Source organism: Zwartia hollandica, from assembly GCF_019923725.1.
Classification (GTDB): domain Bacteria; phylum Pseudomonadota; class Gammaproteobacteria; order Burkholderiales; family Burkholderiaceae_B; genus Zwartia; species Zwartia hollandica.
On record NZ_JAHXRI010000001.1, the window covers coordinates 228,763 to 286,433 of the forward strand.

The window sequence follows — 57,671 nt, forward strand, 5'->3', positions numbered from 1 at the left end:
TGCTCGCGCTGTTTATGTGGCACAAGAAAATATCACTCGCACTATGGCGTGGGCCTTGGGTGGTTGGTTGCTTGGTGGGCCTATTATTTGCTGCCGAGTGGTGGATGATTGGTGAGGGGCTCGCACGCACCACCGCCTCTCACATGGTGGTGTTTCTATACACAACACCCATTTTTACTGCGTTAGGCCTGCATTACTGGGTACCGGAAGAACGCCTCAGTTGGTTGCAATGGTGCGGCGTGCTGACTTGCTTTACCGGAATCGCGGTCGCGTTTCTTGGCGGTGCTGATCAGCCACATTTCAACCTTACGACAATATGGGGTGATCTTTTAGGTTTGGGCGCGGGTTTTCTATGGGCAATGACAACGGTCATCATCCGTTGCAGTGAACTGGCCAAGTTGCCTCCAGCACAAACAACTTTCTACCAGCTCTTTTGTGCGTCAATCGGGATATTGTTGGTCTGCTTAGCCACGGGAAATGCCAGTGTGAACTGGACCCCGTTCGTCATCACTAGCGTTTTAATACAGGGTGTCGTGATTGCCTTTTTAAGCTTACTGCTTTGGTTTTGGTTATTGCGTCATTACCTGGCATCCCGCGTGTCCATTTTTACGTTTCTCACACCCTTGCTGGGAGTCACGTTTGGGGTGTGGATCTTGGATGATCCGCTCCATCCAGAATTCGTCTGGGGTGCGCTGATGGTGTTGAGCGGAATGATTCTTGTCAACATCCCTAAGAAAAAGCAGCAGGTTGTTTAATGTGCTTGGCAATTTTCTCCCTCAATCGCTTACCTGACTGGCCACTTATCATTGCGGCGAATCGCGATGAGTTGCACACCCGCCCTACCCTAAGCGCTGCACCTTGGGATAACGCCACACATATTCTGGGCGGACGTGATCTTGAGGCTGGCGGAACTTGGCTCGGCATGACGCTTTCAGGACGGATCGCATTGCTGACGAACTACCGTGAGCCGACCCCTCGTAAACTCGATGCGCCTTCGCGAGGACAACTCACAGAAAACTATCTGCGGGGAAACCACACCGCCCAAGCGTACGCGCAGACCGTACATCAAGACTCATCACTCTATAACGGCTTCAACCTGCTTGTGGGGGATCATCGCGAACTTTGGTATTGCTCAAACCGCAGTGCTACACCACCACAGCAATTAACGACCGGAATCTTTGGGCTCTCTAACGCTGTACTGAATGCTCCTTGGCCGAAAGTATTGCGCACACGCAACGCGCTTGAAAACCACCTGCGTGATGTAACAACCCCTTCGGCAGAAGTATTGTTTAGTATTTTGCAAGACACGACGGCGGCCGCTGAACATGAACTGCCTGACACCGGTGTTGGGCTTGCACGCGAAAAAATTTTAGGTAGTCCCTTCATTACAGATCCCCGGTACGGCACACGCTGCACCACGATTGTTCTGCAACACGTTGATGGAAAAGCGATTTTTCTTGAAAAACGCTATAACTCATTAGGCCAAACCGAAGGTCTTGTTCGCTGGGAAATCGACACGCAGCAACAAAAAATTATTGCTTGAAGTTTGTTTGAAAAAGAAAATAATACTGTATATTTGTACAGTATTATTCTTCAACTCTTTCAGCCTTCAGTATGCTTTTCTCCTCGATTTCGACGCAAAACACCCGTGCTATCGCTCAGCCACAGCACATTCATCCAGACCTTTGGCGAGGCTCTGAACTCAGTACATACACACGCCCCACCATTGGCACAGGGCACGAAAGCCTTGATGCCGAACTACCTGGTCGTGGCTGGCCAACGGGTGTATTAATTGAACTCCTGATCGCGCGTGCGGGAATTGGCGAACTACGTCTATTGCGCCCTGCGCTCGCCTCGCTCGACCCGCTGCAGACGATCGCGCTCATTAATCCACCGTACATCCCCAACATTGTTTGTTGGAAAAACTGGTTAAAGACGCCTCGTTCCATTTTTTATGTGCGTACAGCACAGCGCCGTGATCAATGGTGGGCAGCGGAGCAAACACTTAAGAACGGGAGTTGTGCGGCGCTGTTCTGCTGGACAGACAGCATCCCACAACTTGCACTCAAACGACTACAGCTAGCTGCACAAACAAGCCAAACCCTTTTCGTGATGTACCGACCACTTGCGGTCAAGGCAATCGCTTCACCCGCCAGTCTACGGCTCACACTAGAACCCGATCGCGCAGGGAATTTGCATATTTCTGTCATCAAACGACGTGGTGCATTGCACAGCAAGTTGCTTTGTCTCCCGCGTGACACGCATAACGACTTTATGAGCACTCAAGATGGCGATATGGATCGGCTTGCGCCTACACGCACTCGAACGCTGGCAACCGCCTTGGCACTCTGAACCCGAGCCCTTAATCGCTAAGCGTTCCGTGCAAGCGCAGCAATCGATTTTCGATCACTGCGCTCAGCATGCGCTCGCCTATACACCAGCGGTTTATCAAGCAGAAGAACATACCCTGCTGCTAGAGGTTGAGGCAAGCTTACGCTTATTTGGCGGCCTACGAAAAATTCTCTACAACATACGAAAGGGTACGAGCACATTGCATGGTCAGCTCAGCACCAGCGTGGCTCCGACCCCGACAGGCGCATGGCTACTCACAAACGCTAGGCAAGTGCCTTTCCGCTACGCTTGCTCATTCGCCTCGTTGAAGCGAGCACTCGACCCACTCTCCTGCCTCGTTCTGCCCGGCGCGCAAGAGCATCGCAACTGGCTCGATGCGATTGGTTGTAAAACATTCAAGGATTTGCGTGCTTTGCCGCGTGCAGGGCTAGCGCGACGGATCGGACCAGCACTTCTAAAAGAGCTCGATGCTGCGTACAGTCAAGCACACACGGCGCTTAAAGCCTATGTGCCTCCACCTCGATTTGTGCAGTATCTCGATTTGACTGAGCGTATGGAGCATACCGCAGCCATTATGCACGTTGTGGAACACGTGCTATCGCAGTTGTGCGCATGGCTTGTTGCCAAACGTAGTGCCCTCACGCGCTTACGCATTACCTTGCACCACGAACGCTACAAAGAGAGTGCCGTACACACACAACACGATTTAGCGTTCGCCGAGCCGGTATATACGCTTGGCAGCCTCACCCTGCTAGTACATGAGCACCTTGAGCGCTTACCTCTAAAAGATTCTGTTGTAGCTTTAACAGTAGAGAGCCTCGATATCACCGAGCTACAACACACCGCAGGGGGATTGTTTCCGGAAACGCTTCGCACGCCCGCAGAGCGACGCAAACTTTTTGATCTGCTCACATCAAGGTTAGGACCGAAATCGTTATTACACCCCGCACCAGTCGCGGACCATCGTCCTGAGATCGCAAACAGCTGGATATGCACACCCATCAATCATGAAAAGCCCACACAGGACGACGCACTCCAGTTACTCGATCGACCTTTCTGGCTGCTACCCGTTCCACTTGCACTGCGTCTAGAACGAGATCGGCCGTTTTATCAAACGACACTTGAGCTACTACGTGGCCCTGAGCGTCTCGAGTGTGGCTGGTGGGATGGACCAAGTATCGCAAGAGATTATTTTGAGGCCCGCGATAAAACTGGTGTGCGTTATTGGATTTACCGTGAGCGCGATACGGATCCCGCGCATTGGTATTTGCATGGAATCTTCAGTTAGCGCCATGCATATAGAACAACCGTCAGGGCTACCAGAGTACGCAGAGCTCAGTGCATCCAGCCACTTTTCTTTTTTGCGTGGCGCTTCTGCGCCAGAAAGTCTCGTTGCGCAAGCCGCTGCCCTAGGCTATCACGCGCTTGCCCTGACAGACGAATGCTCCCTTGCAGGGATTGTGCGCGCACATGTTGAAGCCAAGAAAATAGGTCTAAAACTTTTAGTCGGCTCAGAGTTACGCATCACACCCAAGGTATACGGATCCTTCCGAATAATTTTGCTGGCGCAAAATCGCGAGGGCTATGGCAACTTATGTGAAACCATCACGCGTGGGCGTATGCAAGCCCCAAAGGGTCAGTACTTATTACAACCTGACGATGTGCTCACCCAGTGTTGCCTGGCTGTTCTAATGCCCGATTACTTTGCGACACCTCAAGAGCTAGATCAACGCTTGAAGTGGCTTAAGACAGCCTATCCCGAACGCGCTTGGGTGGGAATCAGTTACCTGTATCGCAGTCACGAACGATCTATTAATCAACAAATCGAACGTGCAGCAACGCACCATGCCTTACCTTGCGTCGCACTAGGGCAAGTTGAAATGCACAAGCGTTCGCGCAAGCCGCTGCACGACACGCTCGCAGCAATCCGTCTGCGCAAAACAGTGAGCGAGTGCGGCTATTTGCTTGCCTCAAATGCAGAGCAACATCTGCGTAGCCGCATGCGGCTGGCCGCGCTGTATCGTGCAGAGCTACTGCAAGAAACCGTCCGCATTGCACAGCTCTGTACCTTTACCTTGGACAGTCTGCGCTACGAATATCCTGAGGAAGTTGTCCCGAACGGCTATACCGCTAAGCAGTATCTGTACGAACAAACCATGTTGGGAGCGCAACAACGCTACCCAAACGGCATACCTATTCAGGTACAACAGCAGCTCAATGCAGAACTTACGCTTATCGCAGAGCTGCAATACGAAGCTTACTTTCTAACGGTTTATGACTTAGTGAAATTCGCTGTGAGTCGAGACATTCTTTGTCAAGGCAGAGGCTCTGCAGCAAACTCCGCTGTCTGCTATTGCTTGGGCATTACCTCGGTCGACCCTGCAAATGGCAATGCACTCTTCGAGCGATTTATTAGTCGCGAGCGTAATGAGCCTCCCGATATCGATGTTGACTTCGAACATCACCGTCGCGAAGAAGTTATTCAGTATCTATATAAAAAATACGGTCGCACTCGGGCGGCTCTCACTGCTGTGGTGACGTCTTATCGACCACGCAGTGCGCTGCGTGATAGTGGTCGTGCGCTAGGCATTGATCCAGGGCGTATCGATCAAGTAGCCAAATCTTATCGCTGGTGGGATGGCAAACAAGAGCTAATGAAACGCCTTGCTGAAGCGGGCATGGATACCGAAGAAACTGTTACCCAACAATGGGCGCAACTTGCTCAAGCCCTCATGGGTTTTCCGCGTCATTTATCCCAGCATCCAGGCGGTTTTGTTCTTGCGCGCGGCTTGCTTTCGCGCATGGTACCTATTGAAAATGCCGCAATGCCCGAACGCAGTGTCGTGCAGTGGGATAAAGATGACTTGGATGCCGTCGGGTTACTCAAAGTAGACGTATTAGCCCTAGGAATGCTGACCGTTATTCGTCAAGCATTGCATTTAACCGCCCGACGCCGGGGCGTAACGCGTTTCGAACTGCATGAGGTTCCGCAAGAGGATCTTGCGACCTACGACATGATTTGTCAGGCAGATACCGTCGGCGTGTTTCAGATCGAATCGCGCGCGCAAATGAGTATGTTGCCGCGACTCAAGCCACGCTGTTTTTATGACCTAGTGATCGAAGTTGCCATCGTACGACCAGGTCCGATCCAGGGCGGCATGGTCCATCCCTATCTCAGGCGGCGTCAAGGTCTTGAAGCGATTGTCTATCCCAGTCCTGCGGTACGTGAAGTTCTGCAGCGCACCTTAGGAATACCGATTTTTCAAGAGCAAGTCATGAAAATCGCTATGGTTGCGGCTGGCTTTAATGCAGGTCAAGCGGACGCACTACGCAGATCAATGGCTGCTTGGCGGCGCAAAGGTGGCGTAGATCAGTTTCGAACACGCCTAATTAATGGCCTACTCGCTAACGGTTACACATCAGAATTTGCGGATGCAATTTTTAAGCAGATTGAGGGTTTCGGAGAGTACGGATTTCCTGAAAGCCATGCGGCGAGCTTTGCCTTGTTGGCATACGTCAGTGCTTGGCTTAAATGCCACGAGCCCGAGGCTTTTCTGGTGGCCCTACTCAATGCGCAGCCAATGGGCTTTTATGCACCTTCGCAGTTGATACAAGACGCACGTCGCCATGGCGTTACTGTTTACCCAGTCGATGCAGAAAAGAGTATGTGGGACTGTACGCTGGCGCAACCTAGGTCAGCCGCACGACCTGCGGTGCAGTTAGGTCTGAATCAAATCAGTGGCCTGGAGCGCGCCTCTGCACTTGTTATTGAGCGGGTCCGCCGCGAGGCTGCCTTTGCCAATCTACAGGATTTCGCAAAGCGGACTGAACTTAGTCACAGTACGCTACAAAAGTTAGCGCAAGTTGGCGCTTTCGATTGCTGGTCTACTCATCGCCGAAACGCTGCCTGGGAAGTTACCGGTCACATCGCGACCAAAGGCTTATTGCGCGAAGCACCGATACAGGATGACATTTCGCTCGATTTACCAGCACCGAGTGAAGCGGAGAACATGTTGACGGACTACCGCCAACTTGGCTATACACTCGGCCGCCACCCGCTCGCTTTATTACGCAGTCAATTAAGCCGACTGCGATTTTTTTCAGCACAGTCACTTTCTGACTTCGAGGACGGTCGACTTGCACGTGCCTGTGGGCTCGTCATTTTAAGACAGCGCCCTCCTACAGCCAATGGTGTTCTGTTCCTCACTCTCGAGGATGAAACAGGCTCTGTAAACGTAATCGTACGAGCCTCGTTACTAGAACGAGAACGTCATCTGCTTTTGCATGCCCCATTACTGGGCGTAGTTGGAGTTTGGCAACATATACAGGGGGTCAAACATCTTTTGGCAGGTCGTCTGGAAGATCAGACGGCATTGCTGCATACGCTCCAAAGCGCGCACACTCTATAATTCGTTTATCCCTCGTTTTTCGGAAAGCACAATATGTCAGACTTAAAACTGCGACTCGCCAATTCCGTCAAGGACGCTATGCGCGCCAAAGCCTCTGAACGCCTCAGTACCTTGCGTTTTTTGCAAGCTGCGATCAAGCAACGAGAAGTCGATGAGCGTAAAGAGTTAAGTGATGCCGAAGTAGTCGCCATCATTGAAAAACAAGTTAAGCAACGCCGGGAGTCAATCGCAGCCTTCGAGCAAGCGGGCCGCACCGAAACCGCAGCGCAAGAGACTGCCGAGATGGCCGTCCTAAAAGAATTCCTGCCCCAAGCAGCTAGCGAAGCCGATATCGCAGCAGCCATCGATGCTGCCCTAGCTGAGGTCCAAGCACAAGGCATAACAGGTGCGCCCGCAATGGGCAAAGTCATGGCTATTTTGAAGCAAGCGCTAGCAGGACGCGCAGACATGTCTGCGCTTTCCGCTCTAGTAAAAGCAAAGCTAGGTTAAGGCGTGGAGGTGATTACGCCTTCACCTTCAGAACCTTAAATGCAGCGGAAGCTTTAGCAATCAACTTCCCGCTCGTATCCAGAATTTCACCTTCGCAAAAGGCAATCGAGGCGCCGCGTCTAATGCAACGCGCCTCGATGGTGAGGTCTGTCATCGCAGGCTCGATACAGCTCGTGTGCATGTCAATCGTTGCCATCCCGATCCCTAACGGATCGTTGGCACGACCTGCTGCGCTTAGTGTGAAGTCTAGAATACTCATGAGCGCACCACCATGAATATGCCCACGACTATTTAGCAACTCACTACGGATACGTAGCCGTGTCATCGCGCGATCGTTCTCGCACAATACCGGCTCAAGTTGCAGAAAGTCGAGATAGGGGATCTCAAGTCCGAAATATTTTTTTTGATGATTTGAAGATGACACAGCAGCTCTACGAAAGAAAAAATATAAACAAAAACAAATATGCTTCACGCACCTAGCGAGGCGCTGCCCGCGGCATGTAACTTGAGCAAGTAGGCACGCCAAACTGCATGACCTCATGCAGCGCAGAAAGCGATGCGCGATTCCACATATTCACGCCCATGACTGTTGCGACGACCTCAGTGTTCCGCTCCCCCAGAGAGCGCATATCAACCTGCGCATAAGGTGTCGAACCCAGCACTCCGGTCACCCAAACCCGCGCAGAACCACTGGCTTGATCACTCGAAGACTTAACTGGAAACTCGCCGTCAGCACTCCAACACTCTTTCGCTTGCGCCTGCGCACGTGCGAAGACCTCCTGAAAAGCTACGGGGACTGTAAAGCTATCTTTAGGCGAATTTGTCGGATTGATCCCTAAACAGCCGCCCAACAGAATTGGACAAATGAGAGTGAGCCAATGTCGTTTCATCTTGTGTTCCTTGGCGCTGCCCAGCGGGCGTTAAAGGTTGCATAATACGCTGAGAATTTTAACTATATTTGTAGCCCACCATGACCAACCTCATTCCGACACCCCGCTTCTGGCGCTTGGTAGCGGCCGCGCTTGGTCTAACTGCGGTAGCCTTAGCCGCCGCAGCAGCCCATGCGATCGCAGACCCAAAAGCCGCGCTGTCTGTGGAGCGCGCCGCAATCATGCAACTTATCCATGCGGTCTTGCTTGTCTACCTTGCGAGTTTGCCAGGCAGCTGGATCCGCCTTGCCCGGTGGGCCACTCTGTTAGGACTCGTTCTCTTTTGCGGTGGGATTTACACAAAATATTTCGCAGAGATCGTGAGCGCGGGCGCATTGGCACCCGCAGGGGGCGTCATGCTCATGCTAGGCTGGATGCTCTTAGGACTATCAACCTTCACCAAGGACAACTGAGGCCAAAGCTGCATCCTTAAAACAAGTGCATACAACAGTGGTACAAAGCTATTTCACAATTTTTCAACTACCAAAATATCGCATATGAGCATACGAGACAAAGCCTATATCGTTGGCGCCTACGAGCACCCAACACGCAAAGCACCAGATAAATCCGTTGCGCAACTACACGCCGAGTCTGCACGTGGCGCACTAGAAGACGCTGGACTGACACTGGGTGATATTGACGGCTACTTCTGTGCTGGAGACGCGCCAGGCCTGGGCATGCTGAATATGGCCGACTACATGGGGCTAACTAAACTGCGTCACGTAGACTCAACCGAAACCGGTGGTTGCTCCTATTTGATCCACGTGTCCCATGCTGCGCAAGCGATTGCAGCTGGCAAGTGCGATGTCGCGCTAGTGACGCTAGCTGGCCGCCCACGTTCTGCCGGCTCCTCTGGACTCCAGCCACGCAATTGGGGATCTGACCTACCGGACGTTCCTTTCGAGGCGCCTTTTGGATCGGTCACAGTTAATAGTTATGCCATGGTGGCAGCCCGTCATATGTACGAGTTCGGCACGACCGCGGAACAACTGGCGTGGGTAAAGGTTGCTGCGTCTCACCATGCCCAACATAATCCACATGCGATGCTACGAGATGTTGTGACTGTGGAAGATGTGGTTAATTCACCTCTCGTCTCTACGCCCTTACACCGTCTAGACTGCTGTGTCGTCAGCGATGGTGGTGGTGCACTCATCATCGCCCGGCCAGAAATTGCAAAGTCACTGAAGCGACCACTCGTAAAGTTACTGGGTGCTGGCGAAGCTGTAAAAGGTCAACTTGGCGGTCACGTTGACCTCACCTACTCAGCTGCGCGATTTTCTGGTGCAGCCGCTTTCAAAGAAGCAGGCATCACTCACCAAGATATCAAATACGCTTCGATTTACGACAGTTTCACCATCACCGTCATCATGCAGCTCGAAGACTTAGGCTTCTGTAAAAAAGGCGAAGGTGGAAAATTCGTGGCCGACGGCAACTTAATTTCTGGTGTGGGTAAACTTCCATTCAACACGGACGGTGGCGGCTTGTGTAACAACCATCCGGCAAACCGAGGTGGAATCACCAAGGTGATTGAAGCGGTCCGCCAGTTGCGCGGCGAAGCGCACCCAGCAGTACAGGTAAAAAATTGCGATATCGCCCTTGCTCACGGCACGGGTGGTTTCCTCGGCTCGCGCCATGGTAGCGCGACTCTGATCATGGAGCGTAACTAATCATGACGATGATGTATCAACCCAACCCGATTCCCGCACCGGCCCAAGAAAAAGGCAATGAACCATTTTGGGATGCGGCCAAGCTCGGGAAATTTCTAATCAAGAAATGTAAGTCTTGTGGTCAAACTCATTGGTATCCGCGTGAACTCTGCCCCTTTTGTATGAGCGACACAGAATGGATTGAAGCCTCTGGCAAGGGCACGATCTATTCCCTAAGCGTCATGCAGCGTGGCAACCCTAACCCGTATTGCATTGCCTATGTTTCGCTCGACGAAGGGGTCACGATGATGACTCAAATTGTAGATTGCGACCTCGAAGCGCTGAAAATTGGGCAAAAGGTGAAGCTCGTTTTCAAACCGACTGAAGGCGATGGACCACCTGTACCGATGTTTACCCCTGTATAAAACAGAGCCGAATAAAAAGCCGTGCGTAGTCAATTAAATTGACCACGCACGGTTTTTTTTGCACCAGCCTGTGTGCGAGCCCTCTCAACGACTCGTTATTACTTCAAGGCCTCATTGATCAGCGCATCAAAATAATCAAGATTCGCTTTTACATCAAAGGTCTTCCCATTCGCTTTGATCGAGCCACCCGCAAGCTCAAAACTAGCGCGTAAGCCCTCTTTGGTTGGAACCACCAAACCAAACAACATCGCCAATGATCGCTGCTTGTTGTCTAAGACCCGACCATTCGCATCGATTTGCCCAGAAGCGCGAATCGAATCTACCGTTGAAAACTTCGCAGCTTTGGCAGGCAAGACCTCAAGCTTGAGTGCGCCTTGAACGGATCCTGCGTCAGTCTTCGCTGCAAGCGTTGGAATACCAATTGAAAAACCATCACTAATCAATGTGCGTAACGCTTGTTTCACACGAGACTGCTCATCAGCTGTCAGCATCCGAAAGTCATTGGTGTCGTGACCTACAGCAGACAAAGCCTCGACGCTAGCGCTGTTCATTCCAGTAACGGCAAATTCAAGAGAAACATCCCGTAGTTTTTGCCCCGCAACATCAAGCGATGCAACCTTGGGATGGACCGTCAAATCAATGCGCTTATCCTTTTCTCCAGTCGTGCTCGTCAAAACAAAGTTCTCGGCAGTGAACTCTTTAGTACTAACCTTTGCAATCGCCAAGGAGCCAGAACCAATCCCCTTTTGTCTGTCGCTTACCTCTGACTGCATGTTGACACCCTGCACATCTAGGACATACTCAGCAGTACGCATAGTAAGACGATCGAGCTTGAAATCAGCGGCAAGTGTCTTGGCACCCCATGCAATATTTCCCGTTAGAGGACTGAAGTCAAATGAATCTCTGCCCTGCCGGACGGCAAGCTTGGGCAGACTGAAACTCGATCGAGCCGCCCCACCATAAGCAAGCTTGCCGTGACCATGAAGATCAAACTCTTGACCAAAGAAATCTTTCAAAGCCTGTGCGCGTGGTCCAGCTGGCTTGACGTGCCAGTCAAACCGCATCGCCGAGTCTGGTAACAGTAAGTTCGATACCTTATAGGTAGCCTGTGCCGTGTAAAGTGCTGTGCCATCCTTCGCGTCAGCACTGACGTCTGCGAACTGCAGATCAAAAGAACCCTTTGCCGACAACAGTGACTGCTCGTGTTTAACGTTCACAATCCGTAGAGCGGCCCCAGGCTTATTGCGTTCGGTAATCGTAGAGACAAACTTCTCGGTGCTGCGCCCGACGTAGACACTTGCGCCAAGCCAAACAGCTAGGAGCACTACGATCAAACCGCCTACTGCAGCAAATAGCTTTTTCATTAGGTCATTCCTGTTATTAAAATTTACTGCTGAATCTACTTCCCGAATTCAATCGAAAGCTCCGCCGCGCGACGATCTGCTGCTGCCATCGCCTGAACCACTGTTTGACCAAAAGCCTGTTGCGCAAAAACATCCAGCGCCGCCGCAGTCGTTCCCCCCTTGGACGTGACCCGCTCCCGGAGCACGGAGGGAGCTTCCGCAGACTGCTGCGCGAGTTTCGTCGCACCAGCAAGCGTAGACAAGGCTAAGTCCCTTGCCTGTTGCTCTGACAAACCGAGTGCAAGCCCCCCTTTAATGAGAGACTCGAGGAAAAGGAACACGTAGGCCGGTCCACTGCCAGACAGTGCCGTTACGGCATCAATGGCCTTGTCGTTATCCACCCAAACCACTTCGCCTACGGTAGAAAGCAATGCAGTCGCGCGCTCCCGATCGGCTGCGCTCGTTGTCGCGGGTGCGCTCATCCCGGTTACTCCAGCTCCGACAAGTGCAGGCGTATTGGGCATGCAACGCACCACATTACCAAACGGTTTGGCATCCTCACCAAGCCATTTGCCAAGTGAGTCAATTGAAATCCCCGCAGCGATACTAATGACTAACGTGTTGGGTTGTAGCCAAGCACGGCACTGTAATACGACATCCCGCATCTGTTGTGGCTTGACAGCAAAAATCCAGACCTGGCGCTGACTGAGCAGCGTATCTGGTGCGGCGCTCACACTGACAGAACGCGCACGCCATTGCTCTCGTAGCACCTCGGCTACCTCAATTACATGGACCTTTTCGGCGGGACAGCCCTGAGCCAGCATGCCCGAGACCAAAGCGTTCGCCATGTTACCGCCACCAATAAATGCCACCGAAGGAAATGTTGCCATCATTCATCCAAAAATCAATAGAGTGTGAGCTGAAGTCCAATACCGCAAAATACCGCAGCGCCAAGCCAGGTGTTATGTAAAAAAGCCTTAAAGCAGGCTTGGCGGTCACGGTCTCGTATCCAGTAAATGTGCAACGCGGAAATACCAAGCGCAAGCAACAAGCCTAGGAAATAAGGCCATCCATAGCTAAGCAAGTAACCGACAACGCCTAGTAAAGCGATTGCTAACAGATAACAAAACGCAACCAAAGAAACATCGTAGCGACCAAATGTGATCGCAGATGTCTTGAGTCCGAGTCGTAAGTCATCGTCACGATCAACCATGGCGTATTCCGTATCATACGCAATTGCCCAGCATACATTGGCGAGAAGCATCACCCAGGCTACGCTGGGTACCTCGTTCTGTATCGCAGCAAACGCCATCGGAATCCCGAAGCCAAAAGCAACGCCTAGATAGGCCTGCGGGATCGCGAAAAACCGCTTGAACAACGGATAGGTTACTGCGAGTATTGCCGCAATAAGCGCCAATAAAATAGTCAGTACATTCAAAAACAATACCAGTACGAAGCTAACCAAACCCAACACAGCAGCGACATATAAGGCTTCGCGTGGCTCGATCAATCCAGCTGTCAACACACGCTTTTCCGTACGTGCGACATGTCTATCAACATCTCTGTCGAAGTAATCGTTCATAGCACACCCTGCAGAGCGCATCAAAAATGTGCCTAGTACAAAGATGCATAGAATCGCTGGCTCTGGCCACCCATCTGCAGCGACAAAGAGCCCCCATAGTGTTGGCCAAAGCAAAAGCAAGGTACCGATAGGCTTATCGAGACGTACTAGTTTGGCATACAGACCGAGACGTTCAAACACAGCTAACCGCGCTCCTTCTCGTGCAGGTTATCAAGCATATGGACATCCTCTAACCCGCAATGGAATACTGCTTGAACCAGCGCATCAATTGCAACCGTACGAGGAAAGCTTTTCCGCCACGCGAGCACAACACGACGATTAGGCACGGGTACATCAAACTTGATGTACTTGAGCAATTTACTACTGCGGTCCACAGATGACACCGAACTGGCGGGCATCACAGTGATCCCTATACCGGCTGCAACCATATGGCGAATGGTCTCCAGTGACGAGCCCTCAAACGTCCGCTGAATACCTTCGCTCGTCGCAGCAAACCTGGATAGCTCGGGACAAACTTCTAATACCTGATCGCGAAAGCAGTGCCCACTGCCAAGCAACAACATGTTTTGTTGCTTGAGATCTTCAGCAGAAATAGATTTTCGGGATGCCCAAGGATGCTGAGACGGAATAGCGACGACAAAGTCTTCATCATACAGGGGCAAAACACTTAGACCGGAATCTGGGAGCGGTAACGCCATGATTGCGCAGTCAATTTCTCCTTGACGCAAAAGCTCCAACAAGCGAACGGTGAAGTTCTCTTGCAAGATCAATGGCATTTGGGGGGTACGTTCGATCTGTTTCGGCACAAGTTTCGGTAACAAGTACGGGCCTATCGTGTGGATCACTCCAACGCGAAGCACACCGGCAAGAGGATCACGACCAAGGCGTGCAAGCTCTTTGATACTGGCGCTTTCCTCAAGTACCTTTTGCGCCTGCAACACAATTTGCATTCCAATCGCAGTCACACCGATCTCCGTCCCTCCCCGCTCAAACAGTGTGACACCTAACTCATCTTCTAGCTTCTTGATGGCCACAGACAAAGTCGGTTGACTGACAAAACAGGCATCGGCCGCACGACCAAAGTGCTTTTCACGAGATACTGCAACGATATACTTCAATTCTGTAAGAGTCATAGCTATTTCGCCCAATCAATCAGCAAATCATTTAAGTTCGTAAATAATCTTCTTTCCCACGCATCCACCGATCTAGGTGTTTGCGAACCGTTTGCGGATCCGTCTCACGCAATACGATGGCTTGTTCCCGTGCAACAACGACCAACCCACCATCCTGAGCCAGATCAGCAAACTTCAATAACGTGAGTCCTGACTGCCGCGATCCCAATAGCTCACCAGGACCACGCAAGTCTAGGTCGCGCTGTGCGATCTCAAACCCATCCTGTGTTTCGTACATTGCCCGCAGTCGCTGACGAGCAAGCATCGACAGAGGAGTTTGATACATCAAGACACACACCGACCGCTTTGCGCCTCGTCCAACGCGACCCCGTAACTGATGCAACTGAGCCAAGCCAAAGCGCTCAGCGTGTTCAATAATCATCAACGAGGCGTTAGGAACATCGACACCCACCTCGATAACCGTCGTCGCAACGAGCACATCAAGCTCAGCGTTCCTAAAGCTATTCATCACTAAAGCTTTCTCGGCAGGTGTCAAACGACCGTGTACCAAGCCAACACGCCGAGGACTCAACGCTTGAACAAGCTCCGCGTATGTGTCGACGGCATTTTGCAAATCTAACGCCTCGCTCTCTTCGATCAGGGGACAGACCCAGTAGGTTTGCTGACCTTCGGCACAGGCCTGCGCCACGTGCGCAATAATATCCATGCGACGGTCTGAGGCAAATAATTTGGTGACGACCGGAGTTCTCCCAGGCGGTAGTTCATCAATCGATGACACCTCAAGGTCGGCGTAAAAAGTCATCGCGAGCGTACGCGGAATGGGCGTCGCACTCATTGTTAACTGATGCGGGATCAGATCCAGTGTTGTCCCCGCCACTGAGCCTCGGACTGCATCCTCGCCCTTACGGGATAAAGAGAGTCGTTGGCTAACGCCAAAGCGATGTTGCTCATCGACAATAACGAGGCCTAAGGCACAGAACTCTACGCCCTCTTGGATGAGCGCCTGCGTGCCCACGACTAACTTAGCCTCGCCGGAGCGAATCGCCTCAAGCGACTCGCGCTTGGCCTTTACTGGCATGCTGCCTGCTAGCCAACAAACCTTCACCCCCAGAGGCTCAAACCACGAGTGCATCTTATTGAAATGTTGCTCGGCAAGAAGCTCGGTTGGGGCCATTAGCGCTACTTGGGCATTGTGTGAGATCGCTCGCAGCGCTGCGAGGGCAGCAACAATCGTCTTGCCGCTACCGACATCCCCCTGTAGCAATCGATACATCGGAAAGGAGCGTCCAAGATCGGACTCGATTTCTTGTAACACGCGCGCTTGTGCTGCCGTGAGTGCAAATGGCAGACTGGCGAGTAGGCGCTCGGTCAAAGAGGCGTCTTGCTTACCAGATACCACCGGACCCAAGGGACGGGCACGCCTAACTTGTCGTTGGTCTCTTGCTGCAGCGAGAGACAACTGCTGTGCTAGTAGCTCATCAAATTTAATACGCGTCCATGCGGGATGCGTGTGCTCGAGCAAACTGGTCGGGTCTAAATCCGCAGGTGGAGAGTGAATCGTTTGCAACGCCTCACGCAATTCCATCAGGCCAAGTCTGGAACGGATTGTGTGCGACAAGGTATCACACAAATCTACCGTCGTCAGGGCTGAGCCAATCGCCTTGCGCAGACTGGCTTGCGATAATCCGTCAGTGGTAGGATAGACTGGTGTGAGCGCCATCGACAACGGCGCACCGGCGACACTTACCTTCGGATGCACCATCTCGAAGCCGTGACGAACCCCACGAACTTCGCCGCGCACGCGCCAGCGCTTTCCTGGCGTCATCTGTGCTTGTTGACTTGGATAGAATGTCAACCAACGCAAGTGAATCTCGCCTGACTCGTCGCGCAGAACCGCCGTCAACTGCCGACGGGGTTTGAGGACGATTTCGCTACGCACCACCTCACCTTCGATTTGCGACATCAGCCCAGGGCGCGCGGAGGCGATCGGCATAATTTGCGTCTCGTCCTCGTATCGCAGCGGGAGATGCAATACAAAATCTTCGGCGCTCATCAGCCCTAAGCGCAAAAATTTAGACTCGAGGCTAAGAGCGGGTGTCTTAGCACTCTGGCGTTTTGGTGCAGAACGAGCACTCACGTCAGCGACAAGCGACGAATGGCGAGTTCTTAAACGACGATAATCGCTTCAATCTCAAATTGCGCACCCTTCGGTAGGCTCGAGACGCCGACCGTTGAGCGTGCAGGAAAAGGCTGTGGCAAGCGCTCAGCCATCAAAGCATTCACGATGCCAAACTGTCCCAAGTCCGTGAGAAACAAATTCAGTTTAATAATATTTTCAAGCGAACCACCGGCAGCCTCAATCACCGCCTGCATGTTTGAAAACGCTTGTTTGACTTGATCTTCAAACTTGTCAGACACCATTTCACCGGTGCTAGGTACTAGACCAATCTGACCAGACAAGAAGATCATCTTGCCGGTTGGCGCCTGGACCGCCTGTGAATACGGACCAACCGCAGCGGGAGCTTTGGCTGTGTGAATGATCTGTTTGGACATGAGAGACTCCTGGATTTGACTATCAAAATTTTATAGACAATAGTTTAATCCAATTGCTCTGGAATGTCCCCTACAAACACGCCTTCACGCAGCGATATCGGCCCCGCCTGCATCCATCCCTAGTTCCCGCAATTTACGGGTAATCGTATTGCGCCCCATCCCGAGCCGCGCTGCAGCTTCTACACGTCTGCCGCGACACACATCTAGGGAAGCTTGCAAGATGGTGCGCTCAAACATCTGGGTCAAAACCAACCAGACCTCAGGATCGGAGCGTGATAGACGTAGCGTCGCATCAGTGGCTAACAGCTGCTGCCAAGTTCGGTGCTGCGCCTCGGGTTGAACACTCATACCAACCGCAGCGATTGGCAACTGGGCCGCGCGAACTTCTGGGGGTAAATCCGCTACACCGACAGTCTGGCCCGGTGCCATGACAGTTAACCAATGACAAAAGTTTTCGAGCTGCCGAACATTACCTGGAAAATCGAAATGCGCGAGCGCCTGCATCGCGGGCTCAGAGATGCGTTTAATAGGCACACCTACTCCACGTGCCGACATCGCCAGAAAGTGTCTAGCCAATTCTGGCACGTCCTCGCGACGCTCCCGCAAAGGTGGCAAACGGAGTCGTATCACGTTTAGTCGATGAAATAAGTCTTCACGAAACTTTCCTTCACGGACACGATCTTCCAACGGCTGGTGCGTAGCGGCGACAATACGCACATCCACTCGGACAGGCTGAGAACCACCCACACGGTAAAACGTACCATCGGACAATACCCGTAGCAGTCGCGTCTGCAACTCGAAGGGCATGTCACCGATCTCATCTAGAAAGAGCGTACCGCCACTTGCTTCTTCAAAACGCCCACGCCTAAGTGCGTTCGCGCCAGTGAAGGCGCCGCGTTCGTGCCCAAACAACTCCGCTTCGAGTAAGTCCCTCGGAATCGCAGCAGTGTTTAAAGCGATGAAGGGGCCTTTTGCGCGCGCGCCATGACTATGAAGCGCGTGCGCGACGAGCTCCTTACCGGTTCCAGACTCACCGGTAATCAGCACCGTGACATTTGACTGAGCCAAACGACCAATGGCTCGGAATACTTCCTGCATGGCGACCGAAGAAGACTGAGTCAATATTCCCTTGTCTTGAGATATATCCGATCTTCCAACACCGATAGCGACCTCTTCGGCTTCGGGCTCCTGCACAGCGCGTGATATCAATGCCACGGCATCATTGATATCGAATGGCTTGGCCAAATAATCAAACGCTCCACCCTGGAATGCCGTCACCGTACTATCTAGATCACTAAAAGCGGTCATGATAATGACCGGTAAGCTAGGATACTTTTCCTTCACGTGCTTGAGCAGTTCGAAACCATCTGTGCCTGGCATGCGAATATCGGAAATCAACGCGGCCGGTATCTCGGTTCGCAAGGCTGCTGAAACTTCGTTCGCACTGACGAAACTTCTGGTGACCATACCAGCACGACCCAACGCTTTCTCTAATACCCAGCGAATGGCCTGGTCATCATCAACGATCCAGACAGGTTTCATAACGACTCCAAAGGTAACATCAGCCGAAACTCGGTGTGTCCGGGTTTCGAGTCAAATTCAATTACGCCACCATGCTGTTGGACGAAATCCTGCGCAAGGCTCAGGCCTAAGCCCGTTCCACCATCACGCCCAGTCACAAGTGGATGAAAAATCCGGTCTTGAATTGTCTCGGGCACGCCAGGTCCATTGTCTAGTACAGATACGACAACGGCCATGCGATGTTGTTTATGTCGCAATAAAACTTGTCGTGCGACTCGCGTTTTGATTGTGATATGCGGCGATGCAATTTGTGCTGATCCTGTCAGCACTTGCGCAGCGTTTCGCACGACATTTAATAGCGCTTGCATCAAGCGTGCAGGGTCTGCGCGAAACTCTGGCATCGACGCGTCGTAGTCACGCTGCAATGCGACGCTGCGAAACTCGGCGCGTACCAGTGCACAGACACGCTCGCACACCTCATGGATATTGACTGACTGCCATTGCACTGGCATGCGTTGAGGCGCCGCTAAGCGATCTACCAAAGCCTGCAAACGATCCGCTTCAGAAATAATAACTTGTGTGTACTCCTGCAACGCAGGGTCGGGCAATTCAGACTCGAGCAACTGCGCAGCGCCGCGTAACCCCCCAAGCGGATTCTTCACCTCATGCGCCAGGTTGCGCAACAACTCATGCTGCGTTTCGATTTCGTCAACCAAGCGAATACTGCGATCGACCAGCACACGCTGCTCGATATCTTTAACTTCAATGAGAGCGGCCCAAGGTCGCCCAAGGAGCGCAATCGAAGTCACACTGACTTCGACAGAATCTGCACCTCGACGTGTGTGTGCGAACTGGCGGCAATCATCCACTGCACCCGAACACGCTTGCCGGAAAGACTGCTCAAGCGCAGCATCACGCTCAAACAAATGGGCGGCTGGCCACCCTACCAGGGAACGCCTAGACCGCCCGAACATCACTTCTGCCGCCGCATTCGCTTGTGCAACTTCGCCGTTCTGGTTCAGTAACAGAACCGTCGTGGCGAGTAGATCGAAAGCTTCAACGGAGTTCATGGGTATCAGGCCGGGAGGCCCGACCCCAAATTTGTCGGCAGTTTAGAGGCTGTAGTAAAGATCAAACTCAACAGGGTGCGTTGTCATGCGCAGACGGTTGACTTCCTGCATCTTTAATTCAACGTATGCATCAAGCATCTCGTTTGTGAACACGCCACCACGGGTCAAGAACTCGCGGTCTTTGTTCAGCTCTTCAAGAGCTTGTTCCAGTGAGCTGCACACTGTTGGGATCTTTGCATCCTCTTCAGGTGGCAAGTCGTACAAGTTTTTGTCTGCTGGATCGCCAGGGTGAATCTTGTTCTGCACACCATCCAGACCCGCCATCATCAATGCCGAGAAAGCCAAGTATGGGTTGGCCAGTGGATCTGGGAAGCGCGCTTCAATGCGACGACCTTTGGGGTTTGCAACATAAGGAATGCGGATCGAAGCAGAGCGGTTGCGTGCCGAGTAGGCAAGCTTCACAGGCGCTTCGTAGTGTGGGACCAAACGCTTGTATGAGTTCGTACCTGGATTGGTGATTGCATTCAGTGCACGTGCGTGCTTGATGATGCCGCCGATGTAGTACAGCGCAAACTCAGACAGACCGGCATAACCATTGCCTGCGAACAAATTCTGACCGTCTTTCCATATCGACTGATGCACGTGCATGCCCGAGCCGTTGTCACCGACAATTGGCTTCGGCATGAAGGTGGCTGTCTTGCCGTAGGCATGAGCAACGTTGTGAATCGTGTACTTCATGATTTGGTTCCAGTCCGCACGTGTAACGAGTGTGCTGAACTTGGTGCCGATCTCGAGCTGACCAGCGCCAGCCACTTCGTGATGGTGCACTTCCACTGGAATGCCAGCTTCTTCGAGCAACAAGCACATCTCTGAACGCATGTCTTGCATTGAGTCGACCGGAGGAACGGGGAAATAGCCGCCCTTCACCTTAGGACGGTGGGCCAAGTTACCGCCTTCGAATTCCATGCCAGTTGACCATGAGCCTTCTTCGGACTTGATCTTGACGTGGCAGCCGGACATGTCGTCGCCCCAGGTCACGCCGTCAAAAACGAAGAACTCTGGCTCAGGACCAAAAAAGGCTGTGTCACCCAGACCACTGGACTTCAGATAGGCTTCTGCGCGTTTTGCCAACGAGCGTGGATCGCGTTCGTAACCTTTCATGTCCGAGGGCTCGACCACATCACATGTCAGAATCATGGTCGACTCTTCACGGAACGGATCCATGTGCGCTGTCGCTGGATCTGGAATCAACAGCATGTCTGAAGCTTCAATGCCTTTCCAGCCAGCGATCGACGAACCGTCAAATGCATGACCGTCCTTGAATTTCTCTTCGCCCATTTGGCTGACAGGCACCGAGACGTGTTGCTCTTTGCCCATTGTGTCCGTAAAACGGAAATCAACAAACTTGACTTCGTTTTCGGCAATCTTCTTCAGAACATCTTTAGAGGTGGTCATTATTGACTCCGGATATGAATTAGAAGGAATGACTGACTGCTATCGTGGTTGAAACTGACAAGCAATTTTACCTTGGCAGAACCAAAGCAATTTTTGTGCCAGCAAGCAAGTCATGAAATAGCCCTGTTGCGGGGCTTTTATTTGCACTAATATAGTGCAAATGCGCACTTCATGTGCATTTAATGCACTTTTATGGTGCTAATCAAGAAAAGATTCTTGCAACTCGTTTAGAAAGCGCCAGCCTAGCGGAGTTGCTTGATAGCGGTCCGTTATGTCCGCTAATAGCCCTTTCTGCCTGGCTCCAGCTAGCATCTTCGCAAAACCAGCAGGCGCCTGACCGCAACGCTCGGCGTAAAACGACTGAGGCACACCTTGCCTTAGGCGTAGGGCGTTAAGCATAAACTCGAACGGCAGCTCACTTGGAGCGAGGGTACGTAATTCGGACACCTGTGACCCATCGCGGCGCAGCGCCGCTTGCATCCAGACCTCGGGATTACGTGTTCGGGCCTGCCTGAGTATTTTGTCTGGAAAGGACAATTTACCGTGAGCCCCTGGGCCCAAACCGAGGTAATCCCCAAACTCCCAGTAGTTGAGGTTGTGTCGTGCTTGCGCCCCTTTTCTAGCAAAAGCGGACACTTCGTATCGCTCAAGACCCGCCTTTTTGCACAACCCCTCAATCGCCTCTTCCATTTCCACAGCGAGATCATCCTCTGGCAGCGCTGGAGGGAATTTCGCAAATACTGTGTTGGCTTCAATCGTTAATTGATACATCGACAAGTGTTCGGTCCCGAACGCTAACGCTTGGGTCGCATCGTGCACACACTCTTGCAGCGTCTGTTGGGGCAAGGCGAACATTAAATCGAGATTGATGCGCGGCACAGCTTGTTGCGCCATATCGATCGCGGCACGCGCTTGATCAGCATTGTGGACTCGACCAAGTGCCTTGAGTTGCTTGTCATCGAAAGATTGAATTCCCAAGGAAATTCTGTTGACACCGCTACGACCATACTCTTTGAATCTATGCGCCTCCGCTGCCCCTGGGTTCGCTTCGAGAGTGATCTCGGCGTCGGGCCATACATTTAAGTGCGAACGCAACATCGACAGTAGACGATCAATTGCGCGCTCACTCAGCAGACTAGGCGTCCCGCCACCGATAAAGATAGTGTGAACCTGACGACCCCAGACGTCAGGTAGTGCTTGCTCCAGATCGGCTTGCAGTGCATCAAGGTACAGATCTTCTGGCAGAACGGCCGCAACTTGATGTGAATTGAAATCGCAATAGGGACATTTGCGCACGCACCAAGGAACATGAATGTAAACAGATAACGGGGGTAAGGTGGCCAACAGCGATCTCGCTGTGGGCCTGGCCAAAGGCGCTGAGCCGCGCACGCCATTTGGTGTCTCAGGAACGATGGGAATAACACGCGCCATCAGACCAGCATCCCAGTTTGCCTGAGCTGAATCAACAGCGCACGCATCGCCATGCCGCGATGGCTAATACGATTTTTCTTGTCTGGTTCGAGCTGGGCGGCACAACAGGCCTCTTCTTTCAAATAAAAATAAGGATCGTAACCAAACCCATTGGCACCACGAGCCTGGTCAACAATTTCCCCCACCCAGTTCGCCTGCGCAATCACAGGTTGTGGGTCATCGGGGCGAGTAACGAGCACCAACACCGCCACATACCATGCGCGTCGATCAGTCACGCCCTGCAGCATCTTGATTAATTTCTCGTTATTGGCCGCATCCGAACGTGGGCCGTCCAACACTTGCGCATAGCGAGCCGAATGCACGCCCGGCTCCCCGCCGAGCGCCTGTACGCAAAGACCAGAGTCATCTGCTAGCGCTGGCAGGCCGGACAAGGCACTCGCATGCCTAGCCTTGGCCAGCGCATTCTCTATAAACGTGACATGAGGTTCAGGGGCATCCGGAATATTTAGGCTCTTTTGCGAAATCAGAGTCACTCCCAGAGGTGCGAAGAGAGCCTCGAACTCTTTGATTTTTCCCGCATTTCCAGAGGCTAGAACAATCGACGACAGTATCATTCTCGCTCCTGCAAGTCTGCGAGTGGAACATCCTGGATCAACATATTGACCAAGTCGCGCGCAAAGCCTGGCAACTGGTCCAATTTGCGCACACAAATCTGTAGTTTTCGATCCGCCCACTCGTCAGACAACCTGACAATCTTTATCTTTAGGCGTTGAGCATAGCGCCTTGCCACGAGCTCGGGGACCACGCCGATACCGACCCCCGCCTCAATCATGCGACATACCGCCTCAAAGCTACCCACTTCAACCCTGAACCGAAACGGATGTCCAAGCTTATCTGCAGCTTGTATCAAGAACGCATGGATCGCGCTCCACTCAGACAGCCCCACATATTCGTAACGCATCGTCTCGCCGAAAGCGACTTCGGGTCGCTCGGCGAACTCATGATGATCAGACGTGACAAGAACCAAGCGATCCTTCCGGTACGGCAGATACTCCAGCTCCGAGGACTCAGGACGACCCGCGACAATGCCAATGTCGGCCGACCCCTCCGACACGGCCTTGATCACCAAGTAACTCAAGCGCTCGCGTAACTCGACCGTGACATCGGGGTGCGACGCGAGGTACCGGCTTAATACGGCAGGCATGAACTCCGTCATAGCCGTCGTGTTCGCCAACACCCTCACCTGCCCCTTGATTCCGCGTGCGTACTCGTGAATATCGCCCCGTAAATGGTCAATTTGTCTTAAAACTAACCGTGCATGGCGAAGAAATGCCTCGCCTGACGGTGTCAATGTGACCCCCTGGCTGTTACGGTTAAATAGCCTAGTCCCAAAGTGGTCTTCAAGGTTTTTGACCCGATTACTGGCGGCTGGGAGCGACAAATGCGACTTTTCAGCACCACGGGTCAGACTACTGGCATCGCCAATATTGACGATCAGCTGCAAGTCCGTCAGGTCGAAGTGGTTTGCCATGAATTGTGCGTCGCTTAAGCAATCAAAAAGCCCGGGTTAACCAAACAACAATAGTCAGGCGGTCCGCGCTCGGGCACAGTAACGTTTTCGCCATACACGCCATCATAAGACAATCATGCAAACAACTCACTCAGACCAGTACCAAGACATTCGTGACGCTATCCGGGATCTCTGCAAGCAGTTTCCCGACGAATATTTTCGCAAAATCGACGAAGCACGCGGTTACCCTGAAGAGTTCGTTAATGCCTTGACTCAAGCTGGCTGGATGGCAGCCCTTATCCCGCAAGAGTACGGTGGCTCTGGTCTCGGACTTACCGAGGCCTCTGTCATCATGGAAGAGATTAACCGCTCGGGAGGCAATTCCGGCGCGTGCCATGGCCAACTCTACAACATGGGTACCCTGTTACGCCATGGCTCAGTCGAGCAAAAAAATCTATATCTGCCAAAGATTGCGGCGGGCGAGTTACGCCTGCAGTCCATGGGGGTCACCGAGCCTACGACCGGCACCGACACCACCAAAATTAAAACGACTGCGGTTAAAAAAGGGGATCGTTACGTTATCAATGGTCAAAAGGTGTGGATTTCGCGTATTCAGCACTCGGACCTGATGATTCTGTTGGCTCGAACCACGCCACTTGACCAAGTGACAAAGAAATCTGAAGGGATGTCTATTTTTCTTGTTGATCTGCATGAGGCGATCGGACATGGCTTAACTGTGCGCCCCATTTTGAATATGGTTAACCACGAAACAAACGAGCTCTTTTTCGAGAATCTCGAGATCCCAGCCGAGAATCTCATTGGCGAGGAAGGTAAAGGGTTCAAGTACATTCTTGACGGCTTGAATGCCGAGCGCGCCTTGATTGCAGCCGAGTGTATCGGTGATGGCTACTGGTTCATCGACCGTGTATCTAAGTATGTGAAAGATCGTATCGTTTTTGGTCGACCGATCGGCCAAAACCAAGGTGTGCAATTTCCAATCGCGCGCGCCTTTGTTAACGTTGAGGCGGCAAGCTTGATGCGTTACGAGGCGTGTCGTTTGTTTGATGCGAAACAGGCGTGTGGTACGCAAGCAAACATGGCTAAGCTGCTTGCAGCTGATGCCTCCTGGGAAGCGGCGAATGCCTGTTTGCAGTTCCATGGAGGCTTCGGCTTCGCTTGCGAATACGATGTTGAGCGCAAGTTCCGCGAAACACGTCTGTACCAAGTCGCACCGATTTCTACCAACTTGATTCTGTCGTACGTTGCTGAACACGTACTCGGTCTTCCACGTTCGTTCTAAAGGATAAAACATGACTGCCGTTCGCTCGCCTGCCCCCACTGCTGTCTTGCACCCTAGCGCTACGCTAGCCAAGTTTGCCTCTGAACTAAAGTACTCCGATATTCCAGAGTCCGTGCGGATGCGCTGCGAAGACTTGTTTTTAGACACGATGGCCTCCATTTTGGCGGGTTCGTCTGCGCGTGCGGTTCAAGCCATGGCGAAGTACACCGCACTGATGGGGCCGTCGGAGGGAAAGTCAGAAGACTTCGTGAACCGCCGAATGACGAACCCATTCTTTGCCGCGATGGTTAACGCGGCTGCCGCGCACGTCGTCGAGCAAGACGACGTCCATAACGGCTCGGTATTTCATCCGGCTGCCGTGGTATTCCCACCAGCACTTGCGGTGGCGCAAGCAATTGGCGCCTCAGGCGAGGAGTTCATTACCGCGTCTGTCGTTGGCTACGAAGTTGGCATTCGCGTAGGCGAGTTCCTAGGTCGCTCCCACTACAAGATCTTTCACACAACGGGAACAGCTGGAACCGTGGCCGCTGCAGTGACAGTTGGGCGCCTGCTTAAACTGAATCCCGAGCAGATGCTCAATGCGATTGGCTCTGCTGGAACACAAGCGTCCGGCTTGTGGGAGTTTCTGCGAGACGCTGCTGACTCGAAGCAGCTGCACACTGCGCACGCCGCGTCGACAGGGTTGAGCTCAGCCTACTTGGCCAAAGAAGGCTTCACCGGCGCGCGTCGTATCCTTGAAGGCGTTCAAGGGATGGCCGCCGGTATGTCCACAGATGCTGACCCCGCCAAACTCACAGACCGCCTTGGCGTGCGCTGGGCGCTACCTGAAACCTCCTTTAAATACCACGCCTCGTGCCGCCATACGCACCCCGCAGCGGACGCACTTCAACACGCCATGAAGACACATGGACTCAAAGCGGGTGACATCTCGCGTGTCGTGACCCATGTGCATCAAGGGGCGATTGACGTACTGGGTCCGGTCGTCGATCCACAGACTGTCCATCAGTCCAAGTTTTCGATGGGTACCGTGTTGGCGCTCATCGCACTGCGAAACTCGGCAGACCTGGCCGGCTTTGACCAGGCCCTCAAAGATGGTCAGGTTGCTGCGTTCCGCGACAAGGTAACCATGGAACTCGACGAAGAAGTCGACACTGCCTACCCGCAGCGTTGGATCGGCAAGGTGACGGTCACTACCAAGGATGGCCGTAACCTTGCAGGTCGTGTAGACGAGCCAAAGGGTGACCCAGGCAACACGCTATCGCGTCCGGAAATTGAAGACAAAGCCTTGCGCCTTGGCACTTATGAAGGCAATGCAACTGAAGCACAGGTTAAAAAGCTGATTCAAACTGTTTGGGGAATTAGCAAACAACCTGTGATGGGCCGTGTCTTAGCCGACTGATGTCAATCAAGAAAAAATCCAGGAGACCACCCGTATGCGTTTACAAAACAAAGTAGCAATCGTCACGGGGGCCGCGAGCGGTTTCGGTGCCGAAATCGCTCGCTATTACGTCCGTGAAGGTGCAAAAGTCGTCATCGCCGACCTAAATGAAGCCGGCGCCCAAAAGGTTGCCGCGGAAATTGGTGCATCCGCCGTAGCCGTCAAGTGCGATGTCAGCAAACGTGCCGATATTGATCTAGCAGTCAGCACAGCCGTTCAAAAATTTGGCTCTGTCGATATTGTTGTAAACAATGCGGGCTACACCCATAAGAATCAGCCGTTCTTAAATGTCGATGAAGCAACCTACGACCGATGCTTCGATGTGAACGTCAAAGCAATCTATCACATGATCAATGCGGTCGTGCCCATGATGCGTGCAAAGAAATCAGGTTGCATCATTAACGTCGGCTCAACCGCCGGCATTCGCCCACGTCCCGGATTGACTTGGTACAACGCCTCAAAAGGAGCCGCCAACCTACTGTCTAAATCGCTTGCAGTGGAACTCGCAGGCGACAACATTCGCGTCAATGTGATTTGTCCGGTTATGGGTGACACTGGGATGTTGGGCGATTTCATGGGCATCCCTAACACCCCAGAAAACCGAGCAAAATTCATTGCAACGATTCCAATGGGTAGACTGAGTGTGCCGCGCGACATTGCTAATGCAGCGGTGTTCTTGGCCTCTGAGGAGGCATCCTTTTTGACGGGCTTAGAGTTGCCCGTAGATGGTGGCAGAACGATCTAGCAACGCACCAACACCAAGCCCAGCCTGTTCAAGCAGGCCCACAGAATCAGCCCAAACGGGCTGATTTTTGTTTTTGTGCCAAGAGAGCAATGCCGTCTTCTGCCAACGCTAACAGGTGGTTTAGTTCAGTGCGATCAAAGGTGTGTCCTTCTGCAGTGCCCTGCACCTCGACGTAACGCCCCACGCCGGTCATCACGATATTCATGTCTGCATCGCAGCCAGAATCTTCTGGATAATCAAGATCCAGCACTGGCTGTCCGCCCACCATACCGACCGAAACCGCTGCGACCGAATCGATGAGAGGATTTTTTGTCAGCAATCCCTGCTTGAGCAACCCGTCCACTGCGTCCGCAACAGCGACCCATGCACCGGTAATACTCGCGCAGCGCGTGCCGCCATCCGCTTGCAACACATCACAATCAATCTGTATCGTACGCTCACCGAGCGCTGTCATGTCCATCACCGCACGCAAACTCCGACCAATCAGACGCTGAATTTCTTGGGTCCGACCAGACTGCTTTCCCTTGGCCGCCTCTCTGTCGGAGCGGGTATGGGTCGAGCGCGGCAACATACCATATTCAGCTGTCACCCAGCCTTGGCCCTGGCCTTTTAGAAATGGAGGCACTTTTTCGAGTACGCTTGCTGTGCACAGCACTTGTGTATTGCCCATACAAATCAGAACAGACCCCTCTGCGTAGCGCGTAAATGCCCGCTGCATGGAAACAGTACGAAGCTCGTTGGCGGCACGGCCTGACGGACGCGGTTGAACGGCGGCGGTTTGATGAGTATTGATAGTTGACACGATGTGCTCTCACAAAAATCAGATAGTGGGTCGACCATGAATCACAGCAGCCAATCCCTAGGTTTACAGCGACACAGTATACGCAGCGCAGCGCAGCGTGTCCTGCTGAACGCCTTCTGTCTGTGGGTGGTCGCTGCGACCTTCACCCCACTTGCCGCACAGCCTCGCTCCTCAGCAACGACCCTGCCGGGATCGGCAGTCCCTGGGCCAGCAAACAACGAGACGGCGGTGGTGCGATATGACGGATCCTTCGAAATATTCCATCCCGTTGTCTCGACCGGCGGCATGGTGGCCAGCGAGCACCGACTTGCCAGTCAGATCGGTGCTCGGATTCTGGAGCAAGGAGGCAATGCCACAGACGCGGCAGTCGCAATGGGGTTTGCGCTGGCGGTCGTCCTACCCAATGCCGGCAATCTTGGTGGCGGCGGCTTCATGCTGGTCCACGAGGCTACACATGCAAGAACAGTCGCCCTCGACTTTCGTGAAACGGCTCCTGCCAGTGCTCGCCCAAATATTTTTCTTGATGCAGAGGGCCAAGTCATTGCGGGTAAGTCGACCCGCACACCCTTTGCGGTTGGCGTGCCTGGATCAGTCGCCGGCCTTGCCCAGGCCGCACGCGACTACGGCAGTCTTCCCCTCGCTCAACTTGTGGCCCCGGCAATTGAATTAGCCGAGAGCGGCTTTATTGTCAGTGCAGTGCTCGAAGAGCAATTTAAAACTCACCGGGCACATCTGATTCGCTGGCCGGGCACGCGAGAAGTCTTTTTTAAGCGCAAGCAGCACGCATCTGCTTGTGCGCTTGAGCACTGCCCTCATGATGCACTCGAGACCTATAGCCGCGGCGATCGGCTGATTCAAAAGGACTTAGCAAATACCTTGCGTCTCATCGCGCAAGCTGGCGCGAACGGGTTTTATACCGGTCCCGTTGCTCAGCAGATTGTGGCCGAGTTAAGCAACGGGGTGGATACCTCACCCATGACGATGCAAGATCTAAGCAACTACCGAGTCGCACTGCGGCAGCCCGTTCAAGGTACCTACCGCGGGTATCAGATACTTTCGATGCCTGCCCCAAGCTCGGGCGGCATACACTTGGTTCAAATGCTGAACATTCTCGAACGCTACCGGCTCGCAGACTTCGGTGCCGGAAGTGCACAAACGATTCATTTGATCGCCGAGAGCGCCAGACTGGCCTATGCCGATCGAGCAGAATTCCTTGGGGATCCAGACTTTGTCAAGGTTCCACAACGGGGGCTAAGCGCCAAGGGTTACGCCGACCAAATAGCGTCCGGCATTCATTTAAGCAAAGTGACGCCAAGCAATCTCATACGTCCCGGGCAGCCCCAGCCGTTCGAGAGCGATCAAACGACCCATTTCTCGGTGATGGATCGTATGGGCAATGTCGTGAGTTGCACTTACACACTCAATTTAAACTTCGGATCAGGAATCGTCGCACGGGGTACCGGTGTACTTCTAAACAATGAAATGGACGACTTTGTTGCAAAGCCAGGTGTCCCCAACGCCTTCGGACTTCTAGGCGGTGATGCGAACGCGGTCGAACCAGGCAAGCGACCCCTCAGCTCAATGACTCCCGTCATTGTCATTAAGGATGGAAGCCCCTGGTTAGCGACAGGTTCGCCAGGTGGCTCGAGAATCATCACAACCGTCTTACAAAACCTCATCAATGTTATCGATTTCAATATGAATATCGCCCAAGCGATCTCAATGCCTCGTGCGCACCATCAATGGATGCCCGACTATCTGAGAATCGAACGAGGCATTAGCCCTGACACCATTGGACTACTTAAGCAAATGGGCCATGACGTCAGGATAATGCCGACGATGGGCCGTGCACAAACCGTACAGCACGCACACGGTCGCTTTTTTGGCGCCTCTGACCCTCGCAATCCTGATGGCGCAGCAATAGGCATAGAGAGAAGAAATGATTAAAAGTATGACGGGTTTCGGTAGTGCAAAAGCGGAGCAGCCCTTCGGCTCAGTCACTATCGAGCTAAAAACCGTAAATAGCCGGTATTTGGATGTGCAATTTAGGATGCCAGACGAGCTGCGACTGGCAGAGCACCCCATACGCGAGCGCATCGCCAACGGTCTTACCCGCGGCAAAATTGAAGTGCGCGTCAGCTTTGCCCGCACAGCAGGCGTACAAGAGACAAGCTTCGCACCAGCATTATTACACCGCGTCGCCGAGCAACTCGCACAAGCGCGCCAGTTGTTACCTGAGACCCCCACTCCTACATTGCCTGAACTGCTCTCTTGGTCTGGAGCAGCGCAACAACACATTGAGCCGGAAAGCTGGGCAAAGCTCTGTCTCGATGCGTTGGAACCCGCACTGACGCAGCTAGTGGAGGGACGCCAACGCGAGGGCCACCGATTAGCCAACGTCATGCTTACAACGGCCGCACAAGTACGCGAGATTATTGAGGTCGTCCAAGCACATATGCCTGCGCTGGTTCTCGCACATCGAGAGCGGCTCGCGAACAAACTTAGGGAAACACTACAGGCCGCTTTTCCGGCTGGATTCACCCACATTACCGGCGCAGAACTGTCAGAACGTATCGCAAGTGAAACGAGCCTCTTCGCGATACGTATTGATGTCGCGGAAGAGCTCGCGCGCTTGACATCACACTTGACCGAGCTTGAGTTTTTGTTGAACCCTGGCGAGACTCCATCAGCCAAAAAGACACACTCAGCAGGCAGCGTCGGTAAACGGCTTGACTTTTTGTTTCAGGAGATGAACCGTGAGGCGAATACCCTTGGTTCTAAAGCAGGCAGCTTGGAGATGACGCAAGCGGCTATCGATTTGAAATTGCTGATCGAACAAATGCGCGAACAGGCAATGAATATCGAGTAGCCGCTATGTCTGTGCCTATAAACCAGCGTTAGCTTAGCCTCGTCCGACAAACGGCATCGTCGTCGCCATAATCGTGACAAACTGCACGTTGGTCTCAAGTGGGTAGCTCACAATCTGTGCAACCATTTGGGCAACATGATCGACATCCATGCGAGGTTCAACACGTGTTGTGCCATCCGGCTGAGGAACACCTTTGGTCATACGTTCAGTCATCGGTGTCGCAGCATTACCTATATCAATCTGTGTACAGGCGATGTTGTAATGGCGCGTGTCCAGCGAGATGGACTTGGTCAGACCAGTTACTGCATGTTTTGTGGATGTATACCCAATCGAAAACGGACGCGGTGCATGTGCCGAGATCGACCCGTTATTGATAATCCGTCCGCCTTGCGGCTTCTGATTCTTCATGATCCGAATCGCAGCTTGGGCGCACAAAAACATACCGGTCAAATTAATGTTGACAATATCTTTCCAGATATCCACAGGTAGATCTTCAATTGGAACCGGCGGACCACCACGCCCGGCGTTGTTAAATAAAACATCCAACCGCCCAAAGCGCTTACTTACCTCTGCAAACAGTGCGTTCACTGACGCCTCGTCGCTAACATCCGTCACTACCGGGTGTAGCCGCGCACCATGTGCACCTCCAAGACTACGTGTTTCCTCGAGGGCGTCCGCACGACGCCCAGCAAGCAAGACCTCATAGCCCGCTGCTGCCAAAGCATGTGACACTGCGCGCCCAATTCCGGAACCCGCTCCAGTAACCACTGCAACCTTCAAGTCAGACATTATTTTCCCTTTTATATAAAAACAAGACATACCTACATGCTGAGCAAAGCGGCAATCACGAGAGCCTAGGCCTTGGCCGCACCCAATTCGATTGACGCATCTGGCTGAGCACTCCATTCACTCCAAGAGCCGCCATAGAGCGCAGCACCGCTCAACCCCGCGAGTTCCATCGCTAACAAGAGATGGCAAGCCGACACACCAGAGCCGCAACTCGCCACCACTTCTGCAGGCTTGCGGTCACCCAGCAAGCGTGCGAACTCCGCACGCAACACCTCGGGAGATTTGAGTTTCCAGTCTGCGTTCAAGTTATCCTTCGACGGGCGGCTCAGGGATCCGGGGATATGCCCAGCCTTTGGGTCGAGCGTTTCATTCAAGCCTTGAAATCGATCGCCCGGACGTCCATCAATAATCAATCGGTCAGCGCGACCGAGTCCGGCACGCATGTTGGCCAGATCAACGGATTTCGTCAGGGAAACACCTTGCTTAAAATTTCCGCGCGAACGCGCTGCGGGCTTTGTGGGCGTGAGTTCAAAGCCCGCCTTGGTCCAGGCGTCGATCGTGCCATCTAACACCACGACCTTGGAATGTCCCACCCAGCGTGCTAACCACCACAAGCGGGCAGCGTACGAGCCACCTGGGGCATCGTAGGCCACAATCAACGTGTCCGCATTCACACCCAGCCCAGCAAGTTGCTCGGCGAACACACGCTGATCAGGTAAAGGATGACGACCATTTGAACCGTTTTTCTGGCCACTAAGTACGCGACCAAGATCGACGAACACCGCGCCAGGTATATGCGAGGCCTCATAAGCTCTGCGTCCCAGCTCGGCATCGACCAAATCATAACGACAGTCACAAACGAGCACTGAGGCCGGATTGCTTGCCAGTAACTTCTGCAGGTCTTCGGGCGTGATGAGATGCTGACTAGTCATGTAGGGGTCCTTCCTTTTTTCTAACATTGATAACCATGGTAGCGAGTGATGATTCTAGCGACTCTGCTATGCTTTTGTTTTGTCCTATTTTGCCATTGTCACCCATGTCCTCGGTCGCCGGAAACGTTTTTATGGTCGTGGCGCCTAGCGGCGCTGGAAAGTCCAGCTTAGTCAACGCACTGCTGGCGCAGGACAATTCGCTCTGGCTGTCCGTCTCTTGCACCACGCGCGCTCCCCGCGCAGGTGAGCAGCATGGCAAAGACTACCGGTTTGTCACACACGCCGAATTTGATGCACTGCGCCATCACAACCAGTTGTTGGAGTGGGCGGAAGTGCACGGCAACTACTACGGAACGCCACGCGATCACATTGATGCAGCCCTAGCGAGAAATCAGGACGTCTTGCTTGAAATCGACTGGCAAGGTGCGCGGCAAGTCAAAAAGCTCTACCCAGACTCTAAAGGCATCTTTATTCTGCCACCTTCCATAGACACGCTACGCCAACGCCTGACTGCGAGAGGTCAAGATAGTCTTGAGGTTATCGAGCGGCGTATACAAGCTGCGGCCGAGGAGATTTCTCATGCACCAGAGTTCGAATATGTTATTATTAATCAAGACTTTAGCTTGGCGTTAGCGCAGCTCGCAGAGATCATACGCACAAATCGTTTGCGCTACCGCTCCCAGCAGGTACTCCATGCCGCCTTGTTCAGTCAACTTGGCTTGGCGGCACCCAAATAGGTTTGAAGTCAAATCCGCATTACCTTTTTGAAACAGGAACTCCATGGCCCGCATCACCGTTGACGATTGCCTCGATCACATCCCAAATCGCTTCAAACTCACGCTGGCCGCAACCTACCGTGCGCGAGAACTTGCACAAGGTCATGCCGCCCGCCTTGAGACCAAAGACAAGCCCTGCGTGACCGCTTTGCGCGAGATCTCTGCTGGTTTGACCGGCGTAGAAATGTTGCGCAAGGTTCCGACCTAAGTCAGGCAGGTATGGCCTTCCCCGGCTTACGATACGCGTCATCCGGGTTGTTGGCTGCCCTAAGGGTCGGCTCGCGCTTGACCCGCCGCAATGAACCTGTGGTCGCACTAGGCACTGTCTCCGGTGCCGCGACCCCGGTTGGTACCTCTACCGAGCCCGCGATTGCTTCCATGGCATCGCTACAAAGTTTGCTCGATGGCTATTTAGATCCCAAAGACGTCTCCCTGGTTCGCGACGCTTATCGATTTGCTGATCAAGCCCACCTTGGTCAGTTTCGCTCTAGTGGGTCACCTTACATCAGTCACCCCATCTCGGTGGCAGAGATTTGCGCCGGCTGGAAGCTTGATGTCAATGCGATACGTGCCGCACTATTGCACGATGTCATGGAAGACCAAGACATCGCAAAGCAAGAGCTACTCGAAAAATTTGGTGATGAAGTGGCAGAACTGGTGGATGGTCTGTCGAAGCTCGACCGTCTAGAGTTTGCGAGCAAAGCGCAGCAACAAGCAGAGAGCTTTCGCAAGATGCTCTTGGCCATGGCACGCGACATCCGTGTCATCCTGATTAAGCTCGCAGATCGGCTGCACAATATGCGTACGCTCGATGCAGTTTCACCAGAAAAACGTCGCCGTATCGCTACCGAAACGCTAGATATCTATGCACCGATCGCCCACCGCTTAGGTCTTAACGCCTTATACCGTGAGCTGCAAGATTTGTGCTTCATGGCGATTTTTCCAAATCGCTATCACGTGCTCGAGAAAGCAGTGATGGCTGCACGTGGTAACCGCCGAGAAGTTCTAACCAAAATCGATGAGCACGTTCGCGCGGCGTTACCTGCCGCAGGAATCGAAAGCGAAGTAACAGGCCGAGAAAAAACCTTGTACGGTATTTATCACAAGATGGTCGAGCAAAAAAAATCGCTATCGAGTGTTTTGGATATCTATGGTTTTCGAGTCATTGTTCGGACCTTACCCGAGTGCTATATGGCGATGGGAATCTTGCATCAACTGTACAGACCTGTACCTGGAAAATTCAAAGACTACATTGCTATTCCGAAGGCAAACGGCTATCAGTCGCTCCACACTACCTTGGTGGGCCCTTACGGCACACCGATAGAGTTTCAATTCCGCACGCAGGATATGCACCAAGTTGCTGAGGAAGGCGTAGCCGCGCATTGGCTTTATAAATCCAACGCCTCGAGTATGCAGGACATACAGCAACGCACGAGTCAATCGCTGCAATCACTGCTCGACATTCAAAGCCAAACAGGTGACTCGACGGAGTTCTTAGAACACGTAAAGGTCGATCTTTTCCCCGATGCGGTCTATGTCTTTACACCCAAGGGAAATATTGTTTCCTTGCCGCGCGGCGCAACCCCCGTGGACTACGCGTACTCTATACACACGGATGTCGGTAACCATGCAATTGGAAGTTTGGTCAATGGCGAAGAAGTGCCCTTGCGCACCGAGCTGTCGAGTGGTGATACCGTGAGTATTACAACTGCCCCAGACGCACGCCCGAGCGCGCAATGGCTAAACTACGCAAGAACCGGGCGCGCTCGTTCCGAGATCCGACACTACTTACGGACCGTCCAATATGACGAGTCCGTTGCGTTCGGTGAGAGAATGCTTGCACAGGCGTTAGGTGAGCTACAACTCGCGTTGCCCGACACGAAAGACCCCATATGGGAGAAACTCGCACGATCAAGCGGTGCAACATCGCGCCAAGAAATCCTCGCTGATATTGGCTTAGGCAAACGTCTTGCCGCCGTCGTTGCGCGACGCTTCACCCCAGACCACCCTCTCATTGCAACCACTGCAGCTGCCGACGACGAAATTAGCGCGGCACGCACAACCCCAATCCTGATTCACGGCCACGAGGGCCAGGGTGTGCAACTAGCGCCGTGCTGTGGTCCCTTACCGGGCGACGAAATTATCGCGGGAATCCGCGTTGGACATGGGCTTGTTGTGCATACAGCCGAGTGTCCTATCGCTCTTCGAGCACGCGCAAAAGAACCCGAGCGCTGGATTGATATTGCCTGGGACTCGGAAACAGCAAAACATTTCTCTGCTCGCATAGAGATCATCGCGGTTAACGAACGTGGGGTACTTAGCCGTATTGCCGCCGAAGTCGCACAGGCAGATTCAAACATTATTCACGTGACCATGCATGACGACGCGGCATCGACAGTGATCCTGAACCTAACGGTGCAGGTTGACAGCAGGCGTCACCTTGCACAGGTGTTCCGCTCAATCCGACACGTACCTCAAGTCAGAAAAATAATTCGAACGAAAGGCTAACACCCTCGTCTCACACCATTTTGAAGGATCTTCATGCCGCACCACCACACTATTCAACAAACAAGCGACGCGATGGGCGAATTGTTCATTTGGACCGATGTCGATCCCGCACACGAACAAGATTTCAACCGCTGGTACGACCTTGAGCATATGCAAGAGCGCGCCGCGATCCCAGGCTTTCACTGGTCGAGACGCTATCACTCAAAAACTTGTACACGCCCTTACCTGGCGCTCTACCGTACCGAGAGCCTTAAAGTGTTCACTTCAGATACCTATAGGCAAGCGTTTACCAAACAAACAGACTGGTCTGTACGGAATTTTTCTCGGATGCACAACACACAGCGCCGGGTAGCCGCCGTGACGCTCGCCTATGGGGCGGGCACGGGCGCAGGTATTGCTCTCATTTGTCTCGGTTCACTCGCAGTCGCAGAAAAGGCGCTCCCGCTGTGCAAAACACTTGCGCAAGCTGCTGAAGGAATTGTGAGCGCAAAAATACTTACGCCCGATCCAGTACTGTCTACCCCATTGCCCTCAGAAAACACCACACAACGCCTGTTAGAGCCCTACCTCATCATCGACGCTACGAAGCTGAGCGAGGCAAACAAGGCTGCCGCAGCGATTGCCGCGCAACTGGGCTTACCTGAGCAGGCCTGTCACAGCTTTGATTTATTGTGGGACTTGCAGGCGGGCGACCTTTAGTCGCTCAAGGCTGTTTGACCACGGTGCGCAATACCTTACCTGCCGTGTTGTTGAAATCAGTCACACATTGCCCTGCGCACCTAGAACCCCACCTGTCTAAGCCTGACTGAATAGCAATACGTCGAACAGTGGCGAGATCTGCCACTGACGGCTGAACCACCACCATCTGGCCTCGCGGGGGCTGCGTGCAATGGCGAGCGCCAGCGTTGCATGCCAGCGCCTGGACATACTGTTGCTCAGCGTAGGTCCAGAGATTTTGCAATAACAAATCAATATTGGACAGAAGAAAGCTTTGGACCGGTGCAGAAAGCTGATCCCAGACTTTTTGATTAACCGCGTGTACCTCGTAGTTCCAACCCAAGGGCAATGCATATAAGTGTGTTGCCGCCAAATACCACTGCGCCTCAAAGCCGGAGTGCGCGCCACCGACAGCACAGTTGATTGTTTTCTTTTTGAACGCCCCAAGCACCTCACTAAAACTCATCGCCACACTTTTTGCACCAAGTGCCTCGATTAAGTCGGCTTGTGTACGCGAAATCGTGCGCACCACTTTACCCTTTAAGTCGGACAGCGCGGCGATCGGCGTCTGACAAAACAATACCTGAGGGCCATAGGGTGTCACCCCCAAAACTTTGATTTGCTGTTGCGTCGACATGCTCTGGGCGACGACAGCAGTCATCGACTGCACGACTTGGCGCGCGGTCGCGCTGTCTGGCACAAGCCCTGCAATGTCTAGCGCCTCAGAGAGCGGAGACTCGGAGGCCAGATACGAGAGCGGCACAATACCAAACTCAATAATCCCTTGACGCATTAGCTTTAGCAACTCTGGGCCTTTTAAGCCGAGCTCGTCATAGCCCTTGATCGAGGCAGTGACTCGCCCCTCGGACTTTTCCGGCAGCGACTTGATCCAAAAGGGTTTCTCAACCTCTTGAAAAGATGCCCTCGTGCTTCGTCCGCCTACGACCTTCAGCTCAGTTTGCGGTAGCAACTGAGCGAACGCGACTCCAGACGAGGTGATCGCACAGAGCAGCGCTAAAAACTTGAGGGCAAGGTGTTGTTTAAAGGTCATAGAACGAGATTTTAACAACGCCTAGATGTTATACAAGGACTATCGTATAACTGCCATACCGTTACTGAGCTTCTATGCAACACCCCAAAATGCCGATTACCAAGCCGTTTCTTGGGGTTGCCTGTTTGCTTCTGTCCATGTTGGCCTTGACAGGACTAGATGCCACCGGGAAATGGGTGATGGCAACCGGCGTACCGCTACTATTCTTTTGCTGGATCCGCTACATCGTCCACTCCGTCCTCGTATTAGCGATTGCCACACCGAGCCTCGGGTTAAGCGTTTTTAAAACCAAACAGCCTAAGCTACAACTAATACGTGCTGTGGCCATGCTGTGCGCCACTTTGACGTTTTTCACCACGCTCAGTTACCTCCACCAGGCTGAAGCCACGGCTTTGATTTTTATAGCTCCCCTGCTGATGCTATTAGTTGCACCCTGGCTACTGAAAGAACGCAGCTATCCCTCGCGCTGGATTGCGGCGGCTTTTGGATTGCTCGGTATCATTATCGTGGCGCGGCCAAGCGCTGGTCTACCTTGGATAGGCGTTTTATATGGCCTAATTACGGCATGCCTCTTTACTGGACAGCATTTAGTGTCGCGCATGCTTGCAGCAGACAATGCGCTGACAACCTCATTACTCAGCGGCACCTTCGGCGCCGCGATTCTAAGCTTAACAATGCCCTTTGTTTTACCTGAAGCTTGGTCGATGATCTCGACGCTATCTTGGAAAATGTGGGCGCTCATCCTACTAGGAGGTATCTGTGGCGGTATGGGACAGCTCTTACAAATCCAGTCCTACCGCTTCGCCCCCGCATCGATGCTTGCACCCTTCATCTATCTACAAATCACCTTTGCAGCGACATTTGGGTGGCTCATTTGGTCTCACATGCCCGACGGCCTCACATGGGTTGGAATCGGTATCATCTGCGCAAGCGGGGTGATCAACAGTCTAGTGGAGTGGCGCAGAAGTCAACGCGGATGACTATCCCTCACTAAAAGTTGGCGCTGAGGCTAAGACCCGGCAAGCCGCCCCCCTTGCATCACTAGCTGTCTGTCACAACGGCTTGCCAATTGAGGGTCGTGCGTGACCAAGACAAGTGTTGTTTGCTGCGTGCGCTGAAACTCAAACATCAGGTCAATAATCTTTGCACCGGTCACCTCATCCAGACTTCCCGTGGGCTCATCGGCAAATAAGACGGAAGGTTGCTGCGCGAAGGCCCTCGCCAGGGAAACGCGTTGCTGCTCTCCACCCGATAGCGTGGAAGGGAAATGATGAAGGCGCTCGCCTAGACCGACGCGCTGTAAGAGCGCCGTGGCAGGCGCCAGAGCCTCTCGACCGGCCAACTCCAAGGGCAGCATCACGTTCTCCAGCGCGTTTAAGTTGGGAAGCAAATGAAACGACTGGAAAACGAAGCCAATACTTCGTGCACGCAAGGCTGCGCGTCCGTCCTCGTCTAGGGCAAAGAGCCCCTGTCCGAGCAAATTAACCTGCCCTGACGTAGGGGTATCCAATCCAGCTAGCAAACCCAATAATGTAGACTTTCCCGAACCGGAAGCGCCAGTAATCGCAAGAGATTCGCCTGCACGCAGGCAAAAGGTAATGTCATCTAAAATCGTCAACATCCCAGCCGCGTCTTGAACGCGTTTGCTTAGCTGTTTGACCTCAATTGCGTTAACTTCAGCATCCATGTCTTCATTCTCTCAGCGACGTCGATTAGTCAGTCTAGCTCTTTTCAGTTTTCTGCCCCTCATCACCCTCACTGCGTGGGGGCAAACGGGATCACCAACGGCTATCCGCATTCTAATCGTTGGAGACAGCCTGTCCTCCGAGTATGGCATTACCCGAGGCACTGGCTGGGTAGCCCTGCTCAAGCAGGCACTCTCCGCCCAGCGTGTTGAAACAGACATCCTGAATGCAAGTATTAGCGGCGACACAACAAGTGGCGGCGTCACCCGCCTCAAGCGTTTACTTGATAAACACACCCCTGCACTCGTGATAATTGAACTCGGTGGAAACGATGCGTTGCGAGGACTGCCACTTGAGATGACACAACAAAACCTGCGAACCATGGCCAAACAAGCCACTGCAGCCGGCGCTAAAGCTGTTGTGGTCGGGATGCAAATTCCGCCGAACTACGGCCGGGAATACGCGACAGGTTTCAAAGACGTATTTGAAAAGGTAGCCAAAGAAAGCGGAGCAAGTCTAGTGCCGTTTCTTCTTGAGGGGGTCGCTGCCGACCCAAAGTATCTGCAAACAGACAACCTCCACCCAAACGAGCTTGCACAGCCGCGAATGATGCGTAATGTGCTGGAGGTCATCCTTCCATTGCTAAAGCCGTAACTACAACCTCGCTGCGTCCAGTTCACCGCTGATGACTTTTGCGGCATCCGGTAACACTTTGACTTTGTAGGTTTGACGCAAAATCTTTAAGGCAGCCTGCTCTTCAGCAGCACCCCAAGCCTGAGCGAGTTGTAACTGAAGCTGAGAGACTTGCGCTGCATCAGGTGCCGCGGCTTCCTCCACCTTAGTGAGCATCAAGATACTGTATTGATTGCTACCCTTAACACCTAAATACAAAGGCAACGCTTTCGCACTGGCTGACATCACGACTTCGAGCTCTTCGCGTGTCAGTTTGTCAGGGGACTGGCGCGTAACGGTCATTGGTGGAGCAAAACCAGCCGGCTCAGCAGGCTTATCTGCCTTGAGCGTGTTTAGCTCTTTGCTACCGGCGGCTTCCGCGGCCGCTAACGCACGCTGCTCTACCAAAATATCGCGTATACGCGCAGATACTTTGTCTAGAGCAGGCACACGGGACGGATGCACTTGATCCACACGTAACGCCACGATGACATCCGGAGAGAGCTCAATGACACCAGAGTTGAGTTTTTCTTTAAGCACATCGTTTGAAAATGCGGCTTGGCGCACTTTCGGATTTCCAAGAATCATTTGCGCTGCTTCAGACGGCTGGCTAGAACTGTCGCGTTGCTGGGTCGGCAGCAAACCGTCTCTACTCAAGCCTGCAACCGTTTCGATCTTCAAATTCAATGCATCAGCGATCGGCTTGAGGCTATCTCTCTGGTCATAGACCAAGTTGGTGAGTTTGCCTGCCAAATCAGCAAAACGCTCGGCCGCAAGTTGCTTTCGAATCTCTAGGGCAACATCTTCTTTGACATCGGCCAGTGGCTTAACTGAGGCCGGCTGAAGCTCAAGCACATTTAGCACATGAAAACCAAACGGACTCTCAATCACACCAGAAATCTTTCCGGCTTCGAGCTCAAAAACAGCCTGTTCGACCTGGGGGACCAACATGTTCTTGCTGATCCAACCAAGATCCCCACCTTGACTCGCCGATCCACTATCTTGCGAAAACTCTTTGGCAAGTGCTGCAAAATCTTTGGGAGACGCCACCGCTCGCTTAGCGATGTCTTCCGCACGCTCTTTTGCCTTCGACTTCGTTGCCTCATCTGCAGAGGCCGGCACCTCAATCAGAATATGACTCACACGCCGACGCTCGGGCTGACCATAGCGCGCCTGATTCTGTTTGTAAAAGCTCTCGATGTCGGCCTCCGACACTTTCACATCTTTCGTGGCAGCCTCTTCATTTAACACAAGGTACTGCACATCCACATTCTCAGGAATCCGCAGCTGATCTTGGTTCGTGTCGTACCAACTTTTGATATCGGCATCGGACACTTCAACCGACTTGACGAAGCTTTCGGCTGCAAACACTTGGCGGGACACCACACGCTTCTCGGTGACTAAGGCGAGAATATTTCTAGCCACCTCAGTGGGTACGCGAGCAGTAAGGCCAATCGGCTGCAATACCTGTGCAATGGCGAGGTCACGTCGTAGACCCAGCTCGAAGGAAGCGGGCGTCATGCCTTGCGCAGCAAGGACTTGCCGATAGCGTTCTGAGGAAAACTGACCATCTTGTTGCACAGCCGGAATACCGGCAATCGTGCGGCGAAGCGTTTCGTCTGACACGGAATAGCGACCCTTGCTCGCGGCGGCAGCCACGGTGCGCTGATCGACAAGCGTGTTAAACAACTGCTCACGAAACAGAGGTGTGTCAAAAGCGGCTGGATCGAACTGCGCCCCCAAAGCCGAGCGATATTGCTCGAGCTGTGCAGTACGGGCACGATTGAACTCGCCCAAAGTAATGGGCTGCCCATCCACCGTGGCCAGATCAGGCTCTTTGGACATGAAGCTGGTGTAGCCTTCCAAACCAAAAAATACGAAGGACGGGAGGATCAGCAACAACAAAATGAGCTGCATCCAACGCCGGTGATTGCGGATAAAGTCAAACATGTAGAAATCGCTTACCTAAAGACTGAGCGGGGGCAAGTTTACCACCCAGTGCGTTATGCTTGTGCCCTTACCCCGCAGCTACTACATGTTTTTCGATGACTCCCTCCCAAACTTGGCAATACCCCCAGCTTGTCGCCCATCGGGGCGGCGGCTCGCTCGCACCAGAAAATACCCTTAGCGCCCTGCGTGCCGGGACCCAGTTCGGCTACAAAATGGCTGAATACGACGTTAAATTGTCCAAAGACGGGGTTGCGATCTTGTTGCATGATGCCGCCCTGGATCGGACGACGAACGGCAAGGGAGCCGCCGGTGACCTGGATTTTGCGGCCTTGGCGACTCTTGACGCCGGTAGTTGGTTTGCCCCATCCTTTGCAGGCGAAGCAATTCCGACGCTTGGCGCCATCGCTCGATATACCCAAGCGGTAGGAATGGCCAGTAACATCGAAATCAAGCCTACCCCTGGACTTGAAACCGTGACAGGCATGCGTGTGGCGGAGCTAGCCCAAACACTCTGGTCTGGTGTCTCGCCGCCCCCCCTGCTTTCGTCTTTTTCACTTGAAAGCCTACGCGCGGCCAAACAAGCGGCACCCTCGCTGCCTCGAGGCTGGATTACTGACACCCTCAGTGCCGGGTGGCAACAAGCCTTGGCTGAACTTGAGTGCGTATCCTTACACCTGAAACACACACTCGTCACGAAAGCATTGATCGCCGAACTGCGTAACCAGGGCCTACGTTTGGCTGTTTGGACCGTTAACGACCCGGTTCGAGCAAACGAATTGTTGGGCTGGGGCGTTGACGCCGTCATCACTGATGCAATCGATCGTATCCACCCTAAGTAGTATCTTGTATTAATTGCTCCGGAGAATACATTGTTCAGTTACCGCCACGGCTTCCACGCGGGCAATCATGCCGATGTGCTCAAGCACATTGTCTTGACCCAAATTCTCCGTTATTTCAATCAAAAGGACACGCCTTACTGGTTCATCGACCTACATGCAGGTGCTGGCCTATATGACCTAGAAGGACAGTGGGCACAAAAAAAGGGAGAATACTTAGGCGGCATTGCGTCAGTCTGGGGTGCGAAAAATCCACCCGCTGCTGTATTGCATTATCTTGACGTGATCAAAGGCTTGAACCCTGACGGTGAGTTACGCATCTACCCGGGTTCGCCGTGGATCGCTTTCGAAAGCTGCCGGGAACAGGACAAGCTGCGCCTTTTCGAAATGCACCCTAGCGAAGCGGACATCCTTCGGATGAACGTCGAGCATCGCGGCACCCAAAGTCTTCGCCAAACAAACATGTACGCCGAAGACGGCTTCGCTGGCCTGAAGGCGCACATTCCCCCACCAAGCCGCAGAGCGATCGTCCTAATCGATCCCTCCTACGAAGATAAAAACGACTATCGACAAGTTGTCGTCACACTGAAAGATGCGCTTGCGCGCTTTCCAACAGGTTGCTATGCCGTGTGGTATCCCCAAGTGTTACGCCGAGAAGCGCAGGACTTACCTCGACAACTCGAACGTCTGGCCGGCAAAAGTTGGACCCATGCGAGCCTGTCAATACAAAAACCAGCACCTGATGGACTAGGTCTTTATGGTAGCGGGATGTTTGTCATCAACCCGCCGTGGACGCTCAACGCCGAACTCAAACAAACCTTACCGTGGTTAGTTAGCCACCTTGGGGTTGATGCTCGCGCCGCGTACAAGTTGGACTTTCTAGACAAATAAGGACGACAAGCATACGACTGTGTTTGGTGTGCGTTAAAAACGCTCGTGTGCGGCAAGGTAGCGCCATTGTCCGACGGGTAGGTCCGCCAACATCACTTGGCCAATCCGCACACGCTTGAGACCTAAAACGGTCAGACCGACTAGCTCGCACATACGTCGAATTTGTCGCTTCTTCCCCTCACGCAAGACAAATCGAAGCTGATCGTCGTTTTGCCACTGTACCTGCGCCCGCTTTAAGCGCTTACCATCGAGGGACAAACCTTCATTGAGTAACTCTAGTCCACCGGGACGCAACTTTCCCTGCACCCGAACTAGGTATTCTTTCTCAACCTCAGAGTCTTCGCCAATCAGAGTGCGTGCGACGCGACCGTCCTGTGTCAGCACAAGAAGACCGGTCGAATCAATATCTAAGCGACCAGCGACCGCTAAGCCACGAAGCTGGTTACGGTCAAAGCGCAAAGGGCTGCGGTCGGTACGCGAGCGATTTGCAGCCGTGATGAGCGCCACAGCGGGTGTATAGCCGTCTTCAGCTTGGCCCGAAACATAGGCCATTGGCTTGTTGATCAAAATTGTGACGCGCGCGCTCTGTTGCGAAGCAACATTTTTATCAAGAGTGATGGTCTGAGAAGCGGTCGCGCGCTCACCCAGAGTCGCCACCACACCATCGACCTTTACCCACCCGCGCTCAATGTAGCTGTCAGCCTCTCGGCGGGAACACATTCCGCGCTCCGCCATCAGTTTCGAAATCCGCACTTTTTCCATAAGTTGCGATAATACAGCCATGCAGCCCTCACCTTCAGGCCTTCGTTGGCGTAACACCCCGCCTCCTGCACTTACCATCTGCCAGAAAAACTGGCTCATGCGTCCTGGCGCCCTCACTGCTGCCCTACGACAGTTAGGTGCACTAGACTTGCGCGTGCTCTCAGAGAAAGTCCGTCCACTGACTAGGGAGGATAGCAGTCTAATTGGCTTAGCTGTGGGTCAACCGGCTTGGGTCCGGGAGGTTGCGATGCGCCTAGGCGGTCAAGACTGTGTCGTAGCGCGCAGCCTGACACCCTTGGGTCCATCGCACGGCGTCTGGCAAGGGATCCGACGATTGCGCACGCGCCCTTTAGCAGACATGCTCTACCAGGATGCCTCAATTCATCGCTCAGATTTTGAAGTCGCACGTTTAGGTCGCCGTAGTGCATTGTTTCAGACAGTACAGCGCAACCTAACAAAGCCCGTGACGCATACTTTGCTCGCCCGCCGTTCAGTATTTTGGCGCTCTGGTCAACCCTTGCTCGTGGCCGAGTGCTTTCTACCTGAGTTTTGGCGGCAAGCTCAATAGACTAGAACCTTACACGTCGGATCGAGTGCGAGCTCAAGCATACTGACCATTCCGATTATCTCCGTTGCATCAGGAATCATGTCAGCGGGGGCGAGAGCACGATCACGCATCGCCGTTGAGCAAAGCGCGACACGCACACCGCTACGTAATGCATCATCGATATAAGCAGAGAGCGCCCGACCGAGCGGCGCAACTGGAGTGTGCCTCGCGTGATTGCTCTGTTCAAAAAGCTCAACGCTTGATCCTAGGGCGTGTATGCAAACCTCAACATCCATCGCCGCGGCACTCGCCGCGATCATGAAAGGGGTCGCACTATGCTGAGCGTCGTGCGTGCCACTTTGCCAGAGCTGAATGACCAACCTCATCATGCGCCCTGATCAGGTTTGAAGTCAGCAAACGAAGTCATTTGATGCAAATCCATCAACTCGGTCGCTCGTACAGACACCCCCGTGCCTTTTAACAAACAGGTATGCGCTGCCGCCACATCCGACACCGCAAGTCGTGACAACCAGTTCATGTACGGGCTGCGGCTGATCTTCATAGGAGTTGCTGTCAAGGGCTCATTAATCTCTACCACCTCACAGGCAAAAGGCACGCGAACCGACAACACCGTTTTCGCCACCTCGACAAGAGCGAAAGCCTTGCCCGCTTCAATCTCACGACCCACTGGGCGCGGATTGAACATGTACAGCTCCCCGACTAGCGCTAGACCAAAGGACGTGAGCCCAGCTTCAAATTGCCCAGCGCCCAAGTCTCGAAACCAGACATTGAGCTCTTGGTCGTAACTTAAATCGTCTGGAAACTCGCACCCTCGAACTTCAGCCACACACACACTCCGTCAAGCAAAGAATTGGCGGAAGAGTATGGGAGTCGAACCCACCAAGGACTGTACGACAGCCATTCCCGGATTTGAAGTCCGGACGTCCCACCCGGGAGCGACACTCTTCCTACACACCACACATTAAACCAACACGTACCACTTAAGGCTGTACGTCTTGCTGCGCGCCACGAAAAAGCGCTGCATTTCTAAGTATTCTATGATCCTTTTCTACCGCGCGACCGGTTCGACCTAAGCTCACTAAACGGCGTGTCAGCCCAACGCGATCGAAGGCCTCGAGAATCTGAATGGCTCGCTTGCGTCCGATTCCAAGCTTGTCACGGAAATTGATCACGCTCACGAAGCCCTGTTCGCCTACGGTTTCTCGAATCATATCCGCCATTCTAGACATCGTTGCGTCAGGATAGAACAGATCCTTCACCAGCTGGGTCAGTGCTGAGGTACGAGCCTGCTTTTTAAACAGCAATCGGACCTCCTCCTCGCTCGCACTCACCATCAGAGCCACGTCGCGCACCCAGGGAGGATCAAACTCTCCATCCAAAAGCTTAGGAAGCGCGCGCTCCCACAAGATACGCTCGGGACCGGAAAGCTCGACTTTATGTCCAACGGCGTGGACGAAGCTTCCAGTCAGGGCAAATGTCCCCGCACTAATCTGCGCCGTCAACCAAACCTTAAAAACAGAAGCTTGCAGGTCCGGCACAGCCATCCGCCTCAAACGCTCAAACGCAAGCCCTGGCTCGTCCGGATCAGATATATGAAAAGCATCAAGGCAAGCGCGCACACGTTCGGTCAGCCCCGACTGCGCCTCCATACCCAAAATTAACTGATGCGCACCATCCTGCAACTGTAGAGCAAGCCTCGGCTCAAGCGCACGCAAGAGCAGCTCGGCACTGCGGTTCATCGCAGCCGCCCAATGCGTGAGATCCAGAGGGCCACGAGCGCGGTCCATCAGACCGAGCAAAGCAGTGACTGGATCAGCTTGCTGCAACGTAGCCAACACATCGAAGCGTTCTGGCTTTTTCCGCCCACGCACAGGTGGTGCGATATCCATGACTTGCGCGCCCGCCAACGTATGGCGTGCACTCGCGTCACGCAACACGAGCCGATCCTGCCAACAGAGCGCAAGAGGCCGATCCAATACAATTTGTGCCCAGGCCTCTTGTCCAGCGCCGATCTGTCCACGATCCAATAAAATCAACCGTGCCGAAACTTGTTGGCAACCATGATGCAACAACACGAGTTCACCATCCTTGATCACACGCTCTGCATCGTGGGGAACAGACAGTAGGCAATCTACACGCACAGTCTGTAGGTCGAGCTCTGGCCCAACAAGCCAGTCACCACGCGTGACTTGCTCAACATCCACACCCGACAATACGATGCCGCAACGCTCGCCTACGGTTGCCTGCTGTGCCGACTGATTCTGCGCATGAATGGAGCGTACCCTCGCCTCAAGCCCGGCATGCGCAAGTCGTACCCGATCCCCCACAGCAATACGGCCGGCGATCACTGCACCCGTCACGGCAACACCCATCCCCTTCACAACAAAAACGCGGTCAATCGCGAGACGGAAATAGCTAGGAGCTTCGGAAGGCTGGCTCAACCTCAACGCAAACAGCGCTGCTTGTAACGCCGCAACACCAGCTTGGGTACGAACGGAGACCGGGTAAGCCTCAACTTCACCAAAGCGCGTCAGCCCAACATGGTCAAGCACTTCGCGTGTAACGGCTTGCACACGCTGAGCGTCGACCAAATCTATTTTTGTGATGGCAACCGACAGTTGGGGGACACCAAGCAAGTCAAGTATGCGTAAATGCTCACGCGTCTGCGGCATCAAGCCGTCATCGGCCGCAACAACCAGCAACCCATGATCCATCCCGATCGCACCGGCTGCCATCGTATGCACAAATTTTTCATGACCCGGTACATCCACAAAGCCTACGACCGAGCCCGACGCAGTCGGTGCGTAGGCGAAGCCGAGGTCAATGGTGATGCCGCGCGCCTTTTCTTCAGGCAGCCGGTCTGCGTTGACACCCGTCAAGGCCTCTACCAGCGAGGTCTTGCCGTGATCGATATGACCCGCCGTACCGATAATCATTTTGTGGTGGCCAACCGCTGTGCGGCAGCCAGCATCGTATCGCGCAACACCGTGACTTTATCTTCGGTGAGGCAGCGCAAATCTAACAACAAAGTCTTATCGGACAAACGCCCGATCACCGCAATGTCTGAACCTCTCAAGAGCCGCTCCAAGCGAACGACCCTTTTCTCATAGGAACGATCAACAGCTGAGATCGCCAACGCAACGGAGGGCAGCCGCTCGACAGGCAAAGAACCCGAACCAATTTGAGACTTTACCGCCTGCGCGGCAATGCTTAACCCGCAGCCGGCGAGCGCCTCCTCAAGAGCAGGAATCAGACCATCCGCTTGTGCTTGCATCGACGACGCCGTGCGCGTCAATAACTGAATGACTTTCACCCGCTCGGGTAAGGTCGCAGGATTTCGGTACATCCGCAACACCGACTCCAACGCAGCCAGGGTGACTTTTCCGACACGCAAGACACGTTTAAGCGGATTTTTTTTGATGCGTTGGATAAGATCCTTACGTCCGACCAAAATGCCCGCCTGCGGACCACCTAACAACTTATCGCAACTAAAGGTCACCAAATCGGCGCCGTCTGCAATCGCCTCGGCCGGGGTAGGTTCTTTTGGCAACCCAAACTGTGTCAGATCGACCAACGTACCTGAACCGAGATCCACCACAAATGGCACCTCTCGCTCGTGCGCAATCTTGGCTAACTCATTCTCAGGCACTTCTGCAGTGAAGCCTTGAACGACATAGTTACTCGTATGCACCTTCATCACAAGCGCGGTCTTCGGGCCGATCGCCTCAGCGAAATCACGAGCATGCGTGCGGTTCGTCGTACCGACTTCAACGAGCCGTGCCCCTGCGCGCTTCATGATGTCGGGAATACGAAAAGCGCCTCCAATCTCGATCAACTCACCGCGCGAAACAATGGTCTCCTTGCGATTGGATAACGCATGGAGCAAAAGAAAAACAGCTGCTGCATTATTGTTCACGACGGTTGCGGCCTCTGCACCCGTTAGCTCGCAGAGCAGTTCCTCAACCAGCTCATCGCGGTCACCGCGTTTGCCTTCACCGAGGTCATACTCGAGCGCGCACGGCTCTGCGGCAGCGCTCGCCATCGCAGCGATCACCTCATCGGGCATGACCGCCCGCCCTAAGTTCGTGTGTAGTACTGTCCCGGTGAGGTTAATCACACGACGCAGATTGGGACGGGCACGAGCGACCAAGCGTGCATCAATCAGGGCATGCAATGATTGATCAGAAGGTACAGCATCGAGATCGTTAGAACTGATTTTTTTGCGGATTGCGTCTAAGACCAGACGAATACAACGCAATAACTCATCGCGCCCATACTGCGTAACCCAGGCGGTGGCTGGGTCAGACAACAGCAGCTTATCGACAGAAGGAAGCTGGGCGAGCAACACTGACACGGGCGCACGCGCCACGGACTGAGGTTTCATATTGAGATCACATGTTGGTGTGTAGGCTAGTCACTCTTTGACGGCTCATCCTGACCCGTCACAAAAAACAAATTTCTACCCGTTCGCTGATAACCCTCAGAGGCTAAAGCAAGATCGAGGTTTAACGTGGCCAAGTCGTCAGCACTCGGATCCATCAACGGCTCTTTCGATTGAAACATGATTTTGATGTAACCACCACAATCATCGCAGCACTCGCCTTGCACAAGACTGTCAGGCGTTTCACCCAAACGCGACACTTCTTTCGGTGTGTCACAATTTGTACAACGCGCACGCGGTGCATACCACTCCGACGCACACAGCGAACAAACTAGATAGCGATGACCATCACGATCACCCACGCGCAATACACTGGTGACGGGGTGCGAGCCACAAACCGGGCACAACCCATTCTCGCCTTTATGCAAGTGCGTAAAGCTCGACACCAGCTTGGCCTCGCAGGTCCAGAGCAGTTGTAACGCAGCGCCGATAAACGGTGCCAAGTCAGCCGCCACCAATTGTTCTTCTGCCGCCAGCAAGGCTTGAGCCTGCTTATGTTGCTCAGAAAGGGGAAGCGCGACCAACCGATCGAGCGCTGCGCGTACACCGTCCGGCAAGCCCTGCTTGCGCAGTGATGCTTCGAGCGCCGCCAAAACCACGGACCAGCGCGCGTCAGGCTTCCAGGTAGAAATTGATAAGGGTGGTACCGAATGCTTAAAGGATTCTTGGACAACCGTCTCATCTAGCGCGACCGTTTCAACCGAACCCAACGCATCCACCTGCGCCTGCGCGAGCTGTGCGCAAAATCCCAACCAAGCAGAGTCCGTGTGCGTCGCCGCCAACTGAGCTAGCCGAGTCGCGCGATCTTGGAAAGCCTGCCGAGCGTCCATCACCACCAATAGTGGCGTATCGTCTTCAGGCATCCCCTGGATTTCACCAGGTTGAATCAATTTAATCGCAGATACAGTCATTTCTTTATCTCAATCACTAAAAGAACAAGGGGAAGAATATCAGTCTTCCCCTTGGTTTCCCCTACGAGTCCGCAAAGCGGATCGGGTTACTTACCGCCTGTAACTTCCTTGAACCAGCCTGGATGGTGCTTGCGCGCCCATGCTCGGCTCACGATACCCGTGCGCATGGCGCCAATCGTACCCTGAACCCAAATTGCGGCATACACGTGCACGATGATGGTCAGGATCAATACCCAAGCCGAAAACGCATGCACAAGCGCAGCAACACGATTCACATCCACGGGAACGTAATGTGAAAAGTATGGGCGCCAAAAGGCAAAGCCCGACACGGTAAGCAAGAGCATCGAAACAACCATTACCCAGAACGCGAGCTTCTGGCCGCCGTTATAGCGACCAACCTCTGGCAGTTTCTCGTGATGCCCATTGAGCACATCGCCAATCTGGCCAAGCCACTTGCGATCGTTCGCATTCAGGACATTGTGATGCCAGAACTTGAACATGATGCCCACAAACAAGACGAACATCGCCACACCGATGAATGGGTGCAGGATGCGTGCCCAAGAGCCGCCGCCAAACAGACCAACCAAGAAATACATGGAAGGATGAAAGAGCGCGAGGCCCGACAAAGCAGCCAGAACAAATAGCAGTGCGACGATCCAGTGGTTCGCACGATCCGAACCACTGTAACGCACCAAACCATTTTCGTTAGACATGATGGTTCTCCTTAAGCCTTAGGATCATGGTCGTCTTCAACCTTGTCCGGACCTTTGATGGCGTAGTGAATCACGCCAGCAAATACGGTCGCAGCCATGGTCAGCAGAGCGATTGGTTTCATGATTCCCTTCCAAATACTGACCGTCGGCGAGATCGTTGGATTCGCCGGCAAGCCGCTGTATTCAGTGGGACGATCGCCATGTGGCAACACGTACATCACATGTGTTCCACCAACACCTTGTGGGTTGTATAGCGCTGCTTTGCTAAAGCCACGGCTGTTCAGATCCTTGATGCGCTCGTTTGCGTATTGAATCCGCTCTTCCTTCGGGCCAAACGTCAGCGCCTGGGTTGGGCAGGACTTCACGCAAGCTGGCTCTTGACCAACCGAGACGCGATCCGAACACAAGGTGCACTTTGTCGCCTTGTTTGTGACTTCGGAAATCTTGGGGACATCAAACGGACAACCGGAGACACAATAGCCGCAGCCGATACATTTGTCAGAGTTGAAATCCACAATACCATTGTCAAGTTTGACAATCGCACCGGGACTTGGGCAAGCCTTCAAACAGCCTGGATCCTCGCAGTGCATACAACCGTCTTTACGGATCAACCAGTCCAAACCACCCGTGGCGGTTTCGACCTCGTTGAACTTCATGACAGTCCATGCTGCTGGACCTAACTCTGCTGGGTTGTCGTATGAGCCGTCATTGATACCGATTTCAGGACGGGTTTCATTCCACTCCATACAGGCAACCTGACAGGCCTTACAGCCGATACAGGTCGATATGTCGATCAGCTTGGCCACATGCGTGGTTTTAGCCGCAGCAGCGGGGGGGGTCATAGTCGTGGCGGACTGAGCAACGACGTGTAGTGCTTGAGTAGCCATGTCGTTCTCCTTAAGCCTTCACGATATTGACAAGGAACGCCTTAAATTCTGGCGTCTGTGAGTTTGCATCACCAACAAACGGTGTCAAGGTATTGGCCAACTGTGCTTGCTTGGTTTGGCCCTTGAAGCCGTAGTGAATTGGAATACCAACGTGATAAACCGTCTGTCCATCCACTTTCATACCCTTGAAGCGTTTGGTCACGACCGCTTTCGCATTAACGAAACCACGCGCTGAGGTCACTTTTACCTTGTCACCGTTTGCGATACCTTTCTCTTTTGCAAGAGCTTCGCTGATCTCAACAAACATCTCAGGCTGGACAATGGCATTCAACTTTGAATGCTTAGACCAGTAGTGATAGTGTTCCACCAAGCGATAGGTCGTAGCGGCGTACGGATAGTCCTTGGGTGAACCAAACACTTCCATATCCCCTTTGTACACACGCGCAGCCGGATTCGACTTGGCTTTCGTGTTGTTGGGATGCATGGGGTTACGTGCCAACGGTGTTTCAAACGGCTCGTAGTGCTCAGGGAAAGGACCCTCCGCCATCTGTGGCGCAAACAAGCGAGCAACACCCTCAGGGTTCATGATGAACGGCATCACGTTCTCTTCAGGTTTTGCATTGGGACGCATATCGGGGATGTCGTTACCACCCCAACGATCGCCCAACCACTTCAGCACGGTACGTTTCTCGTCCCAAGGCTTACCACTGAGATCGGTTGAAGCGCGGTTATAAAGAATGCGACGGTTAGCCGGCCAGGCAAAGCCCCAGTTGGCGCTCTGACCCAAACCTTGATCCGAGGTCTCCCGTGGATCACGACGCGCTGTTAGGTTACCGGCCTGGCTCCAGCAGCCAGAGTAAATCCAGTTACCGCAGGCTGTCGTGCCATTGTCCTGCAGCAGCGCAAAGCCCGGAACCTGCTGACCCGCTGCAACAAGCACCTTACCAGAAGCATCCTTAATGTCTGCCAAGGCTTTACCGCTAATCTCACGCGTGAGCTCGGCAGCATCTGGGTTGTTGGGGTTAGCGTAGGGCCATGTCAAGTTCACGATGGCGTCAGGGAATGCACCGCCCTCTTTCTTGTACATATCACGCACTTTATTAAAGAGCGTTGCCATGATCTCGCAGTCGGACTTCGACTCACCCGGACCATCCGCAGCTTTCCAGTGCCACTGAATCACACGACCTGAGTTCGTGAAGGTACCGTCTTGTTCAGCAAAACACGTCGCTGGCAAACGGAACACTTCTGTCTGAATCTTGGACGAATCAACATCGTTGAATTCGCCATAGTTCTTCCAGAACTCGCTCGTCTCGGTTTGTAGAGGATCAATCACCACCAAGTACTTCAGCTTGGCCAGTGCAGCGCCAATCTTGTTCTTGTTAGCAACCGCGGCCAAGGGGTTAAAGCCCGAGGAAATGAATCCTTCCATCTTGCCTTGGTGCATTCTTTCAAAAATAGCCAGAATGTCGTAGGCACCGTCCCGCTTAGGCAGGTAATCAAAGGCAAAATCCGTCTCTGCCGTTGCCTTGTCGCCGTACCAGGCCTTCATCAAGCTGTTAAACCACTTGGGGAAGTTCTGCGGGAAGTTCATCTGATTAGGCCGAAGCGCCTTGGGCGTGCGCGCATTACGGTAATCCGCGTACGTCTTGTCCGCTTCGAGCGGCGCGGACAGGTAGCCTGGCAACACTTCGGAGTACAAGCACATATCAGTAATGCCTTGTACGTTCGCATGCCCACGCAAGGCATTCACACCGCCGCCGGCCATACCCATGTTGCCTAGGAGCAACTGGATCATAGCCATCGTACGAATGTTTTCCGAGCCGATCGAGTGTTGTGTCCAACCCAGCGCATAACAAATGGTCATGGTCTTGTCAGGCGCGGAGGTTGCAGCAACCATTTCGCACACTTTCAGGAACTGGTCCTTAGGTGTACCGGTGATGCTGCTCACGAGGTCAGGTGTGTAACGCGAGAAATGCTTCTTCATCAGTTGGAAGACGCAATTTGGATCTTGCAAAGTGGTGTCCACTTTGGCGAATCCGTCTTCCATTTGATAGGTCCAAGTCCCCTTCGCATAGCTGCGCTTGGCTTCGTCGTAACCCGAGAAAATGCCCTCCTTGAATCCGAACTCCGGATTAATCAAGAAAGATGCGTTCGTGTAATTCAACACGTAGTCTTTGTGGATCTTGTTGTTCTCAAGCAGGTAATGAATCAGCCCGCCCAAGAATGCAATATCCGCACCAACACGAATCGGCGCGTAGTAGTCAGCGACTGCTGCTGAACGCGTGAAACGCGGATCCACCACAACCAGCTTGGCTGCGCGTTTAGCTTTAGCCTGAATCACCCACTTGAAACCACAAGGGTGCGCCTCGGCTGCATTGCCGCCCATAATTAACACTACATCGGCGTTCTTGATGTCAACCCAATGGTTGGTCATCGCACCGCGCCCAAACGTCGGGGCCAGACTGGCCACCGTCGGAGCGTGTCAGATACGCGCTTGTGTGTCGAGTGCTACAACGCCCATCGAACGCAAAATCTTGGCAGTCATATAGCCAGATTCGTTGTTCGACGCAGAACTCACCAACATACCAAAGGTGTTCCAACGGTTCACCGTTAGGCCATCAGCATTCTTGGCGACGAAATTCTTATCGCGATCAGCCTTCATTCGCTTGGCAATGCGTGTCAGCGCCTCTTCCCAAGAAATACGCTTGAACTCTTTGCTGCCTGGCTCACGCACTTCAGGAAATTGCAAACGGTCAGGACTGTCGATCATGTCGAGCAAGCCAGCGCCCTTGGGACACAAGGTGCCCTTATTCACTGGATTATCTGGATCGCCTTCAACGTGCATCACTTTCTGTTTGCCCTGCGCGTCTTTCGCGCTGTAGAGCAATACACCACAGCTCACGGAACAGTAAGGACAGGTGCTACGCGTCTCTGTTGTCTTTTCAAGTTTGTTCGGTTTCTTAAACACCGGATCAGCAGCATTCGCAAGACCCATGACGGTCATGCTGCTAGTTCCGAGTCCTGCACCGGTCACCTGAAAAAACTGACGCCGGGTCAGTTTAATTTGGGACATTTTGAAGGCTCCTAGGTTTTTTGTAACAACGTGGTAATTTTAAGACTTATCGCGTTAAAAACTAGCTAAATTCGCACAACACTCAATAAAAAGCGGACTTTTAGGGAAAACCCTAAAAGTCCGCTCGTCATGCGTTACAACCGTTTAATTAAAACCCGACCGCCTGCCCGTCCCGGCGACTGTCGCTTGCGACAACATACCCATCTTCCAAATCGCGCGATAAGCGCCAGATGAACTGACCGGAACCAAAGTCCATGTAAGGATCATCAATCGCCTTCAAGGTATGTCCTAACCCCTTGAGGCCTTCAATCGTTTGGGCACGCATCGAGGACTCCACATCGAGGGTGAAATCGCGATTGAGCTTCCAGCGCGGTGCGCAACAGGCAGCCTGCGGTTGCTGGTCATAGTCCAGCATGCGCACTACCGTCTGAACATGGCCTTGCGGTTGTATATCGCCGCCCATCACGCCAAAGCTCATCACGGGCTCCCCACCTTTCGTGAGGAAGCCAGGAATAATGGTGTGGAACGGTCTTTTGTGACCAGCAACCACATTCGCGGATTTCGGGTCCATTGAGAAACCCACACCGCGATTCTGGAAACTGACGCCAGTACCAGGCACCACAACCCCGGAACCGAACCCCATGTAGTTCGACTGGATGAAAGACACCATCATGCCGTTTTCATCAGCGGCGGTGAGATAAATCGTTCCACCCGAGGACGGATTGCCCGGGGGAAACTGTGTGGCACGGCTCGGATCAATCAACTTGGCGCGGGAGGCCAAATAGGCATCATCGAGCATTTGCTCGGGCGTGACTTCCATCGTGCGCGGGTCGGCCACATAGCGATACAGATCTGCCATCGCAAGCTTCATCGCCTCGATCTGGATGTGTTGAGATTCAACGGAATCGACTTTAAGCGACGACAAATCAAAATGTTCGAGCATGCCCAACGCCATCAGCGCCGAGATACCTTGTCCATTTGGCGGGATCTCGTGCAGCGTATAACCGCGGTAATTCTTCGAGATGGGCGTGACCCAATCCGGACGGTAGCTACGAAAATCGTCCAGCGTGTGCGCGCCACCATTGGCGCGAATGAAGGCAACTAGCTTTTCAGCGGTTTCACCTTCGTAAAGGTCACGTCCCTTGGTCGCTCCAATCTTGCGAAGCGTTTGCGCGACGTCCTTAAACACAAACCGCTCACCTACGTTGGGCGCGCGTCCATTCGGCATAAAGGTATGCGCAAAACCGGGTTGGTCTTTGAGCTCATGCACGGCCGCCGCCCATTTCTGTGCGACCACGGGCGGCACAGCGTAACCACGCTCTGCAATTTCAATGGCCGGAACCATCAAATCAGCAAACGGTAGCTTTCCGTAGCGCTCGTGCAAGGCTGCCCAACCCGCAACTACGCCAGGCACAGTAATTGCGTCGACGCCGCGTTTGGGCGCCTGGGCCAAGCCATTTGCACCGACACCGTACTTGTTCTTAAAGTAGTCAACATTCCAAGCCTCAGGCGCATAGCCCGAGGCGTTCAAACCTTGTAGCGTCTTACCGTCCCAGACGATGGAAAAGGCATCGCCACCTAGCCCGCAAGAGACCGGCTCAACTAACGCGATTGTTGCCGCCGCTGCGATCACAGCGTCAACCGCACTGCCCCCTTTGAGCAACATCCGCAAACCGGCCTGCGCAGCCAGAGGATGCGAGGTGGAGACAACGTTGCGCGCAAATACCGGTATCCGAATGGTTGGATAAGGGTTATTCCAGTTAAATTGTTTCATCAGAGTGCCGCGTCGCCGCTTTCGCCAGTACGAATACGTATTGCCTGTTCGACAGACGATACAAAAATCTTTCCGTCACCAATCTTGCCGGTACGCGCCGCTTTGACAATCGCCTCAATGACGCTATCAACCGCAGCGTCAGCCACGACCATCTCTACACGAATCTTTGGCAAGAAATCTACGACGTACTCGGCCCCACGATATAACTCGGTGTGACCTTTTTGACGCCCGAAACCTTTCACCTCAGTGACCGTTAATCCGTTCACGCCAACTTCGGCAAGTGCCTCACGCACTTCATCAAGTTTGAATGGCTTAATAATTGCAGTGACTTGCTTCACGATGGGTTCTGTCCGTTTAAGGGTGGTGAGGTAGCTTCACGAAAGCCATTAGATAAAGGATACCGCCAATCGCGACCAAACGCTCGTTCTGTCACTCTGGGGCCAAACGGTCCTTGACGGCGTTTGTACTCATTAATACGAATCAATCGCACAATTTGCTCGACCGCCTCAGGTGCGTAACCCGCGGCAATCACCTGGGCCACCGACTGATTTTGTTCAACGTAGCGCTCAATGATGGCATCGATCACCTCGTATTCCGGCAAACTGTCTTGATCCGTTTGATCTTCACGCAGCTCTGCTGAAGGCGGACGTGTGATGATGCGATCCGGAATAACTTCACCGGTCAGATTGCGCCACTTAGCCATGCGGTAGACCAAGGTCTTCGCCACGTCTTT

The 57,671-nt window shown here is 53.3% G+C and carries 55 protein-coding genes and 1 tRNA gene (2 of these 56 only partly in view); 23 read left to right on the forward strand and 33 right to left on the reverse strand.

Annotation, left to right across the window (positions count from 1 at the left end):
* The 6 genes from KZZ10_RS01070 to KZZ10_RS01095 all read left to right on the forward strand — a co-directional run.
* A protein-coding gene (locus KZZ10_RS01070) for a DMT family transporter (RefSeq protein ID WP_259659638.1) crosses the window boundary here: on the forward strand, nucleotides 1-755 show its 3' portion. 157 nt of this gene lie to the left of the window's left edge; 755 of the gene's 912 nt are visible here — the last part of the coding sequence; its start codon lies beyond the left edge, outside the window; its stop codon occupies nucleotides 753-755.
* Nucleotides 755-1,543 carry an NRDE family protein gene (locus tag KZZ10_RS01075; protein ID WP_259659639.1) on the forward strand — a complete coding sequence of 263 codons (789 nt, stop codon included), beginning with the start codon at nucleotides 755-757 and terminating at the stop codon, nucleotides 1,541-1,543. Before KZZ10_RS01070 ends, KZZ10_RS01075 begins: the two co-directional genes overlap by 1 nt.
* A 71-nt stretch (nucleotides 1,544-1,614) precedes the next feature.
* On the forward strand, nucleotides 1,615-2,352 hold the full coding sequence (gene imuA / locus KZZ10_RS01080; RefSeq protein WP_259659640.1) for a translesion DNA synthesis-associated protein ImuA: 738 nt from the start codon (nucleotides 1,615-1,617) through the stop codon (nucleotides 2,350-2,352).
* Nucleotides 2,288-3,640: a Y-family DNA polymerase gene (locus KZZ10_RS01085; protein WP_259659641.1), complete on the forward strand. Its 1,353-nt coding sequence runs from the start codon at nucleotides 2,288-2,290 to the stop codon at nucleotides 3,638-3,640. The genes imuA and KZZ10_RS01085 overlap by 65 nt, the downstream gene beginning before the upstream one ends.
* The gene (locus KZZ10_RS01090; protein WP_259659642.1) at nucleotides 3,624-6,761 is read left to right on the forward strand and encodes an error-prone DNA polymerase; all 3,138 of its coding nucleotides are present in this window, start codon (nucleotides 3,624-3,626) and stop codon (nucleotides 6,759-6,761) included. Before KZZ10_RS01085 ends, KZZ10_RS01090 begins: the two co-directional genes overlap by 17 nt.
* Before the next feature lie 33 nt (nucleotides 6,762-6,794).
* Nucleotides 6,795-7,250 carry a GatB/YqeY domain-containing protein gene (locus KZZ10_RS01095; RefSeq protein ID WP_259659643.1) on the forward strand — a complete coding sequence of 152 codons (456 nt, stop codon included), beginning with the start codon at nucleotides 6,795-6,797 and terminating at the stop codon, nucleotides 7,248-7,250.
* 13 nt (nucleotides 7,251-7,263) lie between these two features.
* On the opposite strand, the gene KZZ10_RS01100 is transcribed toward KZZ10_RS01095, so the two are convergent.
* Nucleotides 7,264-7,674 (reverse strand): PaaI family thioesterase, encoded by a 411-nt coding sequence (locus KZZ10_RS01100; RefSeq protein WP_259659644.1) that lies wholly within the window; start codon nucleotides 7,672-7,674, stop codon nucleotides 7,264-7,266.
* 52 nt (nucleotides 7,675-7,726) lie between these two features.
* Nucleotides 7,727-8,140, reverse strand: a complete 414-nt coding sequence (locus KZZ10_RS01105) for a BPTD_2524 family lipoprotein (RefSeq protein WP_259659645.1) — start codon at nucleotides 8,138-8,140, stop codon at nucleotides 7,727-7,729.
* 80 nt (nucleotides 8,141-8,220) lie between these two features.
* Between KZZ10_RS01105 and KZZ10_RS01110 the strand changes: the two genes are divergently transcribed.
* The 3 genes from KZZ10_RS01110 to KZZ10_RS01120 all read left to right on the forward strand — a co-directional run bounded on the left by KZZ10_RS01110 (nucleotide 8,221) and on the right by KZZ10_RS01120 (nucleotide 10,250).
* The gene (locus tag KZZ10_RS01110; protein ID WP_259659646.1) at nucleotides 8,221-8,592 is read left to right on the forward strand and encodes a DUF423 domain-containing protein; all 372 of its coding nucleotides are present in this window, start codon (nucleotides 8,221-8,223) and stop codon (nucleotides 8,590-8,592) included.
* Nucleotides 8,593-8,676: 84 nt separating this feature from the next.
* Nucleotides 8,677-9,846: a thiolase family protein gene (locus KZZ10_RS01115; RefSeq protein ID WP_259659647.1), complete on the forward strand. Its 1,170-nt coding sequence runs from the start codon at nucleotides 8,677-8,679 to the stop codon at nucleotides 9,844-9,846.
* Nucleotides 9,847-9,848: 2 nt separating this feature from the next.
* Nucleotides 9,849-10,250, forward strand: coding sequence for a Zn-ribbon domain-containing OB-fold protein (locus KZZ10_RS01120; RefSeq protein ID WP_259659648.1), 402 nt, complete (start codon nucleotides 9,849-9,851; stop codon nucleotides 10,248-10,250).
* Nucleotides 10,251-10,348: 98 nt separating this feature from the next.
* Here KZZ10_RS01120 and KZZ10_RS01125 read toward each other — a convergent pair whose 3' ends face one another.
* From KZZ10_RS01125 to KZZ10_RS01180, 12 genes are all read right to left on the reverse strand, one after another.
* Nucleotides 10,349-11,614, reverse strand: a complete 1,266-nt coding sequence (locus KZZ10_RS01125) for a DUF945 family protein (protein WP_259659649.1) — start codon at nucleotides 11,612-11,614, stop codon at nucleotides 10,349-10,351.
* Between the two features lie 35 nt (nucleotides 11,615-11,649).
* Nucleotides 11,650-12,483, reverse strand: coding sequence for a pyrroline-5-carboxylate reductase (gene proC / locus KZZ10_RS01130; RefSeq protein WP_259659650.1), 834 nt, complete (start codon nucleotides 12,481-12,483; stop codon nucleotides 11,650-11,652).
* 14 nt (nucleotides 12,484-12,497) lie between these two features.
* Nucleotides 12,498-13,355, reverse strand: a complete 858-nt coding sequence (ubiA, locus tag KZZ10_RS01135) for a 4-hydroxybenzoate octaprenyltransferase (protein ID WP_259659651.1) — start codon at nucleotides 13,353-13,355, stop codon at nucleotides 12,498-12,500.
* A 2-nt stretch (nucleotides 13,356-13,357) separates the two neighbouring features.
* Entirely contained in the window at nucleotides 13,358-14,308 is a 951-nt protein-coding gene (locus KZZ10_RS01140; RefSeq protein ID WP_259659652.1) for a LysR substrate-binding domain-containing protein, read from the reverse strand.
* 31 nt (nucleotides 14,309-14,339) lie between these two features.
* On the reverse strand, nucleotides 14,340-16,445 hold the full coding sequence (gene recG / locus KZZ10_RS01145) for an ATP-dependent DNA helicase RecG (RefSeq protein WP_259659653.1): 2,106 nt from the start codon (nucleotides 16,443-16,445) through the stop codon (nucleotides 14,340-14,342).
* 29 nt (nucleotides 16,446-16,474) lie between these two features.
* Nucleotides 16,475-16,861 carry a Rid family detoxifying hydrolase gene (locus KZZ10_RS01150; protein ID WP_259659654.1) on the reverse strand — a complete coding sequence of 129 codons (387 nt, stop codon included), beginning with the start codon at nucleotides 16,859-16,861 and terminating at the stop codon, nucleotides 16,475-16,477.
* A gap of 84 nt (nucleotides 16,862-16,945) precedes the next feature.
* A complete protein-coding gene (gene ntrC / locus KZZ10_RS01155) occupies nucleotides 16,946-18,403 on the reverse strand; it encodes a nitrogen regulation protein NR(I) (protein WP_259659655.1) in 1,458 nt (485 codons plus the stop codon).
* Complete coding sequence (gene glnL / locus KZZ10_RS01160) at nucleotides 18,400-19,452, reverse strand: nitrogen regulation protein NR(II) (protein ID WP_259659656.1); 1,053 nt, start codon at nucleotides 19,450-19,452, stop codon at nucleotides 18,400-18,402. The genes ntrC and glnL overlap by 4 nt, the downstream gene beginning before the upstream one ends.
* Nucleotides 19,453-19,494: 42 nt before the next feature.
* Nucleotides 19,495-20,907 (reverse strand): type I glutamate--ammonia ligase, encoded by a 1,413-nt coding sequence (gene glnA / locus KZZ10_RS01165; RefSeq protein ID WP_259659657.1) that lies wholly within the window; start codon nucleotides 20,905-20,907, stop codon nucleotides 19,495-19,497.
* 198 nt (nucleotides 20,908-21,105) lie between these two features.
* Nucleotides 21,106-22,338, reverse strand: coding sequence for a radical SAM family heme chaperone HemW (gene hemW, locus KZZ10_RS01170; protein ID WP_259659658.1), 1,233 nt, complete (start codon nucleotides 22,336-22,338; stop codon nucleotides 21,106-21,108).
* Nucleotides 22,338-22,952: an RdgB/HAM1 family non-canonical purine NTP pyrophosphatase gene (gene rdgB / locus KZZ10_RS01175; RefSeq protein ID WP_259659659.1), complete on the reverse strand. Its 615-nt coding sequence runs from the start codon at nucleotides 22,950-22,952 to the stop codon at nucleotides 22,338-22,340. The genes hemW and rdgB overlap by 1 nt, the downstream gene beginning before the upstream one ends.
* Nucleotides 22,949-23,869 (reverse strand): LysR family transcriptional regulator, encoded by a 921-nt coding sequence (locus tag KZZ10_RS01180; protein WP_259659660.1) that lies wholly within the window; start codon nucleotides 23,867-23,869, stop codon nucleotides 22,949-22,951. Before KZZ10_RS01180 ends, rdgB begins: the two co-directional genes overlap by 4 nt.
* Before the next feature lie 115 nt (nucleotides 23,870-23,984).
* On the opposite strand from KZZ10_RS01180, the gene KZZ10_RS01185 reads away from it, so the two are divergent.
* From KZZ10_RS01185 to KZZ10_RS01195, 3 genes are read left to right on the forward strand one after another with little or no spacing between them, the layout of a single operon-like run.
* On the forward strand, nucleotides 23,985-25,148 hold the full coding sequence (locus KZZ10_RS01185) for an acyl-CoA dehydrogenase family protein (protein ID WP_259659661.1): 1,164 nt from the start codon (nucleotides 23,985-23,987) through the stop codon (nucleotides 25,146-25,148).
* A 10-nt stretch (nucleotides 25,149-25,158) separates the two neighbouring features.
* Nucleotides 25,159-26,547: an MmgE/PrpD family protein gene (locus KZZ10_RS01190; protein ID WP_259659662.1), complete on the forward strand. Its 1,389-nt coding sequence runs from the start codon at nucleotides 25,159-25,161 to the stop codon at nucleotides 26,545-26,547.
* Between the two features lie 34 nt (nucleotides 26,548-26,581).
* Nucleotides 26,582-27,331 carry a glucose 1-dehydrogenase gene (locus KZZ10_RS01195; protein ID WP_259659663.1) on the forward strand — a complete coding sequence of 250 codons (750 nt, stop codon included), beginning with the start codon at nucleotides 26,582-26,584 and terminating at the stop codon, nucleotides 27,329-27,331.
* 46 nt (nucleotides 27,332-27,377) lie between these two features.
* On the opposite strand, the gene rph is transcribed toward KZZ10_RS01195, so the two are convergent.
* Nucleotides 27,378-28,133 (reverse strand): ribonuclease PH, encoded by a 756-nt coding sequence (rph, locus tag KZZ10_RS01200; protein ID WP_311133535.1) that lies wholly within the window; start codon nucleotides 28,131-28,133, stop codon nucleotides 27,378-27,380.
* A 36-nt stretch (nucleotides 28,134-28,169) separates the two neighbouring features.
* On the opposite strand from rph, the gene ggt reads away from it, so the two are divergent.
* Entirely contained in the window at nucleotides 28,170-30,080 is a 1,911-nt protein-coding gene (gene ggt / locus KZZ10_RS01205) for a gamma-glutamyltransferase (protein WP_259659664.1), read from the forward strand.
* Complete coding sequence (locus KZZ10_RS01210) at nucleotides 30,073-31,002, forward strand: YicC/YloC family endoribonuclease (protein ID WP_259659665.1); 930 nt, start codon at nucleotides 30,073-30,075, stop codon at nucleotides 31,000-31,002. The genes ggt and KZZ10_RS01210 overlap by 8 nt, the downstream gene beginning before the upstream one ends.
* 33 nt (nucleotides 31,003-31,035) lie before the next feature.
* Here KZZ10_RS01210 and KZZ10_RS01215 read toward each other — a convergent pair whose 3' ends face one another.
* Together KZZ10_RS01215 and KZZ10_RS01220 are read right to left on the reverse strand one after the other, a co-directional pair.
* The gene (locus KZZ10_RS01215) at nucleotides 31,036-31,806 is read right to left on the reverse strand and encodes an SDR family oxidoreductase (RefSeq protein ID WP_375372523.1); all 771 of its coding nucleotides are present in this window, start codon (nucleotides 31,804-31,806) and stop codon (nucleotides 31,036-31,038) included.
* Nucleotides 31,807-31,856: 50 nt separating this feature from the next.
* Nucleotides 31,857-32,723: a sulfurtransferase gene (locus KZZ10_RS01220; RefSeq protein ID WP_259659667.1), complete on the reverse strand. Its 867-nt coding sequence runs from the start codon at nucleotides 32,721-32,723 to the stop codon at nucleotides 31,857-31,859.
* Between the two features lie 104 nt (nucleotides 32,724-32,827).
* Here KZZ10_RS01220 and gmk point away from each other — a divergent pair, with 104 nt between their 5' ends.
* The 4 genes from gmk to KZZ10_RS01240 are packed head-to-tail and all read left to right on the forward strand — an operon-like array spanning nucleotide 32,828 to nucleotide 36,706.
* Nucleotides 32,828-33,460, forward strand: coding sequence for a guanylate kinase (gmk, locus tag KZZ10_RS01225; RefSeq protein WP_259659668.1), 633 nt, complete (start codon nucleotides 32,828-32,830; stop codon nucleotides 33,458-33,460).
* Between the two features lie 43 nt (nucleotides 33,461-33,503).
* Nucleotides 33,504-33,707, forward strand: a complete 204-nt coding sequence (gene rpoZ, locus KZZ10_RS01230) for a DNA-directed RNA polymerase subunit omega (protein ID WP_259659669.1) — start codon at nucleotides 33,504-33,506, stop codon at nucleotides 33,705-33,707.
* Nucleotides 33,708-33,718: 11 nt separating this feature from the next.
* Nucleotides 33,719-36,007, forward strand: a complete 2,289-nt coding sequence (locus KZZ10_RS01235) for a RelA/SpoT family protein (protein WP_259659670.1) — start codon at nucleotides 33,719-33,721, stop codon at nucleotides 36,005-36,007.
* A gap of 33 nt (nucleotides 36,008-36,040) precedes the next feature.
* The gene (locus KZZ10_RS01240) at nucleotides 36,041-36,706 is read left to right on the forward strand and encodes a DUF4286 family protein (protein WP_259659671.1); all 666 of its coding nucleotides are present in this window, start codon (nucleotides 36,041-36,043) and stop codon (nucleotides 36,704-36,706) included.
* 4 nt (nucleotides 36,707-36,710) lie between these two features.
* Here KZZ10_RS01240 and KZZ10_RS01245 read toward each other — a convergent pair whose 3' ends face one another.
* Nucleotides 36,711-37,775, reverse strand: a complete 1,065-nt coding sequence (locus tag KZZ10_RS01245; protein WP_259659672.1) for a TRAP transporter substrate-binding protein — start codon at nucleotides 37,773-37,775, stop codon at nucleotides 36,711-36,713.
* A gap of 74 nt (nucleotides 37,776-37,849) precedes the next feature.
* Between KZZ10_RS01245 and KZZ10_RS01250 the strand changes: the two genes are divergently transcribed.
* Nucleotides 37,850-38,755: a DMT family transporter gene (locus tag KZZ10_RS01250; protein WP_259659673.1), complete on the forward strand. Its 906-nt coding sequence runs from the start codon at nucleotides 37,850-37,852 to the stop codon at nucleotides 38,753-38,755.
* A 29-nt stretch (nucleotides 38,756-38,784) separates the two neighbouring features.
* Here KZZ10_RS01250 and KZZ10_RS01255 read toward each other — a convergent pair whose 3' ends face one another.
* Nucleotides 38,785-39,462 carry an ABC transporter ATP-binding protein gene (locus KZZ10_RS01255; RefSeq protein ID WP_259659674.1) on the reverse strand — a complete coding sequence of 226 codons (678 nt, stop codon included), beginning with the start codon at nucleotides 39,460-39,462 and terminating at the stop codon, nucleotides 38,785-38,787.
* On the opposite strand from KZZ10_RS01255, the gene KZZ10_RS01260 reads away from it, so the two are divergent.
* A complete protein-coding gene (locus KZZ10_RS01260) occupies nucleotides 39,461-40,114 on the forward strand; it encodes an arylesterase (protein ID WP_259659675.1) in 654 nt (217 codons plus the stop codon). The genes KZZ10_RS01255 and KZZ10_RS01260 overlap by 2 nt on opposite strands.
* Here KZZ10_RS01260 and KZZ10_RS01265 read toward each other — a convergent pair whose 3' ends face one another.
* Nucleotides 40,115-42,082, reverse strand: coding sequence for a SurA N-terminal domain-containing protein (locus KZZ10_RS01265; RefSeq protein WP_259659676.1), 1,968 nt, complete (start codon nucleotides 42,080-42,082; stop codon nucleotides 40,115-40,117). It abuts the gene before it with no gap.
* Between the two features lie 95 nt (nucleotides 42,083-42,177).
* Here KZZ10_RS01265 and ugpQ point away from each other — a divergent pair, with 95 nt between their 5' ends.
* Both ugpQ and KZZ10_RS01275 read left to right on the forward strand, forming a co-directional pair.
* Nucleotides 42,178-42,921 (forward strand): glycerophosphodiester phosphodiesterase, encoded by a 744-nt coding sequence (gene ugpQ / locus KZZ10_RS01270; RefSeq protein ID WP_259659677.1) that lies wholly within the window; start codon nucleotides 42,178-42,180, stop codon nucleotides 42,919-42,921.
* 30 nt (nucleotides 42,922-42,951) lie between these two features.
* A complete protein-coding gene (locus tag KZZ10_RS01275; RefSeq protein ID WP_259659678.1) occupies nucleotides 42,952-43,809 on the forward strand; it encodes a 23S rRNA (adenine(2030)-N(6))-methyltransferase RlmJ in 858 nt (285 codons plus the stop codon).
* A 33-nt stretch (nucleotides 43,810-43,842) separates the two neighbouring features.
* Here KZZ10_RS01275 and KZZ10_RS01280 read toward each other — a convergent pair whose 3' ends face one another.
* The gene (locus KZZ10_RS01280) at nucleotides 43,843-44,571 is read right to left on the reverse strand and encodes a pseudouridine synthase (RefSeq protein WP_259659821.1); all 729 of its coding nucleotides are present in this window, start codon (nucleotides 44,569-44,571) and stop codon (nucleotides 43,843-43,845) included.
* Nucleotides 44,572-44,590: 19 nt separating this feature from the next.
* Here KZZ10_RS01280 and KZZ10_RS01285 point away from each other — a divergent pair, with 19 nt between their 5' ends.
* Nucleotides 44,591-45,139, forward strand: a complete 549-nt coding sequence (locus KZZ10_RS01285; protein ID WP_259659679.1) for a chorismate--pyruvate lyase family protein — start codon at nucleotides 44,591-44,593, stop codon at nucleotides 45,137-45,139.
* Here KZZ10_RS01285 and KZZ10_RS01290 read toward each other — a convergent pair.
* The 12 genes from KZZ10_RS01290 to KZZ10_RS01345 all read right to left on the reverse strand — a co-directional run.
* Complete coding sequence (locus KZZ10_RS01290) at nucleotides 45,133-45,507, reverse strand: DsrE family protein (protein ID WP_259659680.1); 375 nt, start codon at nucleotides 45,505-45,507, stop codon at nucleotides 45,133-45,135. The genes KZZ10_RS01285 and KZZ10_RS01290 overlap by 7 nt on opposite strands.
* Nucleotides 45,504-45,965, reverse strand: coding sequence for a glycine cleavage system protein H (locus tag KZZ10_RS01295; RefSeq protein WP_259659681.1), 462 nt, complete (start codon nucleotides 45,963-45,965; stop codon nucleotides 45,504-45,506). Before KZZ10_RS01295 ends, KZZ10_RS01290 begins: the two co-directional genes overlap by 4 nt.
* Before the next feature lie 25 nt (nucleotides 45,966-45,990).
* Nucleotides 45,991-46,087: transfer RNA gene (locus KZZ10_RS01300), tRNA-Sec, on the reverse strand.
* A 32-nt stretch (nucleotides 46,088-46,119) separates the two neighbouring features.
* Nucleotides 46,120-48,075, reverse strand: coding sequence for a selenocysteine-specific translation elongation factor (gene selB / locus KZZ10_RS01305; protein ID WP_259659682.1), 1,956 nt, complete (start codon nucleotides 48,073-48,075; stop codon nucleotides 46,120-46,122).
* Nucleotides 48,072-49,523 (reverse strand): L-seryl-tRNA(Sec) selenium transferase, encoded by a 1,452-nt coding sequence (selA, locus tag KZZ10_RS01310; protein WP_259659683.1) that lies wholly within the window; start codon nucleotides 49,521-49,523, stop codon nucleotides 48,072-48,074. The genes selB and selA overlap by 4 nt, the downstream gene beginning before the upstream one ends.
* A 26-nt stretch (nucleotides 49,524-49,549) precedes the next feature.
* Nucleotides 49,550-50,491, reverse strand: a complete 942-nt coding sequence (gene fdhE, locus KZZ10_RS01315; RefSeq protein WP_259659684.1) for a formate dehydrogenase accessory protein FdhE — start codon at nucleotides 50,489-50,491, stop codon at nucleotides 49,550-49,552.
* Between the two features lie 86 nt (nucleotides 50,492-50,577).
* Complete coding sequence (locus KZZ10_RS01320) at nucleotides 50,578-51,204, reverse strand: formate dehydrogenase subunit gamma (protein ID WP_259659685.1); 627 nt, start codon at nucleotides 51,202-51,204, stop codon at nucleotides 50,578-50,580.
* 11 nt (nucleotides 51,205-51,215) lie between these two features.
* Complete coding sequence (gene fdxH / locus KZZ10_RS01325) at nucleotides 51,216-52,091, reverse strand: formate dehydrogenase subunit beta (RefSeq protein ID WP_259659686.1); 876 nt, start codon at nucleotides 52,089-52,091, stop codon at nucleotides 51,216-51,218.
* A 10-nt stretch (nucleotides 52,092-52,101) separates the two neighbouring features.
* Nucleotides 52,102-55,164: a formate dehydrogenase-N subunit alpha gene (gene fdnG / locus KZZ10_RS01330; RefSeq protein WP_375372519.1), complete on the reverse strand. Its 3,063-nt coding sequence runs from the start codon at nucleotides 55,162-55,164 to the stop codon at nucleotides 52,102-52,104.
* A gap of 148 nt (nucleotides 55,165-55,312) precedes the next feature.
* Nucleotides 55,313-56,938, reverse strand: coding sequence for a gamma-glutamyltransferase family protein (locus KZZ10_RS01335; RefSeq protein ID WP_259659687.1), 1,626 nt, complete (start codon nucleotides 56,936-56,938; stop codon nucleotides 55,313-55,315).
* Entirely contained in the window at nucleotides 56,938-57,276 is a 339-nt protein-coding gene (locus tag KZZ10_RS01340) for a P-II family nitrogen regulator (RefSeq protein WP_259659688.1), read from the reverse strand. The genes KZZ10_RS01335 and KZZ10_RS01340 overlap by 1 nt, the downstream gene beginning before the upstream one ends.
* Nucleotides 57,273-57,671, reverse strand: partial view of an NAD+ synthase gene (locus tag KZZ10_RS01345; protein WP_259659689.1) — the 3' portion only. Its footprint extends 1,284 nt past the window's final position; 399 of the gene's 1,683 nt are visible here — the last part of the coding sequence; its start codon lies off the right edge, out of view; its stop codon occupies nucleotides 57,273-57,275. The genes KZZ10_RS01340 and KZZ10_RS01345 overlap by 4 nt, the downstream gene beginning before the upstream one ends.

Coding starts and splice junctions, on each gene's coding strand:
- selA (WP_259659683.1), bottom strand. CDS start 49,523: ATGAAACCTCAGTCCGTGGCGCGTGCGCCCGTGTCAGTGTTGCTCGCC.
- KZZ10_RS01240 (WP_259659671.1), top strand. CDS start 36,041: ATGCCGCACCACCACACTATTCAACAAACAAGCGACGCGATGGGCGAA.
- KZZ10_RS01285 (WP_259659679.1), top strand. CDS start 44,591: ATGCAGCCCTCACCTTCAGGCCTTCGTTGGCGTAACACCCCGCCTCCT.
- hemW (WP_259659658.1), bottom strand. CDS start 22,338: ATGGCGCGTGTTATTCCCATCGTTCCTGAGACACCAAATGGCGTGCGC.
- KZZ10_RS01290 (WP_259659680.1), bottom strand. CDS start 45,507: ATGATGAGGTTGGTCATTCAGCTCTGGCAAAGTGGCACGCACGACGCT.
- KZZ10_RS01125 (WP_259659649.1), bottom strand. CDS start 11,614: ATGAAAAAGCTATTTGCTGCAGTAGGCGGTTTGATCGTAGTGCTCCTA.
- rdgB (WP_259659659.1), bottom strand. CDS start 22,952: ATGATACTGTCGTCGATTGTTCTAGCCTCTGGAAATGCGGGAAAAATC.
- fdxH (WP_259659686.1), bottom strand. CDS start 52,091: ATGGCTACTCAAGCACTACACGTCGTTGCTCAGTCCGCCACGACTATG.
- KZZ10_RS01115 (WP_259659647.1), top strand. CDS start 8,677: ATGAGCATACGAGACAAAGCCTATATCGTTGGCGCCTACGAGCACCCA.
- KZZ10_RS01075 (WP_259659639.1), top strand. CDS start 755: ATGTGCTTGGCAATTTTCTCCCTCAATCGCTTACCTGACTGGCCACTT.
- selB (WP_259659682.1), bottom strand. CDS start 48,075: ATGATTATCGGTACGGCGGGTCATATCGATCACGGCAAGACCTCGCTG.
- KZZ10_RS01210 (WP_259659665.1), top strand. CDS start 30,073: ATGATTAAAAGTATGACGGGTTTCGGTAGTGCAAAAGCGGAGCAGCCC.
- ntrC (WP_259659655.1), bottom strand. CDS start 18,403: ATGAAACCTGTCTGGATCGTTGATGATGACCAGGCCATTCGCTGGGTA.
- KZZ10_RS01235 (WP_259659670.1), top strand. CDS start 33,719: ATGGCCTTCCCCGGCTTACGATACGCGTCATCCGGGTTGTTGGCTGCC.
- ugpQ (WP_259659677.1), top strand. CDS start 42,178: ATGACTCCCTCCCAAACTTGGCAATACCCCCAGCTTGTCGCCCATCGG.
- imuA (WP_259659640.1), top strand. CDS start 1,615: ATGCTTTTCTCCTCGATTTCGACGCAAAACACCCGTGCTATCGCTCAG.
- KZZ10_RS01190 (WP_259659662.1), top strand. CDS start 25,159: ATGACTGCCGTTCGCTCGCCTGCCCCCACTGCTGTCTTGCACCCTAGC.
- KZZ10_RS01180 (WP_259659660.1), bottom strand. CDS start 23,869: ATGGCAAACCACTTCGACCTGACGGACTTGCAGCTGATCGTCAATATT.
- KZZ10_RS01120 (WP_259659648.1), top strand. CDS start 9,849: ATGACGATGATGTATCAACCCAACCCGATTCCCGCACCGGCCCAAGAA.
- KZZ10_RS01220 (WP_259659667.1), bottom strand. CDS start 32,723: ATGACTAGTCAGCATCTCATCACGCCCGAAGACCTGCAGAAGTTACTG.
- KZZ10_RS01185 (WP_259659661.1), top strand. CDS start 23,985: ATGCAAACAACTCACTCAGACCAGTACCAAGACATTCGTGACGCTATC.
- KZZ10_RS01250 (WP_259659673.1), top strand. CDS start 37,850: ATGCAACACCCCAAAATGCCGATTACCAAGCCGTTTCTTGGGGTTGCC.
- KZZ10_RS01110 (WP_259659646.1), top strand. CDS start 8,221: ATGACCAACCTCATTCCGACACCCCGCTTCTGGCGCTTGGTAGCGGCC.
- ggt (WP_259659664.1), top strand. CDS start 28,170: ATGAATCACAGCAGCCAATCCCTAGGTTTACAGCGACACAGTATACGC.
- KZZ10_RS01140 (WP_259659652.1), bottom strand. CDS start 14,308: ATGACTCTTACAGAATTGAAGTATATCGTTGCAGTATCTCGTGAAAAG.
- KZZ10_RS01085 (WP_259659641.1), top strand. CDS start 2,288: ATGGCGATATGGATCGGCTTGCGCCTACACGCACTCGAACGCTGGCAA.
- KZZ10_RS01265 (WP_259659676.1), bottom strand. CDS start 42,082: ATGTTTGACTTTATCCGCAATCACCGGCGTTGGATGCAGCTCATTTTG.
- glnL (WP_259659656.1), bottom strand. CDS start 19,452: ATGAACTCCGTTGAAGCTTTCGATCTACTCGCCACGACGGTTCTGTTA.
- KZZ10_RS01090 (WP_259659642.1), top strand. CDS start 3,624: ATGGAATCTTCAGTTAGCGCCATGCATATAGAACAACCGTCAGGGCTA.
- KZZ10_RS01195 (WP_259659663.1), top strand. CDS start 26,582: ATGCGTTTACAAAACAAAGTAGCAATCGTCACGGGGGCCGCGAGCGGT.
- KZZ10_RS01245 (WP_259659672.1), bottom strand. CDS start 37,775: ATGACCTTTAAACAACACCTTGCCCTCAAGTTTTTAGCGCTGCTCTGT.
- rpoZ (WP_259659669.1), top strand. CDS start 33,504: ATGGCCCGCATCACCGTTGACGATTGCCTCGATCACATCCCAAATCGC.
- KZZ10_RS01320 (WP_259659685.1), bottom strand. CDS start 51,204: ATGTCTAACGAAAATGGTTTGGTGCGTTACAGTGGTTCGGATCGTGCG.
- KZZ10_RS01255 (WP_259659674.1), bottom strand. CDS start 39,462: ATGGATGCTGAAGTTAACGCAATTGAGGTCAAACAGCTAAGCAAACGC.
- KZZ10_RS01095 (WP_259659643.1), top strand. CDS start 6,795: ATGTCAGACTTAAAACTGCGACTCGCCAATTCCGTCAAGGACGCTATG.
- KZZ10_RS01335 (WP_259659687.1), bottom strand. CDS start 56,938: ATGAAACAATTTAACTGGAATAACCCTTATCCAACCATTCGGATACCG.
- KZZ10_RS01150 (WP_259659654.1), bottom strand. CDS start 16,861: ATGTCCAAACAGATCATTCACACAGCCAAAGCTCCCGCTGCGGTTGGT.
- proC (WP_259659650.1), bottom strand. CDS start 12,483: ATGGCAACATTTCCTTCGGTGGCATTTATTGGTGGCGGTAACATGGCG.
- gmk (WP_259659668.1), top strand. CDS start 32,828: ATGTCCTCGGTCGCCGGAAACGTTTTTATGGTCGTGGCGCCTAGCGGC.
- fdhE (WP_259659684.1), bottom strand. CDS start 50,491: ATGACTGTATCTGCGATTAAATTGATTCAACCTGGTGAAATCCAGGGG.
- KZZ10_RS01260 (WP_259659675.1), top strand. CDS start 39,461: ATGTCTTCATTCTCTCAGCGACGTCGATTAGTCAGTCTAGCTCTTTTC.
- KZZ10_RS01105 (WP_259659645.1), bottom strand. CDS start 8,140: ATGAAACGACATTGGCTCACTCTCATTTGTCCAATTCTGTTGGGCGGC.
- glnA (WP_259659657.1), bottom strand. CDS start 20,907: ATGACCACCTCTAAAGATGTTCTGAAGAAGATTGCCGAAAACGAAGTC.
- KZZ10_RS01280 (WP_259659821.1), bottom strand. CDS start 44,571: ATGGAAAAAGTGCGGATTTCGAAACTGATGGCGGAGCGCGGAATGTGT.